At 70.9% G+C, this 57,117-nt stretch carries 51 protein-coding genes (2 of these 51 cut by a window edge); 35 read left to right on the top strand and 16 right to left on the bottom strand.

The annotated features are described in order from the left end of the window. Both GSE44_RS01260 and GSE44_RS01255 read left to right on the top strand, forming a co-directional pair. Positions 1-511, top strand: partial view of a hypothetical protein gene (locus GSE44_RS01260; protein ID WP_159346459.1) — the 3' portion only. It extends 1,577 nt beyond the left edge of the window; the window shows 511 of its 2,088 coding nt (coding positions 1,578-2,088); the start codon falls outside the window, past its left edge; the stop codon is at positions 509-511. Positions 512-605: 94 nt separating this feature from the next. After that, positions 606-1,199, top strand: a complete 594-nt coding sequence (locus GSE44_RS01255) for a hypothetical protein (RefSeq protein ID WP_159346457.1) — start codon at positions 606-608, stop codon at positions 1,197-1,199. 60 nt (positions 1,200-1,259) lie between these two features. On the opposite strand, the gene GSE44_RS01250 is transcribed toward GSE44_RS01255, so the two are convergent. The 3 genes from GSE44_RS01250 to GSE44_RS01240 all read right to left on the bottom strand — a co-directional run bounded on the left by GSE44_RS01250 (position 1,260) and on the right by GSE44_RS01240 (position 5,092). Continuing rightward, positions 1,260-2,540: an ArgE/DapE family deacylase gene (locus GSE44_RS01250; RefSeq protein WP_159346455.1), complete on the bottom strand. Its 1,281-nt coding sequence runs from the start codon at positions 2,538-2,540 to the stop codon at positions 1,260-1,262. A 78-nt stretch (positions 2,541-2,618) separates the two neighbouring features. Beyond that, positions 2,619-3,992, bottom strand: coding sequence for a cytochrome c peroxidase (locus GSE44_RS01245; protein WP_159346453.1), 1,374 nt, complete (start codon positions 3,990-3,992; stop codon positions 2,619-2,621). After that, complete coding sequence (locus tag GSE44_RS01240; RefSeq protein WP_159346451.1) at positions 3,989-5,092, bottom strand: hypothetical protein; 1,104 nt, start codon at positions 5,090-5,092, stop codon at positions 3,989-3,991. The genes GSE44_RS01245 and GSE44_RS01240 overlap by 4 nt, the downstream gene beginning before the upstream one ends. 29 nt (positions 5,093-5,121) lie before the next feature. Here GSE44_RS01240 and GSE44_RS01235 point away from each other — a divergent pair, with 29 nt between their 5' ends. The 17 genes from GSE44_RS01235 to GSE44_RS01155 all read left to right on the top strand — a co-directional run bounded on the left by GSE44_RS01235 (position 5,122) and on the right by GSE44_RS01155 (position 24,229). Continuing rightward, entirely contained in the window at positions 5,122-5,817 is a 696-nt protein-coding gene (locus GSE44_RS01235; RefSeq protein ID WP_159346449.1) for a Fe2+-dependent dioxygenase, read from the top strand. 50 nt (positions 5,818-5,867) lie between these two features. After that, positions 5,868-6,239 (top strand): hypothetical protein, encoded by a 372-nt coding sequence (locus GSE44_RS01230; protein WP_159346447.1) that lies wholly within the window; start codon positions 5,868-5,870, stop codon positions 6,237-6,239. A gap of 32 nt (positions 6,240-6,271) precedes the next feature. Next, positions 6,272-7,069, top strand: coding sequence for an ankyrin repeat domain-containing protein (locus GSE44_RS01225; protein WP_159346445.1), 798 nt, complete (start codon positions 6,272-6,274; stop codon positions 7,067-7,069). A gap of 127 nt (positions 7,070-7,196) precedes the next feature. Next, positions 7,197-7,721: a chemotaxis protein CheW gene (locus GSE44_RS01220; protein WP_201305872.1), complete on the top strand. Its 525-nt coding sequence runs from the start codon at positions 7,197-7,199 to the stop codon at positions 7,719-7,721. Next, positions 7,718-9,211 carry a CheR family methyltransferase gene (locus tag GSE44_RS01215; RefSeq protein WP_159346443.1) on the top strand — a complete coding sequence of 498 codons (1,494 nt, stop codon included), beginning with the start codon at positions 7,718-7,720 and terminating at the stop codon, positions 9,209-9,211. The genes GSE44_RS01220 and GSE44_RS01215 overlap by 4 nt, the downstream gene beginning before the upstream one ends. After that, on the top strand, positions 9,211-9,810 hold the full coding sequence (locus GSE44_RS01210; protein ID WP_159346441.1) for a chemotaxis protein CheW: 600 nt from the start codon (positions 9,211-9,213) through the stop codon (positions 9,808-9,810). The genes GSE44_RS01215 and GSE44_RS01210 overlap by 1 nt, the downstream gene beginning before the upstream one ends. Before the next feature lie 5 nt (positions 9,811-9,815). After that, positions 9,816-11,486 carry a methyl-accepting chemotaxis protein gene (locus GSE44_RS01205; protein ID WP_201305871.1) on the top strand — a complete coding sequence of 557 codons (1,671 nt, stop codon included), beginning with the start codon at positions 9,816-9,818 and terminating at the stop codon, positions 11,484-11,486. 33 nt (positions 11,487-11,519) lie between these two features. Further along, complete coding sequence (locus GSE44_RS01200; RefSeq protein ID WP_159346439.1) at positions 11,520-13,748, top strand: ATP-binding response regulator; 2,229 nt, start codon at positions 11,520-11,522, stop codon at positions 13,746-13,748. A gap of 8 nt (positions 13,749-13,756) precedes the next feature. Further along, positions 13,757-14,812, top strand: a complete 1,056-nt coding sequence (gene cheB, locus GSE44_RS01195; RefSeq protein ID WP_159346438.1) for a chemotaxis-specific protein-glutamate methyltransferase CheB — start codon at positions 13,757-13,759, stop codon at positions 14,810-14,812. Further along, positions 14,809-16,578 carry a hybrid sensor histidine kinase/response regulator gene (locus GSE44_RS01190; RefSeq protein WP_235924486.1) on the top strand — a complete coding sequence of 590 codons (1,770 nt, stop codon included), beginning with the start codon at positions 14,809-14,811 and terminating at the stop codon, positions 16,576-16,578. Before cheB ends, GSE44_RS01190 begins: the two co-directional genes overlap by 4 nt. Continuing rightward, positions 16,575-18,512, top strand: coding sequence for a response regulator (locus GSE44_RS01185; protein WP_235924485.1), 1,938 nt, complete (start codon positions 16,575-16,577; stop codon positions 18,510-18,512). The genes GSE44_RS01190 and GSE44_RS01185 overlap by 4 nt, the downstream gene beginning before the upstream one ends. A 587-nt stretch (positions 18,513-19,099) precedes the next feature. After that, positions 19,100-20,224 (top strand): TRAP transporter substrate-binding protein, encoded by a 1,125-nt coding sequence (locus GSE44_RS01180; RefSeq protein ID WP_159346436.1) that lies wholly within the window; start codon positions 19,100-19,102, stop codon positions 20,222-20,224. 39 nt (positions 20,225-20,263) lie between these two features. Further along, positions 20,264-20,812, top strand: coding sequence for a TRAP transporter small permease subunit (locus tag GSE44_RS01175; protein ID WP_159346434.1), 549 nt, complete (start codon positions 20,264-20,266; stop codon positions 20,810-20,812). A gap of 31 nt (positions 20,813-20,843) precedes the next feature. Then, positions 20,844-22,253, top strand: a complete 1,410-nt coding sequence (locus GSE44_RS01170; RefSeq protein ID WP_159346432.1) for a TRAP transporter large permease — start codon at positions 20,844-20,846, stop codon at positions 22,251-22,253. Between the two features lie 2 nt (positions 22,254-22,255). Next, a complete protein-coding gene (locus GSE44_RS01165) occupies positions 22,256-22,960 on the top strand; it encodes a GTPase (protein ID WP_159346430.1) in 705 nt (234 codons plus the stop codon). Positions 22,961-23,102: 142 nt separating this feature from the next. Beyond that, entirely contained in the window at positions 23,103-23,774 is a 672-nt protein-coding gene (locus GSE44_RS01160) for a hypothetical protein (RefSeq protein WP_159346428.1), read from the top strand. Between the two features lie 131 nt (positions 23,775-23,905). Further along, positions 23,906-24,229, top strand: a complete 324-nt coding sequence (locus GSE44_RS01155) for a DUF1330 domain-containing protein (RefSeq protein ID WP_159346426.1) — start codon at positions 23,906-23,908, stop codon at positions 24,227-24,229. Here GSE44_RS01155 and GSE44_RS01150 read toward each other — a convergent pair. Beyond that, positions 24,226-24,942, bottom strand: coding sequence for a hypothetical protein (locus GSE44_RS01150; RefSeq protein WP_159346424.1), 717 nt, complete (start codon positions 24,940-24,942; stop codon positions 24,226-24,228). The two genes, GSE44_RS01155 and GSE44_RS01150, sit on opposite strands and share 4 nt — an antisense overlap. On the opposite strand from GSE44_RS01150, the gene GSE44_RS01145 reads away from it, so the two are divergent. Both GSE44_RS01145 and GSE44_RS01140 read left to right on the top strand, forming a co-directional pair. Further along, positions 24,941-26,392 carry a GTPase gene (locus GSE44_RS01145; RefSeq protein ID WP_159346422.1) on the top strand — a complete coding sequence of 484 codons (1,452 nt, stop codon included), beginning with the start codon at positions 24,941-24,943 and terminating at the stop codon, positions 26,390-26,392. The two genes, GSE44_RS01150 and GSE44_RS01145, sit on opposite strands and share 2 nt — an antisense overlap. 66 nt (positions 26,393-26,458) lie before the next feature. Continuing rightward, positions 26,459-27,394: a 2-hydroxyacid dehydrogenase gene (locus GSE44_RS01140; protein WP_235924505.1), complete on the top strand. Its 936-nt coding sequence runs from the start codon at positions 26,459-26,461 to the stop codon at positions 27,392-27,394. A 73-nt stretch (positions 27,395-27,467) separates the two neighbouring features. Here the strand turns inward: GSE44_RS01140 and GSE44_RS01135 are convergent, their stop codons facing one another. Continuing rightward, positions 27,468-28,274, bottom strand: coding sequence for an aspartate dehydrogenase (locus GSE44_RS01135; RefSeq protein ID WP_159346418.1), 807 nt, complete (start codon positions 28,272-28,274; stop codon positions 27,468-27,470). Between the two features lie 251 nt (positions 28,275-28,525). Between GSE44_RS01135 and GSE44_RS01130 the strand changes: the two genes are divergently transcribed. Next, positions 28,526-28,912 carry a response regulator transcription factor gene (locus GSE44_RS01130; RefSeq protein ID WP_159346416.1) on the top strand — a complete coding sequence of 129 codons (387 nt, stop codon included), beginning with the start codon at positions 28,526-28,528 and terminating at the stop codon, positions 28,910-28,912. A gap of 3 nt (positions 28,913-28,915) precedes the next feature. Here GSE44_RS01130 and GSE44_RS01125 read toward each other — a convergent pair whose 3' ends face one another. Further along, positions 28,916-29,761, bottom strand: a complete 846-nt coding sequence (locus GSE44_RS01125; protein WP_159346414.1) for an aldo/keto reductase — start codon at positions 29,759-29,761, stop codon at positions 28,916-28,918. A gap of 74 nt (positions 29,762-29,835) precedes the next feature. On the opposite strand from GSE44_RS01125, the gene GSE44_RS01120 reads away from it, so the two are divergent. From GSE44_RS01120 to GSE44_RS01110, 3 genes are read left to right on the top strand one after another with little or no spacing between them, the layout of a single operon-like run. Then, positions 29,836-30,495, top strand: a complete 660-nt coding sequence (locus GSE44_RS01120; RefSeq protein WP_159346412.1) for a hypothetical protein — start codon at positions 29,836-29,838, stop codon at positions 30,493-30,495. Between the two features lie 48 nt (positions 30,496-30,543). Beyond that, on the top strand, positions 30,544-31,113 hold the full coding sequence (locus GSE44_RS01115; RefSeq protein WP_201305868.1) for a hypothetical protein: 570 nt from the start codon (positions 30,544-30,546) through the stop codon (positions 31,111-31,113). Then, the gene (locus tag GSE44_RS01110; RefSeq protein ID WP_201305867.1) at positions 31,110-31,589 is read left to right on the top strand and encodes a hypothetical protein; all 480 of its coding nucleotides are present in this window, start codon (positions 31,110-31,112) and stop codon (positions 31,587-31,589) included. The genes GSE44_RS01115 and GSE44_RS01110 overlap by 4 nt, the downstream gene beginning before the upstream one ends. Before the next feature lie 54 nt (positions 31,590-31,643). Here GSE44_RS01110 and GSE44_RS01105 read toward each other — a convergent pair whose 3' ends face one another. Both GSE44_RS01105 and GSE44_RS01100 read right to left on the bottom strand, forming a co-directional pair. Beyond that, entirely contained in the window at positions 31,644-32,348 is a 705-nt protein-coding gene (locus tag GSE44_RS01105; RefSeq protein ID WP_235924484.1) for a TVP38/TMEM64 family protein, read from the bottom strand. 8 nt (positions 32,349-32,356) lie between these two features. Beyond that, complete coding sequence (locus tag GSE44_RS01100; protein WP_159346410.1) at positions 32,357-33,163, bottom strand: glycosyltransferase family 2 protein; 807 nt, start codon at positions 33,161-33,163, stop codon at positions 32,357-32,359. Positions 33,164-33,336: 173 nt separating this feature from the next. Here GSE44_RS01100 and GSE44_RS01095 point away from each other — a divergent pair, with 173 nt between their 5' ends. The 7 genes from GSE44_RS01095 to GSE44_RS01065 all read left to right on the top strand — a co-directional run bounded on the left by GSE44_RS01095 (position 33,337) and on the right by GSE44_RS01065 (position 42,183). Then, positions 33,337-34,431 carry a COX15/CtaA family protein gene (locus tag GSE44_RS01095; protein ID WP_159346822.1) on the top strand — a complete coding sequence of 365 codons (1,095 nt, stop codon included), beginning with the start codon at positions 33,337-33,339 and terminating at the stop codon, positions 34,429-34,431. Then, positions 34,428-36,671: a sensor histidine kinase gene (locus GSE44_RS01090; protein WP_159346408.1), complete on the top strand. Its 2,244-nt coding sequence runs from the start codon at positions 34,428-34,430 to the stop codon at positions 36,669-36,671. The genes GSE44_RS01095 and GSE44_RS01090 overlap by 4 nt, the downstream gene beginning before the upstream one ends. Beyond that, complete coding sequence (gene tldD, locus GSE44_RS01085) at positions 36,668-38,116, top strand: metalloprotease TldD (RefSeq protein ID WP_159346407.1); 1,449 nt, start codon at positions 36,668-36,670, stop codon at positions 38,114-38,116. The genes GSE44_RS01090 and tldD overlap by 4 nt, the downstream gene beginning before the upstream one ends. Before the next feature lie 5 nt (positions 38,117-38,121). Further along, positions 38,122-38,832, top strand: coding sequence for a sulfite exporter TauE/SafE family protein (locus GSE44_RS01080; RefSeq protein WP_159346405.1), 711 nt, complete (start codon positions 38,122-38,124; stop codon positions 38,830-38,832). Further along, positions 38,829-39,281, top strand: coding sequence for a GNAT family N-acetyltransferase (locus GSE44_RS01075; RefSeq protein ID WP_159346403.1), 453 nt, complete (start codon positions 38,829-38,831; stop codon positions 39,279-39,281). Before GSE44_RS01080 ends, GSE44_RS01075 begins: the two co-directional genes overlap by 4 nt. Before the next feature lie 198 nt (positions 39,282-39,479). Further along, complete coding sequence (locus GSE44_RS01070) at positions 39,480-40,559, top strand: TRAP transporter substrate-binding protein (protein WP_159346401.1); 1,080 nt, start codon at positions 39,480-39,482, stop codon at positions 40,557-40,559. Further along, positions 40,549-42,183, top strand: coding sequence for a methyl-accepting chemotaxis protein (locus tag GSE44_RS01065; protein WP_159346399.1), 1,635 nt, complete (start codon positions 40,549-40,551; stop codon positions 42,181-42,183). Before GSE44_RS01070 ends, GSE44_RS01065 begins: the two co-directional genes overlap by 11 nt. Positions 42,184-42,197: 14 nt before the next feature. Here the strand turns inward: GSE44_RS01065 and GSE44_RS01060 are convergent, their stop codons facing one another. Together GSE44_RS01060 and GSE44_RS01055 are read right to left on the bottom strand one after the other, a co-directional pair. Beyond that, positions 42,198-43,541: a glutamate--cysteine ligase gene (locus GSE44_RS01060; protein ID WP_159346397.1), complete on the bottom strand. Its 1,344-nt coding sequence runs from the start codon at positions 43,539-43,541 to the stop codon at positions 42,198-42,200. 7 nt (positions 43,542-43,548) lie between these two features. Then, on the bottom strand, positions 43,549-44,307 hold the full coding sequence (locus GSE44_RS01055) for a 16S rRNA (uracil(1498)-N(3))-methyltransferase (RefSeq protein WP_159346395.1): 759 nt from the start codon (positions 44,305-44,307) through the stop codon (positions 43,549-43,551). On the opposite strand from GSE44_RS01055, the gene ubiA reads away from it, so the two are divergent. From ubiA to GSE44_RS01040, 3 genes are all read left to right on the top strand, one after another. After that, positions 44,300-45,235 (top strand): 4-hydroxybenzoate octaprenyltransferase, encoded by a 936-nt coding sequence (ubiA, locus tag GSE44_RS01050; RefSeq protein ID WP_159346393.1) that lies wholly within the window; start codon positions 44,300-44,302, stop codon positions 45,233-45,235. The two genes, GSE44_RS01055 and ubiA, sit on opposite strands and share 8 nt — an antisense overlap. Then, the gene (locus GSE44_RS01045) at positions 45,232-45,915 is read left to right on the top strand and encodes a class I SAM-dependent methyltransferase (RefSeq protein ID WP_159346391.1); all 684 of its coding nucleotides are present in this window, start codon (positions 45,232-45,234) and stop codon (positions 45,913-45,915) included. Before ubiA ends, GSE44_RS01045 begins: the two co-directional genes overlap by 4 nt. 101 nt (positions 45,916-46,016) lie before the next feature. Continuing rightward, a complete protein-coding gene (locus tag GSE44_RS01040; RefSeq protein ID WP_159346388.1) occupies positions 46,017-46,463 on the top strand; it encodes a response regulator in 447 nt (148 codons plus the stop codon). Here the strand turns inward: GSE44_RS01040 and GSE44_RS01035 are convergent. From GSE44_RS01035 to glgB, 6 genes are all read right to left on the bottom strand, one after another. Next, positions 46,401-47,840, bottom strand: a complete 1,440-nt coding sequence (locus GSE44_RS01035) for a sensor histidine kinase (RefSeq protein WP_159346386.1) — start codon at positions 47,838-47,840, stop codon at positions 46,401-46,403. The genes GSE44_RS01040 and GSE44_RS01035 overlap by 63 nt on opposite strands. Before the next feature lie 74 nt (positions 47,841-47,914). Beyond that, positions 47,915-50,716 carry a malto-oligosyltrehalose synthase gene (gene treY / locus GSE44_RS01030; protein WP_159346384.1) on the bottom strand — a complete coding sequence of 934 codons (2,802 nt, stop codon included), beginning with the start codon at positions 50,714-50,716 and terminating at the stop codon, positions 47,915-47,917. Beyond that, complete coding sequence (gene malQ / locus GSE44_RS01025) at positions 50,716-52,749, bottom strand: 4-alpha-glucanotransferase (RefSeq protein ID WP_159346382.1); 2,034 nt, start codon at positions 52,747-52,749, stop codon at positions 50,716-50,718. The genes treY and malQ overlap by 1 nt, the downstream gene beginning before the upstream one ends. Beyond that, a complete protein-coding gene (gene treZ, locus GSE44_RS01020) occupies positions 52,746-54,500 on the bottom strand; it encodes a malto-oligosyltrehalose trehalohydrolase (protein ID WP_235924482.1) in 1,755 nt (584 codons plus the stop codon). Before treZ ends, malQ begins: the two co-directional genes overlap by 4 nt. Positions 54,501-54,519: 19 nt before the next feature. After that, positions 54,520-56,631 carry a glycogen debranching protein GlgX gene (gene glgX, locus GSE44_RS01015; RefSeq protein ID WP_159346378.1) on the bottom strand — a complete coding sequence of 704 codons (2,112 nt, stop codon included), beginning with the start codon at positions 56,629-56,631 and terminating at the stop codon, positions 54,520-54,522. Between the two features lie 15 nt (positions 56,632-56,646). Beyond that, positions 56,647-57,117, bottom strand: partial view of a 1,4-alpha-glucan branching protein GlgB gene (gene glgB / locus GSE44_RS01010; protein ID WP_159346376.1) — the final stretch only. 1,686 nt of this gene lie beyond the right edge of the window; 471 of the gene's 2,157 nt are visible here — the last part of the coding sequence; its start codon lies beyond the right edge, outside the window; it ends in the stop codon at positions 56,647-56,649.

Raw genomic sequence — 57,117 nt, 5'->3', positions numbered from 1 at the left:
CCTGACCGCCTCCATCGCCCAGGGCCGGCTGACCGTCACCCGCCGCAGCATCGCCGATGCGCCGCCGCCGCAGATCACCATCACCGCGCCGGACGGCACCACCACCCGTCAGTCACCCGAACGGCGCGAGGGTGGCCGCGCGGTGGTGGAGCTTCCCGCCACCCAGGCCGGCGTGTGGTCCGCGACCGATGGCACCCGCACCGCCTTCGCCGCCGCCGAGGCCGCCAACCCGCCCGAGATCGCCGATCTTCGCGCCGATGCCGGGCGGATGCAGGCCGTGGTGCAGGCCTCCGGTGGCGCCGCGCGCTGGATCGGGGATGGTTCGGGCCTGCCCGATATTCGCCGCGTCTCCATGGGGCGCGATGCCGCCGGTTCCGGCTGGATTGGTCTGGTGCGGCGCGAGGACCATACCGTTACCGGCATCTCCGCCCTGCCGCTGCTGCCGCCCTGGCTGGCGCTGCTGCTGGTGCTGGGCGTGGCGGTGGTCGCCTGGAGGCGCGAGGGACGGTAGGGCGGCGGCTGATTTCCTCATCGATGGGCGGTCGCGATTGACCGGCCGCGCTTCTGCGGCGACATCGCGCCCATCGTAACGAAGAGGAATCGCCATGCGCCTTGCCGCCACCGTCGCCGCCCTGCTGGGCCTTGCCGGCTCCGCACTGGCACAGACGGGCGGCCCGCCGCCGTCTCCGACCCGCGACTTCACCGCGACCTATCGGGCCGACAGCGGCGACAACCAGGACTTCAGCATGTCCTGGCTCACCTCCGAGGGCATCCTGCGCATCGACACGCCCGGCGGGACGCTGCTGCAGAACACGCGCAGCCGCCGCACCACCATTCTGATGACCGAGCAGCGCATGTTCGTCGAAAGCGATGACGGCAAGGATGACGGGCCGGGGATCGGGCTGGTGGAACCCGGCAGCCGCGTCACGCGCAAGGGCAGCGAGCGGATCGCGGGCCATGCCTGCACCGTCTGGCGGATCGAGGCGCCGAAGGAGGATCCGGAGGACGAGGCTGAGGTGAAGGAAGCCTGCGTCACCTCCGACGGCGTTCTGCTGCGCGTGGTGGAGATGGAAGGCGGCGAGGCGTCCAAGACCACCACCGTCACGCGGCTGGACTATGCCAGCCAGGATGCTGCGCGCTTCCGCGTGCCGGCGGGATATCGCCCCTTCGATCCGGCGGCGATGAACCCGCGCCGCTGAACACAGCCCGGCGGACCGCCCGTTGGCGGGCGGCCGCCGGCGCGGAGAAGGCGAAGCGCGTCAGCCCTCCACGCCGCACCAATCGGCGATGAAGGCGGCCATCGAAAGCGTGGTCTTGCGCAGCAAATCGAGATTGGTGCGCTCGTCGAAGCCGTGGTTGCCCTCACCGCCCGGGCCGTAGCAGAGCGCGGGCATGGCATAGTATCGGCCGTAATAGCGCGTGTCGTTCACGGCGGTGGAGCGGCGCTCCTCCATCTCCGCGCCGAAGGCCGAACGGTGCGCCTCGGCCAGCAGGCGCTCCGCCTCGCTGCCCGGCTCCAGCACATAGCCATCGGCCTGAAAGCCGTGCCAGGTGATCTCGGGCGGATTGTTCGCCAGGAAGGCGTCGCCCGCGCGCGCGGCTTCCACCGCCTTCTCCACGCCCTTCATCACCTCCGCCACCTCCATGGAAGGGGTGAGGCCGATGCGACAATCCACCTCGCACCAGGCGGGGGTGGAGGAAGCCCAGTCGCCGCCGCGGATGATGCCGGGGTTGAACTTGATCGGGTTCTTCACCGCACCGAAGGAGGGATCTGATTTCGCGCGTTCGTTCAGCGCCACGGTGTGGTCCTGCAAGGCGCGGATCAGATGCATGGCTGAGAGGATGGCATTCGTGCCTGCATCCGCTACCGCGACATGCACGGGCACGCCGCGCACGCGCAGGCGGAACCACAGCGTGCCGGTATGCGCGCGGGTGATGGTGCCGGCAGTGGGCTCGGGGATGAGGCAGGCATCGGCGCGGTAGCCGCGCAACAGGGTGGAAAGGGCGCCGTTGCCGGTGCTCTCCTCCTCCGTCACGGTCTGGAGGTGGATGTCGCCCGCCGGCACCAGCCCTGCGTCGCGCAGCGCATCCATGGCGAAGACCATGGCGGCGACTCCTGCCTTCATGTCATTGGCGCCGCGGCCGTAAAGCCAGCCGTCGCGCACCACCCCGCCATAGGGCGGGTGGGTCCACATCTCGGTCGGGCCTTCCGGCACAACGTCGATATGGCCTTGCAGGATTAGGCTGCGGCCGCCGGCATTCTTCGCGCGCTTGGTGGCGACGACCTGGACCGAGGCGGCAGGGTCCACATCCACCATCGGCGCGGCCTTCTCATGCGTCTCCAGCGGCACGTCGGCGAGGGTGTAGCGGTCCACCGCATAGCCCCGCTGCGCCATCTGCCGCGCGAACCAGTCCTGCAACGGCGCCTCGCGCCCGCGCAGGCTGGGGAAGCGGACGAGTTCGGCCAGGAAGTTCGTCTCGGCCTCGAAGTTCCGGTCCACGGCGTTGCGCAGGCGATCGAGAATGGCGGAATCAGGCAAGGCGGCGCGTCCTGTTCGGTGGGCGGCACGATGCTGGCCCAGCCCATGCCATCGCGCCAGTTCCCCCCGCCTACTTCCTCACGGCGCGGCCACCGTGACTTCAAGCCGCATCCGCGGATGAATCCCGCAAAAGGCCACGAAGCGCCCCGGCTTCGTCATCCGCCAGCTCACCGTCTGCCCCGGGTCCTGGATGCCGCTGTTCAGCCGCAGCTCCGGCGAATCGATCCGGATGTTGTGCGCCGTGTTGTCGTCGTTGACGATCTCCAGCACCCCGCCCGAACTCAGCGCCGCGCGCAGCGGCGCAAACTGCCGGTTCCGCTGGGAGACGCGGGCACGCGCAACGGGCGCCAGGGCTGCAACGGCCACGGGCGTCGCGGCAGGCGGCATCGCCATCTCCGGCAGCGGCGCATCGGGCGGGCTGGTGAGGGTGGCAAGGAAGGCGATCAGCTCGGCGCGCTGTGCCGCATCCAGCGTCAGCTTGCGCGGCAGCTCCGGCGGCAGGTCCGGGCGCGGCTCGATCCCATGCGCATAATGATCCAGCACGGCGTCGAGATCCGGCAGCGAGCCGTCATGCATATAGGGCGCGCGGCGCATCGCCTCCCGCAGGCTCGGCGTCTTGAAGGCATGGTCCGCGCGCTCCAGCCCCAGCACCGGGCCGCGGCCGAGATCGGGGGAGGCGCTGGGGCGGGCGGGCAGGCCGATGTCGTAGAAGGCGTAGTCCGTGAAGGCCCAGCCCTCGTGGCAATTCGCGCAGCCGGCGGTGCCGTGGAACAGTGACAGGCCGCGCCGCTCCTGCGCGGTCAGCGCGGAACCGTCGCCCTCCACCCAGGCGTCGAAGCGCGTGCGCGGGGAGACCAGCGTGCGTTCCCAGGAGGCCAGCGCGCGGACGAGGTTCTCCCGCGTCACCGGCTGCGCCTCGCCGGGGAAGGCGGTGGCGAAGGTGGCGCGCCAGCCTGCATCCGCGCCCATCCGCCCGACTAGCGCATCGAGCGGTTGGCCCATTTCCTCATGCGCCTCGATAGGGGCCTCGGCCTGGGCCTCCAGCCCCTCGGCACGCCCGTCCCAGAAGAGGAAGGGCGCCCAGGCCAGGTTCCACAGCGTGGGCGCGCGGCGGCGCAGGTCCCGTCCGTCATTGCCGCGCGCGAGCTTCCGCCCATCGGTGAAACCCCGCGCCGGCTCGTGGCAGGTGGCGCAGGACATGGTGCCGGAGGCCGAGAGCGACGGATCAAAGAAAAGCCGCCGGCCAAGCTGCGCCTTCTCCGCCGTGGTCGGGTTGTCGGCGGGGGTGGGCGGCGGCCCGGCGGGGCGGCGATAGGCGGCGCGCAGAACCGCATCCTCCGCCGCCGAGCCGGGATCCGCCGAGCCCGCCGGGGAAACCAGTGCCCCGAGACTCGCCGCCGAAAGCAGGAGCAGCGCCCCCGCCAGCAGCGCATCCAGGGCGCGGCGGGTCACCGCCAGGCGACGGCCGCACGCTCGAAGCGCGATACGGCGGCGATCACTTCGGTGATGCCGAGCACCGGAGCCTCGGGCGGGCGCGGGGTCGGCCAGACGGGGCGCAGCGCGGACATGGCGGATTGCGCCTCGTTCCAGGCCGCGGCACCGCCCGGGGCGGCGCGCAGCGCGGCGGCATTGCGGTTCAGCAGCGCATCGGTTTCGAGCAGGAAACCGCGGCCATCCTGGTACTCCACCACATTGGCGAAGCGGCCTTCCTCGATCGCCGCCTCGTATTCGGCGGCGGCGGAACGCATGGCGCGGGCCGCGACCTCGGCGACGAAGGCGGGGGAAGTGCGGACGCGCACGGGCAGGCCGGCCGTCCAGGCGCGGTCCACCGCCGCCAGAACCTGGCGGTAGTCCGATTCCAACCCGCGCCCGCCGCGCTTGGTGCGCACCCGCGCCGCCAGCGTGTCGAGCGTGGTGGCGAAGCCCTGCGCTCGGCGGCGGCGGAGCTCGGGGCGAAGCTCGTCGTAGATCTCCTCCTTCGGGTGGAGGAAATGCACCACCGCATCATCCCATGCGCCGGCCCGCGCCAGCTCCATGCCGATGGCGAGATGGCCGCGGATGAGCATCAGCCGCCCCGCATAGGCGACATCGGGCGATGCGCCGAAGAGGACGGCGCCCTCCCCGCCTTCGCCACCTTCACCCCCCTCGCCGCCCTGTCCCGCCATGGCACCATGACCCGCATGGGACGGCGCGGCGTGCACAGGAGATGGGGCGGCGGGAGCCACGGCCGGCTGCGTCACGGCTGGCGCGGGTTGCGGCTGGGCGGGGGCAGGGGCGGCCGGGCCAGGTGCAGCGACGGCGGGCGCTGCCTGGTCCGGCGCGGCAGGGGCGGGGGCAGCGGCTGGCGCGGCATTGGGGAACATCACGGGCAGGTCGGCGGGCGGCGGCTCGGGGGCGGGAATCGCCTCCGCCGGAATGGCCGGAGCAGCCCGCGACTCAGCCGAAGTGGGGGCCTGGGCCGCCGCCGGGGGCAAAGGGGCGCCTGCCAGGGCGAAGGCCCCGACTCCGACCCAAAGCCGCAGCGGGCCAAAACGCACCGGACCACTCCCCATCGGTATTCTCTCCTGGCAGGCTGCGAGCGATGATCGTTTGCATCCCCAATGTGCTTCCACCCGAGACCCTCGGCAAGTTGCGGTCCCTGCTGGCCCGCTGCCACTTCGGCGATGGCGCCGCGACCGCCGGCTGGCATGCCCGCGGCGTGAAGGACAATGAGCAGGCTGACCCGCTGGACCCGCTGACGCGCGAGGCCGGGGAGATCGCCGCCGCCGCGCTGGAGACGAACGAGGTGTTCCGCGCCGCCGCGCTGCCGCGCCGGATCCGCCCCTTTCTCTTCGCCCGCTACGCGCCGGGCAGGACCTACGGCACCCATGTGGACGATGCGCTGATGGGCGGCGGCGCCCCCTCCGACCCACGCGGCGAGGCGCCGCTCAGGGGCGACATCGCGGTCACGATCTTTCTCTCGGACCCCGCCAGCTATGACGGCGGCGAGCTGGTGATCGAGACCAGTGCCGGCGAGATGGCGGTGCGCCTCGGCGCCGGGGAGGCGGTGGCCTATCCCGCCGGCACCCTGCACCGCGTCGCCCCCGTCACGCGCGGGAAGCGGCTGGTGGCAGTGACCTGGGCGCAGAGCCTGGTGCGGGACCCGGCGGCGCGGGAAATTCTGTTCGACCTGGACACCGCCCGGCGGGACGTTTTCGCGCGGGAAGGCAAGTCGCGCGCCTTTGACCTGCTGGCGAAATCCCGCGCCGCGCTGCTGCGCCGCTGGGCGGAAACGTGAGGCCGCCCTTGCGTCTTCACGCGGCTGGCGCGGCACCCCAGATCCGGATCATGTCCCGCATCTTTCCCGTCCTTCCTCTCCTCCCTGTCCTGGCCCTCTCGGCCTGCGCCGTCGGCCCCACGATCGACGACCGGCTCGCCAGCTATGTCGGGCGAACCGAGCTCGAACTGGTGACAGCCCTGGGCGTGCCGACCCGGAACTACGAAACCGGCGGCCAGAAATTCCTGCAATACGAGGAGCAGCGGACGATCGCCCTGCCGGGCGGCTTCGCCGGGGCGCCGATCGGCCCCTATGGGCGCGGCTATTACGGCGGCTTCGGCCTGGGCTACACAACCTACGCCCCAGTGCAATGCGACGTGACCTTCGCCCTGCGGGACGGCCGGGTCGCGAGCTACACCTATCGCGGCCAGGGCTGCGGCTGAGAAGGCTCTACCCGGCCCCGCCGCATCGGGGAGTGGCCGCGGCGGCCCCGGGCGGCTATAGCCATGGCGCCATGCGCCGCCTCACCCCCCTCCTCGTCCTGGCCGGCACCCTGCTGGCTGCTCCCGTCCTCGCCCAGGGGGTCGGACGGAGCGCGCCATTGCCGACTGCCCCCTCGGCCGGCCGGCCGCCGCCGGCGGCGCTGCCCGGTCTGGCCGGCCGGCGGCAGGTGGAGCCGATTCCGGCCGAAACGCCCGGCGCGAACCTTCCGCCCAGCGCCGCCTTGTTCGACGCCATCAACCGCGGCGACCTCGGCGCCGCGCGCGAGGCCATGGCGCGGGGCGCGGACCTGAACGCCCGCAACCAGCTCGGCCTGACCCCGGTGGACGCCGCCGTGGACCAGGGCCGCAATGAGATCGTCTTCTATCTCCTCTCGGCGCGCGGCTCCTCCGGCAGCGGCCCGACCCAGGCTCCGGCCGAACCCGCGTCGGCGCGGCGGGGCCGTGGCGGCCCCGGCACCGGCGGCAGCCTGGACGCCCCCTCCGCCGCCCGCTTGCCGGAGGAACCCTCCAGCCTGGAAACCGGCCGCCTGCCGCAGGATGAGCGCCCGAGCCGCATCTCCGGCGCGTTGAACGAGCCACCGCCGGGCGGCCGCGCGGCCGCCCCTGCCCCCGCCCTTCCCACCCGCGCCAATCTCTTCGCGGGCGATGGAGGGGCGCCGCGTCCCGAAATCGGCTTCCTCGGCTTCGATGCGGGCCGCCCGTCGGGCGCCGAGCCGCTACCGTCCGCCTCCACACCGCGCTCCTCCGGCCGGCGCGGCCGCGGGACCTAACCGGCTCGCCGGTTCGTCCTCGGCGAGGGCCACCCGGCCTTGCTCCTGTCCGCTCCGGCGACCGCGTGTTACCGATCTCGGCCCTTCGCTATCCCGGGAGCGAGGCCAGTGACGGGCAGGAGGATCGATGGCCACGCCGCTTGAACCGCCAGCCCCTGCCGCTGGCCCGCTGGTGCTTTTCGCCATGGGTGGCATGCCCTGTGCCCTGCCGCGCGAGGCGGTGCGCGCCCTGCTGCCCCTGCCGCGCCTGGATTCCCCGCCCGGCCTGCCGGAGCTCCTCGCCGGCTTCCTGAATCTCGGCGGCACCGCCGTGCCGGTGGTGGAGCTGGCCCTCCTGCTCGGCGGCGAGCCCGGGGCGCCGCATCCCTATCGCCACCTGATCCTGCTCGACCGGCCCGAAGGTAAGGGCAAGCTCGCCCTGCTGGTCGACCGGGTGGCGGACGTGGTGCCGGAAGGCCTGCCCATTCGCCCGGTGGAGGCGGAGCGCTCACTTGGCGGCGTCATCGCCGGCGAGGTCGAGGGGCCGGGCGGCAGCCGGCATCTTCTCGATCCGGCGCGGTTGCTCCTGGCGCAGGAGGCAGCGATCCTCGAGGAACTTTCCGGCCAGGCGCAGCGCCGGCTGGCGCGATGGGGCACCGGCGACGCGGCATGAAGGGCGCGCCCTCGGAACATCCGGCGCCAGATCCCGCCTTCCCGCATCTGAAGCGGCAGATCATCGAGCGCACCGGCCATACCTATTATGAGGACAAGGACGCCGCCCTCTGGGAGAGGGTGCAGCGCCGCATCCGGGCAACGGGCGCGGGAAGCTGCAGGGGCTATCTCTCTCTCCTGGCGGGTAGCGAGGAGGAGTGGATCGTCCTCGAATCCGAGATCACGATCGGCGAGACCTACTTCTTTCGCGATGCCGGCCAGTTCGACGCGCTGCGGGACACCATCCTGCCAAGCCTCGTCGCGCGCCGGGCCGGGCAGCGGCGGCTGCGGATCTGGTCCGCCGGCTGCTCCACCGGGGCGGAACCCTATTCGGTGGCGATCCTGCTGCAGCACCTGTTGGGCGCGGACCACCGGAGCTGGAGCATCACCATCCTCGGCACGGATATCAGCGAGGCAGCGCTGACCACCGCGCGCCAGGCCCGGTTCAGCCCCTGGGCATTGCGCGGCATGGCCCCGGCCGAGCGCGCGCGAAACTTCCTGCCGGTGGAGGGCGGCGCCGCCTGGCAGTTGCGCCCCGAGCACCGCAACACCGTGCGCTTCGAGCGGCAGAATCTGCTTGGCCTGCTGGATGGCAGCCTGCCGCTCGGCATGACCGAGTTCGACCTGATCCTGTGCCGTAACGTGCTGATCTATTTCGACCGTGAGCTAACGCCGCGGCTGGTCCGGGCGCTGGGGGACCGGCTCGCGCCGGATGGATGGCTGCTGCTGGGGCATTCGGAGCCCGATCCGAGCTTCAACCAATTCCTGCGGCCCATCGCCTTGCCCGGGACCGCAGCCTGGCGGCCGATGCTGCCAGTGCAGGAGAGCGGGAAGTCCACCGAAGCGCCGGGCGATGCGTGCCCGGCCTCCCCTCCGGCCCAGGCGGTGCCGCCGGACATGGCGGTCCCGCCCTGGTGCCCCGGTTCCTACTCTGCGCCTGCCCCGGTTCTCCCGCCGATCGCCACGCTGCCGCTCCCACGCGCAGCTTCCCCGATCCCACCGCAGGCCGCCCCGCCCGAGCCTGACCCGCCGAACCCGGCCCCCGATCTCCGCACCCTGGTGGACCGCGCCCGCGCCCAGGCCGATTCGGGCGCGATGGCGGCGGCGCGGAAGACGCTGCGCGATGCGCTGCAGGCCCACCCGACCACGGCCGCGCTGCATCACCTGGACGGGCTCGTGTCGCGCGCGCTGGGTGAACCAGCGGCGGCCGAGGCGGCGCTGCGCCGGGCCCTCTACCTCGACAAGGGCTTCGTGGCGGCGCACTACCAGCTCGGATTGTTGCTGTTGGATCGAGGGGCGGCGGAGGCAGGGCGCCGGTGCATCGCCAATGCGGCGCGGCTCGCCCGTGCCCTGCCGGGCACGACGCTGCTGGAGGAGGGAGATGGAATGACGGCTGACACCCTTCTCGGCCTGGCGCGCTTCCACCTTGCCCAACGGGGCGGCGCCCGCTGATGCCGCTGCGCTTCCTACCGGATCCGGGCTTCCTGGACGGGCTCGACGAGACCCGGGCAGCGCGGCTGCTGGAGGAGCGCGCCGAGCGCCTAGCCCGCCGCGGCGTCACGGCCACGGCCCTGCCCATGGCGCCCGTCCTGCTGCTGGCGGCGGGCGGCGAGACCTTCGGGCTGGACCTGCTGCGGGTGGCCGAGGTGCTGCCAGCCGAACCGCCCTATCCCCTGCCCGGCAGCCCTCCTGCGGTCCTCGGCCTGCGTGCCCGCGCGGGGCGGCTGCATGCGGTGCTGGACCTCGCCGCCCTGCTCGGCCTCACGCCCCTCGGGGCGGAGGAGGGCCCGTCGGGCGGCCATGACGTGCTGCTGCGACGCGATCCGAGATCCGCCACAGGTGCGCGCCGCTTCGCGCTTCGGGTAGGCCGCGCGCTCGGGGCCCAGGCGCCGCTGCCCCTGCCGCCGGAACGCACGCCGCCGAGCCCCGGCGGGGCCGTCGCCTTTCATGCTCGGCTTCCGGAAGCGGAAACGATCCTCGCCGTGCTCGACATTGACCGCCTCCTGCGGCCCTTCGCGCCTTCCTCCCTGTCTCCAGATCACGGAGCCTGACCCGCGTGTCCATCACCAACCGCGCCCTGCTGGGCTTCGTGACGCTGACGCTGCTCACCATCTTCCTTGGCCTCTGGAGTCTCGAGCAATTCGAGTCGGTGCGGGAGTCCAGCCGCCTCATCACCAGCCGTGATGTCTCCGTGACACGGCAGGTCGGAAATCTGCGGGAGTCGCTTGTCGAGATGCGCGACGTGCGGCAACGCATCATGGTGAGCTTCCTGGGTCGGCACGCCCTGCCTGGCACGCGGCCGGGACCCGACTATGTTTCGGATTGGCAGCGTGCCAGCGGCCGTATGGCCGCCAGCCTGAATGAGACGCTCAGCGCCGCGCAGGCCTTATCCACCCAGTCTATCTCAGAAGACCGGCAGGGGGCATGGATGGGCGTCATTGCCGGGCTGAATCAGGTGGGTACTGCCCTCTCCCGTTACCGCGAGCGGGTTGATTCGAAGCTCCGTCTCCTGCAGGCGAATGACCTCGCCGGGGTGATCGCGGCCGATCCCGACGCCATCGCCAGCGCCGCCGACGTTGACCAGGCAATGGAGCGGGTCGATGCAGCGACGGCGCGGCTCTCCGCAATCGGCCAGCAGCAGGTGGACGCCGTCACCGCGCGCGCGCGCACCCTCATCCTGGGCGGCATCACCATCGCGGCCCTGATCGCTGTTCCGGTCTCCTATCTCATTCGCCGGGCGATCGCCCGGCCGCTGGAGGGGCTGATGGAATTCGTGCAGCGGATCGGGCGCGGGGAGCTGGCGGGCAGCCCGGCCCGCGAGGGGCGGGACGAGTTCGGCCGGCTGGGGGAGACGCTGAACGGTATGGTGGCCGGCCTGCGGGACCTTGCCCGCCAGAGCCAAGAAGCGACGCATCAGCTGGATGCCGCCACCGCCGAAATCCGCGCGAGCACGCAGGAGCAGGCGGCCAGCGTGGAGGAGCAGCTCGCCGCCGTGCAGGAAACGGCAGCCACGGTGGACGAGATCACCCATTCCGGCGCCCAGATCGGCAAGCGCGCGCAGGAGGTGATTGCTGCCGCGCAGGCTACCGTGCGCACCAGCGACAATGGGCTGCACGCCGTGGAGGAGACGGTGCGCGCCATGGATGGCATCCGCGAACAGGCGGAGCGCGTGGCCGAGAACATCGTGGCGCTCAGCGAGAAGACCCAGGCGATCAGCGAGATCACCGCGACGGTGAACGACATCTCCGAGCGCAGCCACCTGCTGGCGCTGAACGCCGCCATCGAGGCGGCGGCGGCGGGCGAGGCCGGGCGCAGCTTCTCGGTCGTGGCTGCCGAGATGAAGTCGCTGGCCGACCAGGCGAAAGAGGCCACCGGGCAGGTGCGCGCCATCCTCGGCGACATCCAGCGCGGCATCAATTCATCCGTGATGCTGACGGAGGAGGCGGTGAAGCGCGCCGCCGCGGGGCGCGAGCGCACCGCGACCAGCCATTCCACCATCCGCGAGATCACCGCCCGCATGCAGGAGGCGGTGCATACCTTCCAGCAGATCGTCGCCAGCACCAACCAGCAGCAGTTGGGCATTGAGCAGGTGATGAGCGCGCTGACCAACATCCGGCAGGCAAGCCAGCAGACCGCCGCCGGCACCCGGCAGCTTGACCAGGCTGCGGGGAACATGGCCGGACTGAGTCAGGGGCTGGTTCGGATCGCCGAGCGGTACCGGCTGTAGCGGCGTCCGCATCGGCCGGGAGGGGACAGGGCAGTGCCCGACTTCCGCACGGAACTGCTGGCGGCTTTCGCGGCCGAGCACCGGGAGCATCTGGCAGCCATCCGCGCGGCCCTGTCCGCCGAGGATGAGACGGGCGCCGTCACGCTCGAGCCCGCCGCGCTGCGCGAGGTGTTCCGCCGCGCCCATTCGCTGAAGGGCGCCGCCCGGGCGGTGGACCTGCCCGCATTGGAGGCGGTGGCGCATCGGCTGGAGGCGCTGCTGGCGCGCGAGACAGATAGGGCCGCCGGCGGCGCGGCGCGGCTGACAGCGCCGTTGCTGGCGTTGCTGCATCGCGGGCTGGATGCGATCGAGGCCCAGGCGGCCGCCGTGGCCGAGGGCCAGGCGCCGCCCCCGCCCGAGGTGGCCCTGGCCGCGCTGGATGCCGCGCTTGGCCCAGCTCCGCAGGCAATGCAGGTGCCTGAGGCGCCTCCGGCCGTTTCGGCCCCGCCCCGTCCGGCCCAGGCACCGGCCGAGGCCCCACTTCCCGCCGAAGGCTATCTGCGCGTGGAGGCGAGCCGGGTGGAGCGGCTCTCGGCCGCCATGTACGGGCTCAAATCCCTGATCCAGCGCCATGATTCCACCGGCGCCGGGCTGCGCGAGGTGGAGGCCGAGCTGCGCATGCTTCGCCGCAGCTGGGATGGGCTGCGCGCGGCGCTTCCGCCCGATCCCTCCCTGACACCTCGCCTGCGCGGCTTCGATGCGGCCCTGGGAGAGGTGGTGCGCCGCGTCTCCGGCCTCGCCCGCCAGGGCCGCGCCGCCGAGGACGCCATGGACCGCGCCGCCCGCGCCCTGCGGGAGGAGGTGGAGGCCATTGCCCTGGTTCCTGCCGGAACCATCCTTGCCCCCCTGGCGGCGGCGGCGCGGGAGATGGCCCGCGAGGCCGGGGGCGAGGTGACGGTGCGGACCGAGGGCATGGAAATCCAGGCCGAACGCCGCGTGCTGCAGGCGCTGAAGGACCCGGTGCTGCACCTGCTGCGCAATGCCCTCGGCCATGGCGCCCCCCGGGACGGACGCCGTGCGGAGATCGGCCTGCGCGTGGCCGCGACCGGCGGCGGGCTTTCCGTTATGGTCTGGGACAACGGGCCTGGGCCTGACCTCGCGGCTATCGAGGCCACCGCCATCCGGCGGGCCCTGCTCGCGCCCCGCCAGCCCGGCGCCGCCCCGCCGCCGCCAGACGCCCTTCTCTCTCTCGTTTTCGAGCCCGGGTTCTCCACGGCAGGCACGGTGGACAGCCTTTCCGGGCGCGGCATGGGGCTTTCGGTGGTGGCGGAGGCCGCCGTTGCGCTGCATGGCGGCGCCGCGATGCGCCCGCGCCCCAGCCTGGATGGCGGCGGGACCGAGGTGGTGATCGCCCTGCCGCCCTCCACAGGACGGCAGACCCTGCTGCTGCTGGAGGCGGGGGGACAGGTGCTCGGCCTTCCCGGCGGGGGTGGGCTCGTCACCGTCGGCCCGATGCTGCGCCTGGCGCCAGACAGGATGACCACTGCCGAAGGGCGGCCGGTCGCACGGCTGGTGCTGAACGGCGCCGAAGCCTTGGTGCCGTTGGTGCCGCTTGCCGCCCTGCTCGGCCAGCCGGAAGGGCCTCCACCGGACGGGTCTATCCAGGCTGTGCTGCTCACCCGGGGCGGGGCGCGGCTGGCACTGGCCGTTTCGGCCCTGCGCGACGCGCGCAACCTGGTCGTGACGGAGGTGGACGCGCCGGGGCTGGACACCGCCCTCTTCTCCGGCGCCGCCCTGCTGGAGGGCGAGGCGGTGGCGCTGGTGCTGCGTCCGGACGGGCTGTTCCAGCGCGGGCTGCGCGAGGCCACCCGCCCCGGCGCCGCCCGCCCGGCCGGTGCCGGGCCGGAACGTCGCCGGCGCCATGTGCTGGTGGTGGATGATTCCATCACCACCCGTACGCTGGAGCGCAGCATCCTGGAGTCCGGCGGCTATCGCGTGACCCTGACGGTGGATGGCGTGGACGGCCTCAACTCTTTGCGTGAACCGGGCGCAGCGATTGACCTTGTCCTCGCCGACGTCGAAATGCCCCGGATGGACGGGTTCGGTTTGCTGGAAGCAATCAGGGCCGACCCGCATCTCGCGGGTCTGCCGGTGATTCTGATGACCTCCCGCGACAGCCCGGGCGACGTGCAGCGTGGCATGGAGCTGGGCGCGACCGCTTATCTGACGAAGCAGGGCTTCGACCAGCAGGCACTGCTGGCGGCCATCGGCCAGCTGATCTGATCCCTGCCTTGAACAAGCCTGTGCGCGTGATGATCGTCGAGGACAGTGCCGTTGTGCGGCAGCTGCTGGCGCATATCGTCCTGCGCGATTCACGGCTGGAGCTGGCGGCCGCGGTGTCCTCCGCCGAGGAGGCGCTGGCGGAGCTGGAGCGGGTCCGGCCCGACGTCATCTCCATGGACATCCGCCTTCCCGGCATGGACGGGCTGGAGGCGACGCGCCAGATCATGACCCAGCGCCCCACCCCGATCGTCGTGATCGCCGATGCGGTGGAGGAGCGGGGCCTGCGGATCTCCATGAACGCCCTGCGGGCTGGGGCGCTTTCGGTGGTGGAGAAGCCACTCGGCCCCTCGCGCGGGGGCTGGGAGCAGGTGGCGGAATCCATCTGCACGCAGCTTTATATCATGAGCCAGGTGCCCGTGATCCGGCAGCGCTCGCCGCAGCGGCCCGGCGCTCCCGCGCCGCACCCCGAGGAAAACCTGGCCTTGCCGGCCCGTCCCACGCTGGTGGGCATCGCCGCCTCCACCGGCGGACCGCCGGCCCTGGCTCGCGTGCTGGGCAGCCTGCCGGCTGATTTTCCCGTACCCATCCTGCTGGTGCAGCATATGGGCGCCCCCTTCATGGAAGGCTTTGCTAGCTGGCTGGATGGGCTTGTGGAGCCCCGGGTGATGCTGGCCGAGAACATGGTGCTTCCCCGCCCCGGCCATGTCTATGTCGCCCCGGGGGACCGGCATTTGGGCGTGACCACTGGCGGGCTGATGCAGGTGAGCGAGGCGCCGCCGGTGGGCGGCCAACGCCCGGCGGCGGATGTCATGTTCCAGACCATGGCCCGTGCGGTAGGGCCGCGCGGCCTCGGCATTCTGCTGACCGGTATGGGAGAGGATGGGGCACGAGGCCTTGCCGCCCTGCGGAACGCGGGCGGCCTGACGCTCGCCGAAGACGAGACGAGCGCAGTGGTTTATGGCATGCCAGCGGCGGCCGTGAGGCTGGGCGGGGTTTCAACCTCCCTGCCGCTCGAAGCGATTGGACCGCGTCTGCTGAAGGCCGTGGGAGCGAAGCGAGAGTGAGCGCCGAGACGGCAATGCGGAGGGAAACGACAGGCGAGGCCGCGCGCATCCTGCTCGTCGAGGACTCCGACACGCAGGCCCTCCAGCTCCGTCGGATGCTGGAGGGCGAGGGCTTCGCCGTGACCCGCGCCGCAACCGCCGAGGCCGCGCTGGAGGGGCTGAACGGCCCCCTCCCCGCCCTGGTGATCGCCGACTACCACCTGCCCGGCATGAACGGGGACGAGCTGGTGCGGCGGATCCGCCTGAACGTCCGCGCCCGCGCCCTGCCCGTCCTGATGCTCACCGACGCCCAGGGCGGCGCGCATGGCGGCGACCTGGAGCGCCAGGGACTGGAAAGCGGCGCCGATGCCTATGCGCCGAAATCGGCCGGACGGGAGCTGATCCTGCTGCGCCTGCGGGCCCTGCTTCGCCGCAATGCGGGGGATACGGAGGCGATGCCCGACGCCCCCGGCACCGCCTTCCGCCGTGCCCGCCTGCTGCTCGTGGACGACAGCCCGACGCACCGGCTCTGGCTCTCCTCCCTGCTGGCCGGAGACGGCGACAGCGTGGAGGCGGTGGGCAGCACCGAGGCGGAGGCGGCGGCGCTCCGGCTGGACGATCCCTGGGACGGGGTGCTGGTGAACCTGGCGGGTCTGGGACCCGAGGGGCTGGCGCTCTGCGGCCGGTTGGATGCGATCCGGGCCCAGGGCTCGGGCTTCCGCATCGTGGCGCTGGAGGGCGCGCGTGCCTCGCCCACGGCCGCCTTCGAGGCGGGGGCGGATGACGTGCTACCGGCCGAAGCGGGTGCCGAGGCCATCCGCCTGCGCGTGCGCGCCCTGGTCCGCCGCAAGCTTCTCCGGGAGGAGAACCGGCGCATCGAGGTCGCGATGCGCGAGCAGCTGCGCGAGGTGGAGCGCGCCCGGGCGGAAGCCGCCTCGGCGGAAGCCCGCGCCGCGCTGACAGGTGCGCTGGAGCGCGCCAATACCGAGCTGGAATCGACCAACAAGGCGTTGCGCGACACCCAGGGCAAGCTGGTGCAGGCCGCGAAAATGGCGTCGCTGGGCGAGTTGGTGGCCGGCATCGCGCATGAGATCAACAATCCGCTCGCCTTCATCCTGGCGCATCAGGGCACTGTGACGCGCCTGCTCGCGCAGGTGGCGCCGCGCGTCGCCGAGGATCCGGAGGCGCGGCAGGCGGTGGAGAAGGCCGCGCATCGGGCGGAATCCATGACGCTTGGCCTGCGTCGCATCCAGGAGCTCGTGCTGAATCTTCGGAAGTTCTCCCGACTGGATGAGGCCGGCGCGCAGGAGGTGGACGTGCCGGAAGCCATCAGCACCGTGCTGGTGCTGCTGACGCACAAGCTGTCCGACCGTATCGTGGTGGAACGGCACTTCGCGGCACCGCGCATCCTGCGCTGCTCGCCCGCCCTGCTGAACCAGGTGGTCATGAACATTATCGGCAATGCGGCGGATGCCATCGAAGGCACCGGCCGCGTCCGCGTGGCGACCCGCACCGAAGGCGAGGACTACGTCATCGAGGTTTCCGACACCGGCCCGGGCGTGCCCGAGGCGATCCGCGCCCGCATTTTCGAACCCTTCTTCACCACCAAGCCCGTCGGCTCCGGCACGGGGCTGGGCCTGTCCATCGCCTATGCGGTGGTGGAAGCGCATCACGGCAGCATCGCGGTGGACGATGCCCCCGGCGGTGGCGCCCGCTTCACCATCCACGTCCCGCTTGAGGGCCGCATCCCGCCCGAGGACCAGTTCCCGACGGAGGGCCCGGCGTGAGCGGCGGCACCGACACCGGCATCCGCACCGGCACCGGCACCGGCACCGGCACCGGCACCAAGGCTGGCCAGGGCGAAAGGGCGACCATCCTCCTCGTCGACGACGAGCCGGAGATCCTGACGGCCCTCACCGACCTGTTGGAGGACGAGTACGAGGTCGTCTCGACCACCCGGCCGGAGCAGGCGCTGAAGATGCTCGCGGGCGGGCTGCGCCCGACCGTGATCCTCTCCGACCAGCGCATGCCCGGCCTGACCGGCGACGCCTTCCTCGAACGCGCCCGCGCCTATTCGGACGCCGAGGCGCTGCTGCTGACCGGCTATGCCGAGCTGGACGCAGTGGTGGGGGCGCTGAATCGCGGCCGCATCGCCGGCTACACACCCAAGCCCTGGGAGCCGGCCGGGCTGCTCGCCATGGTGGCCGCGGCGCGGGACCGCCACGGGTTGCGCCAGGCGCTGGCGACGGAACGCGCCCTGCTGCGCGGCCTGCTGGACAACCTGCCCGACCAGCTGTCCTTCAAGGACCGCAACGGCCGGTTCCTGCGACTGAACGCGGCCAAGGCGGCCAGCCTCGGCTCCACGGTCGAAGCCTGCCTCGGGTGCTGCGAGAACGTGTTCCTGTCGCCGGCCGAGGCCGAGCGCCTGGCGCGGGCCGAGCGCGCGGCGGCGGTGGAAGGCGCCGTCTCGGAGTTGGTGGAGCAGCATGGCAGCGAAGACGGCACGGTGCGCTGGATGCAGACCAGCCGCATCCCCCTCGGCGATGGCGTGCTCGTCACCATCGCGCGCGACGTCACCGAGGCGCGGCAGATGGAGCAGCGGCTGCGCCAGGCGGACAAGATGCAGGCGCTGGGCACCATGGCCGGCGGCATCGCGCATGACTTCAACAATCTCCTCACCGCCATCCTCGGCAGTCTCCATCTCGCCGGACGGCGGGTGCGGGACGCGCCCGACCTGCAACGCCTGCTGCGCAACGCCACCATGGCGGCGGAGCGTGGATCGGCCCTGACGCGACGCCTGCTCTCCTTCTCGCGGCAGAACGAGCTGGCGCTGCGTACCGTCTCCGTGAACCGCCTCATCATCGGTATGGGCGACCTGCTGGCCCGGACCCTCGGTGGCACGGTCGAGCTGCGGCGGCGGCTTTCGGCCGATCCGGACACCGCGCGGGTGGACCCGGACCAGCTGGAGCTGGCGCTGCTCAACCTCTGCATCAACGCGCGGGACGCCATGCCGGGCGGCGGCGTGATCACCCTGACGACCCAGACGGTCGAACTGGAGGCGGAGGAGGTGGCGGAGGTGCCGGCCGGATCCTATGTCCGCGTCTCAGTCGCCGATTCCGGCACGGGGATGACGCCCGAGGTGCTGGCGCGGGTCTTCGAACCCTTCTTCACCACCAAGGACATCGGCAAGGGCACCGGGCTGGGCCTGCCCATGGTCTATGGGCTGGTGCGGCAATCCGGCGGCGGCGTGACGATCGATAGCGCACCCGGCGAAGGCACGCGCGTCATCCTCTACCTGCCCAGCGGCGGCGAGGAGACGGGCGGGGAGCGCGGGGACGAGGAAGAGACGCCCGCCACGCAGAACCCCGTGCGCGTGCTGGTGGTGGATGACGACGCGACGGTGCGCGAGGTGACGGCGGGCTTTCTCTCCGATCTTGGCCACGACACGGTAGAGGCCGCCGATGGCGACGCCGCGCTGCGCGTGCTGGAGACCGACCCTTCCGTGCGGCTGATGGTGGCGGATTTCGCCATGCCGCGTATGACCGGGGCCGAGTTGTCGGAGCGCGCGCGGGCGATGCGGCCGGACCTGCCGATCCTGCTCGTCACTGGCTATGCGGAGCTGGCGAAGCTCGCGGCGGGCATTCCTGTCCTGCACAAGCCCTATCGCCAGGCCGACCTGGCCGAGCAGGTGGCGATGCTGCTGGGCGTCACGGCGGCTTAGACAGGCCGCGGGCCGGAATGCCCGGCCCCAGTCTCTTCCGCCGCTTGCTCAAAGGCCAGGCAGGCGGTGCTGCGCGGCCTGGCTTGCCAGGGCGGCACCGGCCAGGGCAGCGATCTCGCGCAGCGCGGCGAGGGTGAGCGGCACCTGCGTCATAGCGCCATCCGCACCATGCAGGTGCAATGAAACCCGGTTGGTCCTTCCAGGATGGCGGCGGAGTGGACGGGGCGCAGCGCACGGGATGGGGCGGCGGGGAGCATCGGTGTGACCATCGGGGGTGGCCTCTTGCTGAGGGGTCGCCGGCTCTTCCGGCCCGCCCACGATTCCGGGTTCGTGATGAATGAAGGATGAATCGCGGCGCGGGTTCATGTCTCTCGCCTCGCCGCGTCCGGTACAGCCATCCCGGCACGCCGGAGGAGCGGACTGCCGCAGCATGGCAAGGGCGAAAGCCGGCGCCGTGGGCATGGACGGCGCGTAACATATAGCCTGCTCCCGAAGGCGCGATCTCGGCTAGGCAGCAGCCTTTCGGAAGGTTAATGGCGAAGGGAGCGCCCGCGCGCGACGGGCTGCCAATGGGAGCCAACATCCGAATGAACAGACGCCGCTTCGTCGCGGGTGCGCCGCTTGCCGCCGCCGCCGCGACCACGCTTGCTGCCCCTGCCCCTGCCCTGGCCCAGGCCGCGCCGGAACTCCGCTGGCGTTGCGCCTCCTCCTTCCCCAAGAGCCTCGATACGATCTATGGCGCAGGCGAGCATGTAGCGAAGCGCGTCGCCGCGCTGACCGACGGCAAGTTCCAGATCCGCATGTTCGCGGCCGGCGAGATCGTGCCGGCCTTCGGGACGGTGGACGCGGTGCAGCAGGGCAACATCGAATGCGCTCACACTGCCTCCTACTACTTCACCGGCAAGGACCCGACCTTTGCCTTCGATGGCACCGTTCCCTTCGGCATGAACTTCCGCCAGCTCAACGCCTGGCTGAACGCCGGCGGCGGCCATGAGGTGCTGCGCGAGTTCTTCGAAGGCTACAACATCGTCTCCCTCCAGGCCGGCAACACGGGCGCCCAGATGGGCGGCTGGTTCCGTAAGGAGATCAAGACCGTCCAGGACCTCAACGGGCTGAAGTTCCGCATCGGCGGCTTCGCCGGCAACGTGGTCCAGAAGCTGGGTGCCGTGCCGCAGCAGATCGCCGGCGGCGACATCTACGCCTCGCTGGAGCGCGGGACGATCGATGCCGCCGAGTGGATCGGCCCCCATGACGACGAGAAGCTCGGCTTCAACCGCGTCGCGCCCTACTACTACTATCCGGGCTGGTGGGAAGGCGGGCTGAACCTGTCCTTCCACATCAACAAGGCGAAGTTCGACGAGCTGCCGCAGCTCTACAAGGATGCGCTGCAGAGCGCCTGCCGCGACGCGACGATCGAGACCATCGCCAAGTACGACGCGCAGAACCCGGCCGCGCTGCGCCGCCTGCTGGCCGCCGGCACGCAGCTCCGTGCCTTCCCGCGCGAGGTGATGCAGGCCTGCTATCGCGCGACCTTTGAACTGTACGACGAGACCGCGGCCGCGAACCCGCGCTTCAAAAAGGTGTACGATCACTTCAAGGCGTTCCGCGACACCCAGCTCCAGTGGTTCCGGGTGGCGGAGAACTCCTATGACAGCTTCGTCTACCTGATGCAGGCGCAGGAACAGCAGCAGGCGGCCCAGCAGCGCCGCTGAGGCGCGGCCCAGAGAACCTGGCCGAGGATTAGGAATACGATGAAGCCCCTGCTCGCCTTTTCCCGCGTGGTGGATGACGTCAATGCGCTGTTCGGCCGCGCGGCGGACTGGATGACGCTGCTGGCCTGCCTGATCAGCGCGGGCAATGCCTTCATGCGCTACGGCATCTCCTATTCGTCCAATGCCTGGCTGGAGGTGCAGTGGTATCTCTTCGCGGGGATGGTGATGCTGGGGGCGTCCTACACGCTGTTCCGCAACGAGCATGTACGGGTGGATATCGTCTTCGGCAGCGTCTCGGAGCGGGTGCGGCTGTGGATCGACATTCTGGGGATCATCGTCTTCCTCCTTCCGGCGATGATCCTCCTGGCTTGGATGACCTGGCCCTTCTTCCTGGACAGCTGGCAGCGCATGGAGGGCAGCCAGAACGCGGGCGGCCTGCTGCGCTGGCCGGTCAAGATCCTGCTGCCGCTCGGCTTCTTCATGATCGCGCTGCAGGGTCTTTCCGAGTTGATCAAGCGCATTGCCCTGCTGCGTGGCCTGCGGCCGGCGAGCGAAGCGGTCGTCGCCTACGAGCGCCCTCTGCAGTGAACCACCAGACGACGACCGGACGGAACTTCTCATGACCTTGGACGTGATGCCTCCGCTGATGTTCAGCGGGCTGGTGGTGTTCCTGCTCATCGGCTTCCCCGTGGCCTTCTCCCTGGCCGCGGTGGGACTGTTCTTCGGCTTCATCTCGATCGAGCTGGGCTTCTTCACCACGGCCTATCTTGGCAACCTGCCGCTGCGTGTCTTCGGCATCCTGTCGAACGACCTGCTGCTCTCCATCCCCTTCTTCACCCTTATGGGCGCCATCCTGGAGCGCTGCGGGCTGGCGGAGGACCTGCTGGAGGGAACCGGGCAGCTCTTCGGCAAGATCCCGGGCGGCCTCGCCTATGCCGTCATCCTGGTGGGCGCGGTGCTCGGCGCCATCACCGGCACGGTGGCGGCCTCGGTCATCGCCATGGGCATGATCAGCCTGCCGATCATGATCCGCTACGGCTACGACATGCGGATCGCCACGGGCGTGATCGCGGCTTCGGGCACCATCACCCAGCTGATCCCGCCCAGCCTCGTACTGATCGTGCTGGGTGACCAGCTCGGCCGCTCGGTGGGCGACATGTATGCGGGGGCGATCGGGCCCTCGATCCTGCAGATCCTGCTGTTCATCCTGTTCATCGTGGGCGTCTCGATCTTCGCGCCGCACAAGGTCCCGCCCCTGCCGCCCGAGGCGCTGGGCGTGCGCGGCTGGCCGCTCTACTGGCGCGTGGCGAAGGGCATGGTTCCTTCCATCGTGCTGATCTTCCTCGTGCTCGGCACGATCTTCATGGGCCTTGCCACGCCGACGGAAGCCGGCGCCATGGGCACGGTGGGCGCGATCGCGCTGGCGGTGATCAATGGCCGCTATTCCTGGAAGCTGCTGCGCGAGGCGATGGGCAACACGATGCGGATCACCGCCATGGTGATCTTCATCCTGATCGGCGCCACCGTCTTCTCCCTGGTGTTCCAGGGGGTGGATGGCGGGATTTGGCTGGAGCACCTGATGTCGCATCTGCCGGGCGGGCAGGTCGGCTTCCTGGTCTTCGTCAACATCTTTGTCTTCTTCCTGGCCTTCTTCCTCGACTTCTTCGAAATCGCCTTCATCATCGTGCCGCTGCTGGCGCCGGTCGCCGCCAAGCTGGGCATCGACCTCGTGTGGTTCGGCGTCTTGCTCTGCATCAACCTGCAAACCAGCTTCATGCACCCGCCCTTCGGCTTCGCCCTGTTCTACCTGCGCGGCATCGCGCCGAAGAGCGTGCTGTCGCGCGACATCTACTGGGGCGCGGTGCCCTGGCTGCTGCTGCAGATCGTGCTGGTGGCGGTCGTGATCCTTTGGCCGGGGAGCGTGACCTACTGGATCGACAGGGGCACGGGCGTGGATCCGAGCACCGTCCGCATCGAGGTCCCGATGCCGGACATGGGCGAGGAGCCGCCCCCCATCACCTTCAACTGAGGATGGCGAGGATTCTCCAAAGGGCCTGGGAGGCGCTCCGCGGCGCCATCCCAGGCCTTTCCCGTTCCAGGGCCACCGCCGCGCCGGACTGGGCGGCGGATCATGCGCGGATCCTGCTGGTCGGACCGAGCGGGGCCGGCAAAAGCACGCTGGTGAACGCGCTGCTCGGCGGTGACGTGGCCGCGGTTGGCGCCGGCGCACCGGTGACCCGTGGCACGCAGTGGTACGGGCGGGACTCCGCCTTGCCGGTCGCACTGGGCGACACGCGGGGGCTGGAGGCGGCGGAGAGCGCGGACCAGGTGGCGGCGCTGGAAGCCTCGCTGGCAGCCCTTGGCCCGGCACGCCGGCCACATCTCGTCTGGCTGGTGCTGAATGCGGAGGGCGGGCGGGCCTTCTCGGGGGAGGGAACGCTGAGCGCCATGGCCACCACGCTGCGCAAGGCCGGCATCCCGTCGCTGGTCGTGCTGACCCATGCGGAGCCGGGCGCCACCGCGCATAGCGGGCTGCGCCGGCGGATCGCGCAGACCATGGGCGATGCACGGCTCATCGCGGTGAACACCGAGCCGACACGCGCGCCCGATGGCACCGTGCTGATTCCCCGCCATGGGCTGGAGATGCTGCGGCAGGCTTCGGCGGAGTTGCTTCCGGACACGGCCCGGCGCTGGGCGGGCGCAGCGGAGCCCGGCGGAACACACGGCGCTTCCTGACCGCCGCCTACCGCTGGCCGCTGCGTTTCACACAACGATCTCAATCCGCATCCAGAACATACCACCTCCTCGATGGAGCGGCTTCCAGCGCCGCTGCGCATCGCATATTCCGTTCCGGATCATCACTGAGGAACGTCCATCCATGGCGCTGGCCGGAATCAACGAACAGGAAATGCGGGCGATCGCCCGGGATCTGGCGCGCAACGTGGCGCCGCTCGCGGGCAACTGGATGCTTGCCGGCAGCGCGGCGATGGCGGCCGTCCGCCGGCGCATGCCGCACGGCGCCAGCAACCGCTTCCTTTCCGATCCTGGTGCCTTCAAGCAGGGATTCGATCCGCTGGGCCTGGGCTCGCTCGTCAAGGAGGTGAGCCGCGTCCTCGATGCGCGTTCCGCCAACAGTGCAATCGACTCCATCCTCGACAGTTGGAAGATCGACCTCAGCAACCCGATGAAGCCCTGGGACCCGATTCGCGTCGAAATGACCGAGGCCACCGGCTATCTCGCCCTCACCAAGGGCGGCGGAAACTGCCAGTACCAGGCGGCCGCCACCTTCCTGGTGCTGAAGGCTGCCGGGGTGAAGCCGGTCGATGTCATCTGGATCTTCACCCGCAGCGGCTCGCCGAAGCACGCCGCCTGCGTCATCGGCATCCATGACGGGTTTCGGAATCCCTGCGAGCCCGAGGTCGCCGGCTGGCGGCCGACGGCGGTGACCGCCGACACCTGGGAGCATGATCGGTCGGAACCGGCCTCGGTCCTGGCCGAGCGGTACTCCCCGCATGAGCACCGCTTCTACTCCTTCGCGCGCCACGCCTGAGGCTCCCGGAGCCGGCGGCCTGCAACCCGCACCCCCTTCCCTGCTGAAGCGACCAGCGTCCATGACCTCCCAGGTCATGGACCGCCGCGACCCGGGGAACAGGCTGCCCCGGTCCACGAGGGAGACCGATCATGCCTGCCTATGCCGCCGCCCATCTGCGCGATGTCTCGATGGGTCCCGAGATCGCCGAATACCTCCGGCGCATCGACGACACGCTCCGCCCCTATGGCGGCCGCTTCCTGATCCATGGCGGCGTGCCGGAGGTGAAGGAGGGCGACTGGAGCGGGGATCTCGTGGTCATCGAGTTCCCGGATCTCGACCATGCCCGCGCCTGGTACGCCTCACCCGCCTACCAGGCCATCCTGCCCCTGCGCACCCGGAACGCGCTGGGCGAGGCCATCGTGGTCGATGGCGTGGCCGAGGGGCACCGGGCGACGGATATCCTGGAGAGCTAACCGCCCATGCCGCCGCGGAAGGGCAGCATCAGCAACTCCCACCACGCCATATGGGCCACACCGTAGAGTCCGGCCTTCCACATCAGCGCCGAGCGGAAGCCGAACATGACCACCAGCATCGGCAACAGGCCAAGGGCCGCGGTCCAGAGCAGCTCCCGGCGCACCTGCCGGCCCAGGGCATCGGCCAAGGCCAGCGCCACGCGGTCCCGGTCGTCCTGATAGACCACCCGCGCCAGCCGCAGCCCGAGGCGGGGGACCAGGGAGGCGGCGCGGCCAATCTCGTTCATCTTCGCTTCCAGCTGGGTGATGGCATAGCGGGCGATGACGAAGAGGGCGAAGCGGAACACCGGCGCGCCGCGCAGCAACACCAGTGCTCGCGCCAGCGGCCAGGCGGAGACGATGCCCCGCGCGAAATGCACGAGGTACCAGAGCAGCACCGCCCCGGCCGCGGCCAGCGCCCAGGTGATGCTGGGCAGGTAGGGCGCGACAGCCGCCAGCACGAAGAAGACCGCCGTGACCGAGATCGCGACCAGCGCCTCCTCGGCGACGTAGCGGAACACGGCATTGCCGATGAAGGCCTCCACGGCCGGTTCCAGCTCGGCCGCCAGTTCCGCTTCGCTGCCCGCCAGCAGGGCAGCGATGAGGGAGCCGCTGTCGCCCTCCGAGGATGGCGCGGCGAGGCGGGGCGCCTCAGGTTGGACGGGAGCGGCCATGCTGGGCAGACTCCTCCCGATGCGCAGCAAGCCCGTCAAGACGGATCCGATCGAGATCGCGCTGGACCATGCCCGCCGGGCCGTGGCCGGGGGCGATCCTCTGCCCCTCCTACTGCTTTGCACCAGGCGGGAGCGCGAGGAAATCGCAGCCGCCGCAGGGCTGACGGAGATGGAACCGCTGCCCCTCGCCAGCGCCCTGCGCCCCCTGCTGGTGGAAGGCGCCGGCGCCCCGGGCGCGCTGCTCGCGCTGCTGACGGCGCTGCGGGTGCGGAAGCTCTCGGCGCTGGGGGATACGGCACCGGTGGTGCGCGGCTTCACCCGCCCGGCGCCGCGGCGGGGTAGCTGGGTCGGGCGGTTGCTCGGCCGCGGCGCCACTGTGCTGGATGATGTCGTCGGCGCCGTGCCGGGGGTGGAGGAGCGGCTGGCCGGGATGCAGCGATGCAACGTGCTGCTCGCCGGGCGCTCCGGCGCGGGCAAGAGCACGCTGGTGAACGCCGTCTTCGGCCGCGTGGTGGCGGAGACCGGCGAAGGCGCACCGGTTTCCGCCGCCGCTGCCTGGTACCGCCACCCCTGCGCGCCGCTGCACCTGGCCGATACGCGCGGGCTGGAGCCCGGAGCCTATCGCGAGACGCGGGAGGCGGTGGAGGCGGAGCTGACGCGTCTGGCGACGCTGCCGGAGGAGGAACGGCTGCACCTTGCCTGGCTTTGCATCGACGCGGCGGGGGAGCGGGTGGAGCCGGCCGACCAGGATCTGGCGGCGCTGCTGACGCGTCAGGGCGTGCCGGTGATCGTCGTGCTGACCAAGGCCTGGGCCGAGGACCGCCTTTCGGATGCGGCGAGGACCCTGCTTCCCGAGGCGCGGGCGGTGCTGCGCGTGGTGGCAGCGCCGCGCCTCTTTCACGGTGGCGCGCGGGTGGAGGCGCAGGGGCTGGAGGCGCTGGTGGAGGAAACCGTGGCGGCCCTGCCGGAAGGCCGCCGCGCGGCGGCGGCGGCAGCCAACCTCGTGGCGCTTGGGCCGAAGATCGCCGAGGCGGAGGCCGCCATCGCCGCCCATGCCCGCGTCGCCGCGGCCCTGTCGGCGACCCCCATTCCCTTTGCCGATGCCGCGCTGCTCTTCGGCGTACAGGCCAAGATGATCGTGGACGTGACCATGCGCATGGGCACGCCAGCCGAGGAGATGCCGCTCAAGGCCGTGGCCGCCGCACTGCTCGGCCCCGCCGCGGCAGGAATGGGCGGGCGCGTGGCGGCGCGCGCCCTCGGCACGCTGCTGAAATTCGTTCCCGGGGTGGGTACCGTCGCGGGTGGGGCAGTGAACGCGGCCGTGGCCTATGGGCTGACCACCGCGCTGGGGCAGGCTTATCTCGCCTTCCTGAAGGACCGCTGGGCCGTGCTGCAGCGACCGCCCACCCTGCAGGAGGTGGTGGCCTTCCTCGGGCGCTTCCGGGGGTAGCGCGCGCCGTCCGGCCGCCTCATGCTGCAGCGCACACTCCCTATTGGACGACTCGCCTTGAAGCCCGTGATCGTGACGACTCCGCGCCTTGCCGCATCTTTCATTGAGCGACTTGAGAAGCACTACACCGTGATCGGCCCGATCGCCGGCCTGGAACCCGGCGGGCTGCCGCCCGAGGCACGGGAGGCGAAGGCGCTCATCACCCTTGGCTCCTACGGCACACCGGATGCGCTGATGGCAGCACTCCCCTCCCTCGGCCTCATCCTCTGCTACGGCACCGGCTTCGAGGGGGTAGACCTGGAGGCCGCGCGGCGCCGGGGCGTGGCGGTGACCAATGCCGGCGATGCGAATGCCGAGACGGTGGCGGAATTCGCCATGGGCCTCACCCTCGCCACCGGCCGCAAGATCGTGGAAGGCGATCGCTACGTCCGCGATGGCCGCTGGAAGGGCAACGCCATTGAGCGCATGCCGCTGGTACCCGGCCTGCTGGGCAAGCGCATGGGCATCTATGGGCTCGGCGCCATCGGCCGGCGCGTGGCCACCCGCGCCGCGGCCTTCGGCATGCAGATCGGCTACCACAACCGCCGGCAGGTGCCCGACCTGCATTACGAGTACCACGATTCGCTGGAATCACTGGCGCGCTGGTGTGACGTGCTGATGGTCTCCGTGCGCGCGGCGGCGGAGAACCGCCATGCGGTGAACGCGCGGGTGCTCGCCGCGCTGGGGCCGCAGGGGCATGTGGTGAACATCTCGCGCGGGAGCGTGGTGGATACGGAAGCCCTCTGCGACGCGCTGGAGCGCCAGGGCGTCGCCGGCGCGGCCCTGGATGTCTACGAGCAGGAGCCGCATGTGCCGGAGCGCCTGCGCGCCATCCCGACCGCAGTGCTGACGCCGCATATCGGCGCCTATGCCGAGTCCGCGCAGGCGGTTCAGCAGCAGGTGGTGCTGGACAATCTCGAGGCCTTGCTGGCCGGGCGACCGTTGATGAACCAGGCCGCCTGATCGCGCCGAGCGCCGCACGAACCACAACTCGCTCCGGGAGAGGCGAAGCCTCCCCCGGAGTTGTCGCGCGACGTCAGGTCCCGACCCGCAGCGGCGCGCCCATCTTGCGCAGGCAGGCGATGACCGAAAGCGCGGTGATGCGCCCGGTCTTCGGATTCTCGCTCGGAATGTTCTCGATCGACATAGAGAAACTCGCGGAATCCGCCTCCACCTCGATGCGGTGCGTGTTGCGGGTCAGCGCCGGATCGGCCCAGATCTCCAGCTCCGTGCGGTCCGGTCCGATCCCGGCGAGGGACAGCGCGACGGCCACGTTCAGATTGGCGGGGAAGCCGATCGCCGCTTCGCGCGGCGTGCCCTTGAAGATCCGCAGCGGCTCGCGGATGTCCTCGATGGCAATGTTGTTCTCGACGAGATAGGGCGCGCCGACGAGGCCGCGCACCGGCTTGCGCGTGACCATGCGCACGGAATGGATCGTGCCCTCCGCGGCGGCCACCACCGCGTCCAGCCCGATCAGCGCGCCGGTGGGCACGGTGATCTGTCCGCCATGCGTGCGGGCCAGATCGATCAGATGCTCGTTCCGCAACAGGGCGCCGGCGCTCAGCACCACCACGCCCTTGCCGGCGCGCAGGAAGGGCTCGGCGATGGCGGGCAGCAGGGCGGCGGGCGCGGCCTCCACCACGATATCGGCCAGGGGCTCCAGCTCCTCCACCGGCACGACCGGGACGGGGCGCGGCAGCCGCGCCTTCGCTGCCTCGACGTCACGCGCGGAAACCGCGGCGAGGACGCAGCCGGGCAGCCCGGCCTCCAGCGCCGCCACCATCGCCATGCCGACCGCGCCAAGCCCGGCCACGGCCACCCGCAAGGGCGGTCTGCTGCTCATCATGCTTCCTTTCGTCCGGTCCGGAGCGAGCCCCGGGCGAGCGGAGAACCAGATTTTCGCGGGCGCGTCACCTCCGTCCTGGCCGCCGGCGCGATTCACCCGGGTGAATCACGTCCGGAACGCCGCCGTCCTGCGGAGTGGATATGCGGCAACAGTCCTGCGTCATGCCCACGGGTTGGAATTTGTCGCAGAACGTTTTTGCGCCGGCGGCGTTAACTTAGGCGAACGACGGATAGAAGTAGGACCGAGCCATGCACAACGTGGTGGTGCTCGAAGATGACGATCTGGTGCGAGATGTCCTGACGGACATCATGGAGGCCGAGGGCTTCGTCGTGCGCCCGGCTGCCACGGCGGACGATGCCATTGCCCAGATCGATTCGGCCGGCGGCTGCGAACTTCTGCTGACCGATATTGACCTCGGGCCCGGCCCGAACGGCTTCGATGCCGCGAAGGCCGCCCAGGCGCGACATCCCTATCTGCCGATCATCTATCTCACCGGCCGCCCGGACCATGCCAATGACCGGCATTTCGGCCCGAAGGAGCGCTTCCTGCGCAAACCCTTCCGGACCCTGGATCTGGTGGATGCCATGCGGAGCCTCGGCGTGGTCTCGCCCACCTCCGGCTATGCGGCGGACTGAGGACTACAGCATTGCCAGCGCCTGTTTGCGCTTCGGCGGCCGGAAGGCGGCATCCAGATCCCGCAGGTCCTGCTCCGTCAGGACAATGTCCCGGGCTGCGGCATTCTCGCGCAGATGAGCGGGATCACTGGCTTTCGGTATAGCGATCACTCCCGGTTGGCGCAGGGTAAAGGCCAGAGCAATGGCGGCCGGGCCGGTTCCGTGACGCGCAGCAACGGCCTTCAGCGCCGGGTTCCGCAGCAGCCGCCCGCCCTGCCCCACCGGCGAATAGGCCATCACCGGCATGCCCAGGTCCCGGCAGAAGGGCAGCAGGTCGTATTCCGGCCCCCGCACCTCGAGATTGTAGAGCACCTGGTCGGTGGCGCAGTCCGGCAGGGCGGCACCCAGTTCCTCCAGGTCATCCACATCGAGGTTGAAGACACCCCAGCGGCGGATCTTCCCGGCCTCGATCAGCCGCTCGAAGGCCTCCACTGTCTCGGCCAGCGGCACGCCGCCGCGCCAGTGCAGGAGGTAAAGGTCGATCGCATCCACACCCATCCGGCGCAGGCTCGCCTCGCAGGCGCGGGCCATTCGGGCGCGGGAGGCGTTCTGCGGATAGACCTTGCTGACCAGGAAAGCCTCCTCCCGCCGCCCCGCGATGGCCTCGCGCACCACCTCCTCGGCGCCGCCATCGGCATACATCTCCGCCGTGTCGATCAGGGTCAGGCCCAGATCGAGGCCCAGCCGCAGCGCATCCGCCTCCGCCCGCCGGTCGGCGCCGCGCTCGCCCATGTGCCAGGTGCCCTGGCCGAGGGAGGGGACTTCCGTGCCATCGGGCAGGTGGACGCGCTTCGCGGGCTCCGGGGGCATCGGTGGTTTCCTTCGCATCGGCACTCGCGCGATCGCGCGACTCAGGCGGGCGGTTCCGTGCGAATGTGGGCGCCATGATCCGGCTTGTCGCCCTCCTCCTCCTGCTCGCCGCACCCGGCCTGGCCCAGTCCCCCAGCCAGGCCCAGGGCAAGGCCCCCCTGCCCGGCCAGGGCACCGAGACGATCGGCCCCTGGCTGCTCTCCTGCACGCTGGACCGGATGACCGACCGCTCGGAGTGCCGGATGCTGCATAGCCAGCCGGTGCAGCCCTCCTCGGCCGGGCTGGCGGCCCTGGCGCTGGAGATCGCAGATCGCGGCGGCCGGCTGGTGCCGGTAGTGACGGCGCGCGACCTGTCCCTGGAAGGCGCGGCACGCGGGGCGCTGGCCATCGCCGGCACGGTGCAGCTGCGCTTCCCGCCCAACCGCCTCTTTGAGCTGCCCTGTGGGCTGGAGGGGCGCTCCGTCGTCTGCGCACCGCGAGATGGTGACCTGGAACGGGCCGCCGCCGAGCTGCCGCGGGCGGATCGCGTGCTGGTGCGGGTGGGTGGCATGCTCGTGCCGGAGGCGCAGGCGATGCGCGAGCCAGTGGAACTGCGGCTTTCCGACACCACGGCTGCCCTGGCGCGTTTCCGGGCCCGCCAGCCAGAGGGCTCCGCCCCACCGGCCGCCCCGCCCGCCCTATGGGACCTGAGGGACATGCTGACGCGCCTGCTGGGGTTGCTGAATCCGCCTTGAGGGCATCCGGCGGTTGTGAAGCTGGCCAGCATGCGGCATGCGGGGGGCATGACGAAGGAAAGCCGGGAAGGCCCGATCACGGGCTGCCATTCGTTCAAGCCCTGCCGGGCCTTTCTGCTCCTGGCGCTCGCCGCCACCACCCTGCCCGCCTGCAGTGAGCTGCTGGGGGAGGGTACCTCCGCCGCGGCCGGTCTCGGGGGCGCGGCCATCGCCGATGCGATTGGCGCCAGCGCCACCGTGACCACCGGCATCGGCCTCGGTGTGCAGGCCGGGGCTCGGGCCGGGTTGCATTACGCGCAGCGGCGCGCCCATGGCCAGGCTCAGGCCCAGGTGGCCGAGGCGGCAGGCCCGCTGCCCGTGGGCGGCGTTGCCCGCTGGTCTATCCGCCATTCCGTGCCAATCGAGCCGGATGAGCAGGGCCAGGTCACTGTGGCGCGGCTGATCGGCGCCGGGCCGATCGCTTGCAAGGAGATCGTCTTCTCGGTCGATCCCGAACCGGGCAGCCGGAACGAGCCGCCGCCTCGCGCTTTCTACACGGCGACCATCTGCCGGGACGGCACGGCCTGGCGCTGGGCCTCGGCCGAACCCGCGACGGAGCGCTGGGGCAGCCTGCAGTGAGGGCGCGCCATGCCTTGGCGGCGCTGCTCCTCCTGCCCCTGGCCGGCTGCGGCTCGGCGGCGGAGCTGACGGGCGCCGTGGCCGGGATCGCCACCGGCGCCGCCTTCGCCAATCCGGCCGTGGGCTATGGCGTTGGCGTGGGAACCCAGGCAGCGACAGCGGCCGGCATCAACTGGGTCATGCGGAGCCGGCAGCGCGCGGAGCAGGATGCGGTGGCCGAGGTGATCGGCGACCTCACCCCCGGTGAGCAGCGCCCCTGGCGCATCGAGCACGACATCCCGATCGGCAACCAGCAGGGCGAGGTCCGGCTGGTGCGCGAGATGGACACGGCCCTCGCCCGCTGCCGCGAGGCGCTGTTCTCGGTGGAGGATGGCGAGGAACGGAAGTGGTTCCTCACCACCGCCTGCCGCCAGGGCGAGCGCTGGCGCTGGGCCTCAGCGGAACCTGCCACTGCACGCTGGGGCAGCCTGCACTAGCGCGCAGCCCGGCCGGCTTCACGCTCCGGGGCGGCCCGCCCAGCAGTATCTGGGCTAGCCCGCCGGCGGTTCCCGCTTCAGCAGCCAGACGCCGAGCGCGACCGAGACGAGGAACAGCAACGCGCCCAGGATAAGCTGCGCCGTCCGGTCCACCGCCACCCCATCACCGAGCAGCGCAAAGACCAGGGTCTGCGGGAGGTAGCCAAGGGCCGAGCCGGCGAGATAGGGCACGAGCCGCACGCTGGAGAGTCCAGCGAGCAGGTTCAGGGCCAGGTTGTTGCCCACTGGCAGCAGGCGCAGCGCCAGGGTGGCGCCAAAGGGACTCGAGACCAGCCGGTTGTGCAGCGGCCGCAGGTGCCGGCCGAAGCGGCCTTCCAGCCGCCGCGCCGCCCAGTCCCGCCCCAGCAGCCGCGCCCAGCCGAAGGAGACCGCGCAGCCGAGAAGCTGCGCCAGCAGGGCCAGGGCCGTGCCGATCGCCGCGCCGAAGGCATAGCCGCCAAGGAAGGCGACCGCCTGCCGGGGCAGGCCGGCAGCCGTGGCGGCTGTGCCGGCCAGGAGGAACAGCGCCTCGCCCCACAGCCCCTGGCCGCGGATCCAGTGATCCACCCATTCCATGCCGGTCTCGCCGCCCGGCGCCAAGCCGAGCGTGCGGATGATCCACCCGGCGACGCCGAGCCCGGCGGCCAGCACGGCCATCCGCCCGGCGGCACCCAGGGCGCGGCGTGTGCGGGTGGCCGGCGTGCCGCGCGCGGCGCTCACGGCGGCCCTCACCCCGGCCCCCGGGCGGCGGGCTCGTCCGGCAGAAGGCGCGGACGCGTCCAGCGGCGCTGCAGCCAGATCATGCCGAAGAGGTCCACGATGCCGACCGCCAGCCGGTCCAGCGTACCGTATTTCGAAACGCCCCGCGTGCGCGGGCGATGGCCCACCGGCTCGCTCACGACCCGCCCACCGCCGCGCAGAACCAGCGCGGGCAGGAAGCGGTGCATATGGTCGAAATGCGGAAGCGCCAGGAACAGCTCGCGCGGGAAGACCTTCAGCCCGCAGCCCGTATCCGGGGTGGCATCCCCCAGCAGCCGCGCCCGCACACGGTTTGCGATGCGGCTGGTGAAACGCTTCGTGGCCGTGTCCTTCCGCGTGGTGCGCCAGCCGGCCACCAGAGTGTCGCCGCCCTCCACCTGGGCACGGGCCCAGAGGCGGGGGATGTCGGCCGGGTCGTTCTGCCCGTCGCCATCCAGCGTGGCGATCCAGGGAGCCTGTGCCGCGCGGATGCCGGTGACAATGGCCGCCGACTGGCCGCAGGAGGCGGCGTGGCGGAGCAGCCGCACCGGTGCCGGGGCGGCGTACACGGCCTCGGCGGTGCCGTCGGTCGAGCCGTCATCCACATAGATGATCTCATGCGGCACGCCGGCCAGGGCGGCGGTGATCTCGGCCACGAGCGGGGCCACGTTCGGCGCCTCGTTCCGCACCGGCACGACCACGCTGATCAGGGGGCCGGCCAGGGCATCGGCCGGCGGCCCGCCGGCGGCCGGGGCGCCGTGCGCCTGGCGGTCGGGCGGAGAAAGGGGCGGGGACATGCGGCGGCGGGGGGTAGCAGGGGGCGGGGGGCACGTCCAGCGCTGGCCCCAAAGCCGTTAAGACGCCACAAGTGCCCGGCGGACCCGCGGACATCCGCCCCTTGCCCAGCATGCCGGACCATACTTCCCTGCGGTTGCGCGCCGCCCGTGGCTGCCCCCATCTGCCGGACACCATGCCCCTCGACGCCCAGCCCTCCTATCTCAGCACCGCTGCCACCCCAGCCGGCCGCACCCGCGCCGTGGCCTGGTGGCTGCTCGCCGTCGCGCTCATGGTCTGGGTGATGGTCGCGCTCGGCGGCGCAACGCGCCTGACCGGCTCAGGCCTGTCCATCATGGAATGGGCCCCGCTGCGCGGCACCCTGCCGCCGATGAGCGAGGCGGAGTGGCACCGCCTCTACGAGCTGTACCGCACCATCCCGCAATATGAGCTGGTGAACCGCGGCTTCGGGCTGGAGGGCTTCAAGGGCATCTTCTGGCTGGAGTGGACCCACCGGCTCTGGGGGCGGCTGATCGGCCTCGTCTATGCGGTTGGGCTCGCATGGTTCTGGCTGCGCGGCGCCATTCCGAAGGGCTACGGCAAGCGGCTCCTGCTGCTGCTGGCGCTGGGCGGGCTGCAGGGAGCGGTGGGCTGGTTCATGGTCGCCTCTGGCTTTGAGGCAGACCGGACCGCGGTCTCCCCTTGGCGGCTGGTGATCCATCTGGGCCTGGCGCTGCTGCTCTTCGCCATGCTGCTCTGGACCGCCCTCTCCCTGCTGCGGCCGCGGCCCGAATCGGGGGGTGACCTGCCCGGTGCGCGGGCGCTGCGCCCCCTCGCCCATGCTGCCGCGGGGCTCGTCGTGCTGGCAATGCTGGCCGGCGGCTTCGTCGCCGGGATCAAGGCGGGGCTCGACTACAACACCTTTCCGCTAATGGGCGGCCGGATCGTGCCGGAAGGCTATGGCGCGCTGACGCCATTCTCGCGCAACCTTGTTGCGAACGTCGCTGCCGTGCAGTTCAACCACCGTCTGCTCGCGACGCTGGCCGGGCTGGCGGTGTTGGCGCTGGGCGTCCTTGCCCTGCTTCGGCTGCCCGCCGGCACCGCGCGGGCGGCTGCCATGGGGTTCACGGGGGTGGTGATGCTGCAATACGGGCTCGGGGTCGCCACGCTGCTGCATGTCGTGCCCGTCTGGCTCGGCACGCTGCACCAGACGGTGGCCGTGGCCGTGCTAGGCGCCGCGCTGATCCTGCTGCACGCGCTGCGCCGGCCCCGCATGCGACTACCCGCTTGAGCAAGCCCCAACCGCCCCGCGATTCCCTGCCAAGCGCCGTCTTGGATGTGCTGCCGGCCGGCATCGCGATCTATGACGGCGAGGCGCGGCTGGTCTATGCCAACCCCGCGCTCTGGGCGCAGGCACAGCAGGATCTGGCGCCACTGCCGCCCGGCACACCGGTGGCCGCGGTGGCCGAGTTGCTGGCCCGTAGCGGGCATTACGGCCCGGGCGACCCCGCCGAGCACGCCGCGGGCGCCGCCGCACTGGACCGGCGACGGCCGCACCGGCGCCTGGCCCGCAATGAGTTCGGCCGCTGGCACGACCTGAGTAGCATGCCGCTGCCCGGCGGCGGCTTCGTGAGCCTTTCGGTGGATGTCACCGACGTGCGGCGGTCCGAGGCGGAGGCGGTGGAACATGCCGCTCTGCTCGACGCCATCCTGCAGCGCCTGGATACCGGCGTTTCGGTCAGCGACGAGCGTGCTCGCCTGACTTATTTCAACGGGGCCTATGGAAAGCTCCTCGGGGCAAAGCCCGGCGTGCTGCACCTCGGCATGACGCGCTACGCGCTGTCCGAAGACCTGCACGACACGAACGCGCTGAGTGGCCTTACCCCGGAGGAGCTGGAAGAAGTCCACCGCCTCGGGCTCCTGGAAACCGCCAGTTTCACCCGCTGCCGGCCGGATGGCTCGGTGCTGCGGGTCTGGGCCCGCCCAATTGCGGAAGGCGGCCTGCTGACCGAGGTGAACGACGTCACCGCCCTGGCACACGCGGAGCAGGCGGCGCAGGAGCGGGCGACGCTGCTGGACGGCGTGCTCTCCGCCCTGCCACATGGCGTCTGCGTCTATGGGCCAGACCGGCGCGTGCGGCTGGTGAATGCGTCCTACCAGCGGATCATGGCCGGCGCCGAGCTGGCGGTGGGGGACCACCAGACGGACATCACCATCCGCCGCCTCGCCGCGGGCGAATACGGCAACATGACCGAGGACGCGGTGCGCATGATGCAGCCCGAATTCGTCCTCTCCGAGGCCTATGAGCAGAGCCGGACGCGGCCGAACGGCACCGTTGTCTCCGTCCGCATTGCGCCGTTGCAGGATGGCGGGCAGGTGGTGGTGATCACCGACGTCACCGCCCGCGCCGAGGCGGAGGCCGAGGCGGTACGCCACTCCGCGACGCTGCGCGCCATGCTGGACAACCAGCCCGACGGCGTCGCGCTGTTCGACAGCGCGGGCTTCCTGATCGCCGCCAATGCATTGGCGGCCCGGATGACCGGCCTGACTGAGAAGGAGATGGTGCCGGGGCGCCACCTGTTGGACCTCCGCGCCCGCCAGCTGGCCGTGCACGAGCTTGGCGAGGAGGACGAGCGCGTCTTCGTCCACTCGCGCGGCGAGCGGGCCCTTGAGACCGGCAAGCGCTATATCCGCCGCCGCCCGGACGGCACGATCCTGGAGGTGCGGACCGATCTCACCCCCGATCGCGGCTTCATCCGCACCTATCGCGACGTCACCGAGGAGCGGCGCGCCCGGGCCGAGTTGGAAGCGGCGCGCGATGCGGCCGAGGCGGCCTCCCGCGCCAAGTCCGGCTTCCTGGCGACCATGACGCATGAGCTGCGCACGCCACTGCACGCCGTGATCGGCTTCTCGGAGGCAATCCTGGAGGAGAAGAAGCCGGAGCGGATGCAGGCCCATGCCGAGGAGGTGCTGGCCGCCGGCCGTCAGCTTCTGGGGCTGGTGGACGGGCTGCTGGAGGCGACGCGGATCGAATCCGGTACCCTTTCCCTGCGCGGTTCAGTCTTCGATCCCGCCTCGCTGCTGCGCGCTGCCGCCGCCTCGGCCCGCCTGGCGGCGAAGGAAGGACAGATCGAGCTCCGCATCGACGTGCCGGACATGCTGCCGCCCATGCGGGGGGATCAGGCGCGGATGCGGCAGGTGGTGGAGGCACTGCTCTCCAACGCCGTGAAGTTCACGCCCCTCGGCGGGCAGGTAGCGCTTTCGGCGGTCCCCACTCCCGAGGGCGGAAGCATCGCCACCGTCAGCGATACCGGCATCGGCATGGCGACCGAGGACATCCCCCGCGCCTTCGAGGCCTTCACCCAGCTCGAGGCCGGTCACACCCGCCGCTACCCTGGCTCCGGACTCGGCCTATATCTCGCACGAGCCCTGGCGGGCGCCATGGGGTTGACCCTGACCCTGGAGAGCGAGCCCGGCCGTGGGACCACCGCAAGGCTGGTCCTGCCGCCGGCAGAGGAGATTTCGGCATGACCCCCATCGCAGGCATCGGCACGCCGCTGGACACCACCGCGCGCCTGTTCTTCCGCGAGCTGGACACCGGGGAGGCCGGACGCATCACCGCCGAGGCCCTTTCGGGCGCCGAGGACGGGGAGCTGTTCCTGGAGTACCGCGAGAGCGAGATGCTGAGCCTGGAGGATGGCCGCATCCGTTCCGCCACCTTCGACACCAACCGCGGCTTCGGCCTGCGCGCTGTGCGCGGGGCGGCGGCGGCCTATGCCCATGCCGGCGAGATCTCGGCCCCTGCCCTGCGCCGTGCCGCGGAGGCCGTGCGTGGCCTGCCGGGCGAAGGCACGATCCGGGTGGCGGAGCCGCCGCGCGCGACCAATGCCCGGCTCTACGATGCCGCCAATCCGCTGCATGGCATGGATTTCCCCGCGAAATCCGCGCTGCTGGCCGAGATTGACGCCTTCGCCCGGGCGCGCGACCCGCGCGTGGTGCAGGTGATGGCCTCCCTCTACGGCGAATGGCAGGCCGTGCGGATCATGCGCGCGGATGGGCGCGAGGTGGCCGACCTGCGACCGCTGGTGCGGCTGAACGTCTCCGTCGTGGTGGAGCGGGACGGGCGGCGCGAGACCGGCAGCTACGGCATGGGCGGCCGCTTCAGCTACGACCGCGTGCTTGGCGAGGCCAGCTGGAAGGCCGCCGTGGATGAGGCGCTGCGCCAGGCGGTACTGAACCTCGACAGCATCCCGGCCCCGGCAGGGGAGATGGAGGTGGTGCTCGGCCCGGGCTGGCCCGGCATCCTGCTGCATGAGGCCATCGGCCACGGTCTCGAGGGCGACTTCAACCGCAAGGGCACATCCGCCTTCGCCGGGCTGATGGGCCAGCGGGTGGCGTCCAAGGGCGTGACGGTGGTGGATGACGGCACGCTACCCGACCGCCGCGGCTCGCTGACCGTGGACGACGAAGGCACGCCTTCCGGCCGCACCGTGATGATCGAGGACGGCATCCTCACCGGTCTCATCCAGGACCGGCAGAACGCCCGGCTGATGGGCGTGGCCCCCACCGGCAACGGCCGCCGCCAAAGCCATGCCCATACGCCGATGCCGCGCATGACCAACACGGTGATGCTGGGCGGCGACCATGCGCCGGAGGAAATCCTGCACAGCGTGAAGCGCGGCCTCTATGCCGTGAACTTCGGCGGCGGGCAGGTGGACATCACTTCCGGCAAGTTCGTCTTCTCGGCCAGCGAGGCCTACATGATCGAGGATGGGAAAATCGGTGCGCCGGTGAAAGGCGCGACGCTGATCGGCGACGGGCCGAGCGCCCTCACCCAGGTCTCGATGATCGGCAACGACATGTCGCTGGATGCCGGCATTGGCACCTGCGGCAAGCAGGGCCAGGGCGTGCCGGTGGGCGTGGGCCAGCCGACGCTGAAGATGACGGGGCTGACCATCGGCGGCACTGCCGTCTAGCGCTGGTGGGGATCGGGGAGCTCCTACTGGTCAACCTGGCGATCGGGCTCGCCACCATCGTGCAATTGGCGGCGGGGATCGGGATGAGTCTCGTGGGCGTGCCGATGCTGCTCCTCATCGATCCCCGGCTGGTGCCGGTGCCCTTCATCCTCTCGGCGCTGCTGCTGCTCTTCGGGCAGTGGCGTGCGGATGCGGGCGCTGTGCCGCCGGGGCTGTTGCGCCCGGCGGTGCTGGGCGTCGCAGCCGGCACGGCAGCGGGGATGGCACTGGCCGTCTACCGGCCCGAGCTTGCGACGCGGCAAGGTTATGGCATCGTGGTGCTGCTGGCGGTGGGACTGGCGGTCGCGATGCCGCGGCTGCGGGCGACTCCGCCCATGCTGGCCGGCGCGGCGCTGGTCTCGGGCGTGATGGGAGGGTTTTCCGGCGTGCATGGTCCACTGATGGGTCTGGCCGTCTCGCATCTGCCGGCCCAGGCGGTGCGCGGCTTCCTCGGGCTGTTCTGGCTGCTCGCCTATATCACCCTGCTGATCACGGCGATCCCGGCCGGACGGCTGGGCTGGGCGGAGCTGTGGTTGGCCCTGGTGCTGCTGCCTGGCATCGCCCTGGGGGCGGCGCTGTCCGGCCCGGCACGGCGCTGGCTGCAGGGGCCGCGGCCGCGCTGGGCGATCCTGGCGATCTCGGCGGCTGGCGGCATCGCGCTGGTGATGGCAGGATGAGTGCCCTCCGCCTCGCGCGGCCCGAAGAGGCCGAGGCCATCGCCGCGCTGGTGCAGCAGGCCTATGTCCAATACGTCCCGCTGCTCGGCCGCCGCCCGGCGCCGATGGACGACGACTTCGCGCTGCGCGTCGCGCATGCCCAGGCCTATGTGCTGGAACGGGACGGCGCCATCGTCGCCCTGGCGGTGCTCGAGGACCGCGGGGACCATCTGTGGATCGATAACCTGGCCGTGGAGCCGACGCTGCATGGCAGCGGCACCGGGCGCGCGCTGCTCGCCTTCGCGGAGGAGGAGGCACGCCGCCGCGGGCTGCGCGAGCTCCGGCTGCTGACCAATGAGCGCATGGAACGGAACCGCGTAATCTACGCGAAGGCCGGTTTCGTCGAGACGGAGCGGCGGGAAGAGAATGGCCTGCGCCGCGTCTACATGGCGCGCAGCCTATCGCCCTGAAAACCGCTGGCGGGTTCGAAGTAGCGGAACATCGCGCCAGCCCTCCCGGTGCGGCGTCGCTGCAGGGGAATAGCCCCTGGCCGGCTGCGATCTTGGCGGGATATGTTGCCGGGCCGGTCTGGCCGCATCGGCGATTCCCGACCGGCTGGCGATACTCCGTCGATCCGGGTGGCGGCCGGCACGCGATTAGGACACCCGATGCCCGGCCGACTTCTTTGCCACGCGCTCAAACAATACGGTGCCGCGCTGCGCCTGGCGGCCATGGCGATGCTAGCCCTTCCCACCATGTCGGTCGCGGAGGAGCCCATCCACCTGCGGATCGTCGGCGGGCTCGCGAATGTCTCCCAATATGTCCGCCATGAGGAGCCGTTCTGGCGCAACCGCCTTCCGGCGCTGACGAACGGACGCGCGACGGCCGAGATCGTTCCCTCCGACCGCTCCGGCTTCCGGGCCGCGGAAATGCTGCAGCTCATCGGTGCCGGCACCGTGCCCTTCGGCACCGTGCTGCTCGCCCTCGCGGCAGTGGACGAACCGGAGTTCCAGGCGCTCGACCTGCCCCTGCAGAATCCGGATCTCGCCACGTTGCGCGAGACGGTGCGGCTGTACCGGCCGCATCTCCAGCGCATCCTGCAGGAGCGCTACGGCATCGAATTGCTGTCCATCTACACCTATCCCGCGCAGGTCACCTGGTGCCGCCGCCCCTTCGCGGGACTGGCGGATCTCGCGGGGCGCCGCATCCGCACCTCCTCCGTCGGTCAGATGGAAGTGTTCGAGGCGCTGGGCGCCACGCCGGTGGTCATTCCCTTCGCCGGAATCGTCCCGGCGATGCGCGACGGATCGGTGGAATGCGCCGTGACCGGCGCGCTGTCGGGCAATGCCATCGGGCTGCAGGAGGTGGCGACGCATGTGCAGGACATGGCGCTGAGCTGGGGCGTCTCGATGTTCGGCGCCAACCGCGCGGCCTGGAACGCCCTGCCGGAGGATGTCCGCAGCGGCATGCGGCGCGGCCTGGCCGAGTTGGAGGGCGCCATCTGGAGCGGCGTGGAGCAGGAGACGGTGGATGGGATCCAATGCGCCGCCGGGCGCCCCGCCTGCCCGGGCGGCCCGCAGGGCAAGGTGACGATCGTGCCGATGTCGCCGGAGGACGATGCCCGCCGCCGTGGCCTGCTCGTCTGGATGGTGCTGCCCCGCTGGATCGACCGCTGCGGGCCCGATTGCGCCGATGCCTGGAACCGCACCCTCGCCCCCTCCCTCGGCATCCAGGCCCATGCGCGCTGAGGTGGCGGAGGGCATGGCCCCGCAGACCGGAACGGTGCGGCGCGGCCGCCTGGGCGAATGGACCGGCCGGATCGGCACCCGTGCCGCCGGAATCGTGCTGCTGATGCTGCTGGTGCTCGGCGTGCTCGCCGGTGGCTCCGCGCTGATCGGCGCGCGCCAGTCGGGCATCATCGGCGAGCTGGGCGTGCACCAGCGCGGCCAGACCGAGGCGGTGGACGACTTCGCCACCAGCCTCTTCTCCTTCAGCGGCTTCCTGACCAACGTCATCCTCGGCGAGGTGCGGCCGGGCGTCGCGGCGCGGCGGGTGACGCGGCAGGTCGAGCTGCTGGTCGGCTATCACGATGCGCTGCTGGCGCGGATCGGGCCGCGGCTGGATCCGGTCCTCGTCAGCATCACGCGGGACATGATCGGGCGCATGCCGGCCCTGGGGCAGGAAATGCAGCAGGCCTTCGCCGCCGACCAGCGGGACCGCTACGGCGCGCTGAACGATGCCTGGCGGGTGCGCGCCGTCACCTTCAACAGCCTCGTCGGCGAGGCGCGGCGATTGGTGCGGGAGGACACGGCGCAGAACCTCGCCGAGGCAGGCCGCCTGTCCGACCAGGGGCGCTGGGTGAACATGGCGGGCCTCGCGCTCGGCCTGCTGGGGCTGCTGCTGACCTGGCTGGTGCTGGTGCGGCTCACCGCGCGGCCGCTGGGCGCCGTGGCGGGGGCGATGGAGCGGCTGGCGCATGGCCAGGCGGAGGCCGAGGTGCCCTGCACGGATCGCCGCGACCAGGTGGGCGAGATGGCGCGCGCCCTGCTGGTCTTCCGCGAGAACCTGCGCACCACGCAGCGCCTCGGCGAGCAGGCGCTGGACGGGGCGCGGCGCACCGCCATCGCCACCACCCAGGCCTCCCACGCCATCGGCCAGATCTCCGACGGCGCGATGACGCAGCTGGCCGAGCTGCGGCACCTGGGCGAGGCGCTGGAGCAGAGCAGCGAGGCCGTGCGCGAGGTTGGCCGCATCACCCTGGATTCGCATGAGCAGACCAAGGCCGCGCGCCGGTTGCTGGCCGAAAGCCTGCGCCGGATCGGGACGCTGCTGGAGGTGGTGGATGCGGTGGGCGAGGATACGGAACGGGTGACGCGCATCGCCGGCACCATCGGCAAGGTCGCGACCCAGACGAACATCCTGGCCATCAACGCCGCGATCGAGGCCGCACGCGCTGGCGAGCATGGCCGCGGCCTGGCGGTGGTGGCCGAGGAGGTGCGCATGCTGGCGGCGAACACCGAGGCACTGGCGCAGGAGATCGCCGATGTCGTGGTCCAGGCCGGCATCCGCGCGCGGGAGGGGCGGCAAAGCGCTGCCGCCGTCGGCACGGACATGGACGAGCTGGAGCGGGTGGTGGGGGAAAGCGCGCGGCTCTCCGGCGCCACGGCCATCGCCATGGAGCAGCAGGAGGCCACCGTCTCCAGCATTGCCGAGCGCGTGCAGGTGCTGACGCAGATCGGCCAGTCCAACGCCACCTCGGCCGAGGAGATCACCGTGACGATGATCGACCTCTCGCGCCTCGCGGATGAGACTCGAAGCGCGGTGGAAAGCGTGGCGGCGGAGAACCGGGAGAGCGCGGGCCCTCCCGGCTGAAGCTCAGGCGGCGATCACAGCTCCGCCTCGCCGAATACGCGCGACACGTCGCCGGCCCATTCCTCGGCGTTGCGGCGCAGCCAGTGGTCGGCCTGGGTTTCGCCGCTGGCGGCAATGCGCTCCAGCGGCGCGAGGAAGCGTTCCTCGCCATGGCCCCGTGCGCTCAGCCCGTCGCGGGCAATGGCGAGCACGTCCCGCGCTACCTCATGCAGCGGCACGCCGCCGATCATCGTATCCAGCGCCCGCCTCGGCACGTCGGCGCGCAGTGCCTGCAACTGGGCCACGGACCAGCCGCGCACGAGGCTGGCCGCGGCCTTCTGCGCCGCATCGTCATAGAGCAGCCCGACCCAGAAGGCGGGCAGCGCCGTGACCATGGCGGCCGATCCCATATCCGCCCCGCGCATCTCCAGGAAGCGCTTGAGACGGACATCGGTGAAGACCGTCGTCACATGGTCCGCCCAGTCGCCCATGGTGGCGCGAATGGAGGCATCGCTCGGCAGGCCATTGGCCATGAAGTCGCGGAAGGTGGTGCCCGTCGCATCCACGAAGCGGCCTTCGCGCATGACGAAATACATCGGCACGTCGAGCACCCAGTCGGAGAAGCGCTCGAAGCCGAAGCCATCCTCGAAGGCCACGGCGGGAATGCCGGTGCGGTCCGGGTCGGTGCGGGTCCAGACCAGGCCGCGCAGGGTGCGGTATTCCGTGGCCTCGCCCTCGCGGAAGGGCGAGTTGGCGAAAAGGGCCGTCGCAAGGGGCTGCAAGGCGAGGGAGATGCGGAGCTTCTCCACCATGTCCGCCTCGTCGCCGAAGTCGAGATTGGCCTGCACCGTCGCCGTGCGCAGCATCATGTCGAGGCCCATGTCGCCCACGCGCGGCATGTAGTTCCGCATGATGGCGTAGCGGGTCTTGGGCATCCAGGGCATGGCCTCCCGCGTCGCCATCGGGTGGAAGCCCAGCCCCGCGAAGCCGATGCCCAGCGGCTCCGCCACCTCGCGCAGGTCGCGCAGGTGGTCGTCCAGCTCCGCCTCGGTCTCGCCGATCGTGGCGACGGGGGCACCGGACAGCTCGAACTGGCCGCCGGGCTCCAGGCTGACGCTCGCCGCGCCACGCTTCAGCCCGATCAGCTTGCCGGTGTCCTCGATCCGCTCCCAGCCCTTCGCCGTCAGCCCCTCCAGCAGAGCCGCGATGCCGGCGGGCTCATAGGGGGGTGGGGTGTGGCCCTCGCGGCGGAAGCCGATCTTCTCGTGCTCGGTGCCGACCCGCCATTGGTCCCGCGGCTTGCTGCCGGCCGCGAACCAGCCGGCGAGGTCACGCACGGAGTGGATCGGCGTGAGATCGGCCTCGCCAGGATTCGACATGCTGTTGCTACTCGCCCATTCCGTTTGTTGGGCTGTGGTGGGCCCAGTCGCCGCGGATCGCCTGGACCACCGCCAGGGCCGAAACCGCCGCCGTCTCCGCCCGCAGGATTCGAGGGCCGAGGCCAGCCATCGCAACAAAGGGATACCGTGCCAGGGCGTCAAGTTCCGGTCCCGTGAAGCCTCCCTCCGGACCGACCAGCAGGGCCGGCATCGGGCCGGGCGGGTCGGCCTCCAGGCGGGCGGCGAGCGGGGCGGCCCCGCGCCGCTCGGCAGCCACGATGAGGGGGGTGGCGGCGTTCCAGCCGTCCAGCGCGGCGTAGAGCGGCATGGCCTCGGCCAGTTCCGGCACGTCCAGCCTCTCGCATTGCTCGGCGGCCTCACGGGCGATGAGGGAGAGGCGGGCACGGTTCACCCGGTCCGGCACGGCACGGGTCGTGAGCACCGGGCGGATGGCGCGGGCACCCAGCTCGGTCGCCTTCTCCACCACCCATTCCATCGCTTCCCGCTTCAGGGCGGCGACCAGCAGGATGGGGCCGCCCGCGGGTGGCTGGGGGCGGAGCAGGGCTTCGGGCACCAGGGCCGCTTCGTCCTTGCGGATGGAGGTGATGCGCCCGCGCCACTCCCCGTCGCGCCCGTTGAACAGGGTGACGGCGTCCCCCTCCTTCTTCCGCATCACCGCGCCGAGATAGCGGCCCTGGCCCGGGGCGGCGGGGATGGCGGTCGCTTCGCGGAGGTCGTGGTCTGTAAAGAGGCGCGGGATGGACACGGGCGATGATCCGTCGGACAGGAAGGCCGTGGCTCCTTACACCGATATTCGCCGAGAAGGCCTCTCCGGCTGGCTGCCGCCCGCGCTGCTCCCCTATGCGCTGCTGATGCGGCTGGACCGGCCGATCGGCTCCTGGCTGCTCTTCCTTCCCGGCCTCTGGGCCTTCGCCGCCGTGGCGCCCTCCTGGGGGCGGGGGCTGTGGCTGGTGCTGCTGTTCGGGGTCGGGGCCGTGGTGATGCGCGGCGCGGGCTGCGTGGTAAACGACCTGTGGGACCGCGACCTGGACCGGCAGGTGGAGCGCACCACCGGCCGCCCCCTGGCCTCGGGCGCCGTCACCACGCGGCAGGCCCTCGCCTTCCTGGTCGGGCTGTCGCTGCTCGGGCTGGTGATCCTGCTGCAACTGCCGCCGGCGGCCATCTGGCTCGGCGTGGCCTCGCTGCTGCCGATCGTCCTCTACCCGCTGGCGAAGCGGGTGACGGACTGGCCACAGGCCATGCTGGGCATCGTCTTCACCTGGGCGGCGCCGATGGGCTGGGCTGCCAGCACCGGGGCGCTGGGGGCCCCTGCCCTGCTGCTCTGGGCCGCCGGGTTCTTCTGGACCCTGGCCTATGACACGATCTACGCGCATCAGGACCGGGAGGACGATGCGCTGGTCGGCAACCGCTCCTCCGCCCTGACACTCGGCGAGCGGACGCGGCCCTTCCTCGTCATCGCCTATGGGCTCGTCATCCTTCTCTTGGCGGCGGCCGGGCTGCTGGCCGGACTGGCCCCCCTTTTCCTCGCCGGGCTGGCGCTGCCGGCCGCGCATTTCGCCTGGCAGGTGCGGCGGCTGGACATCCATGACCCGGGCCTGTGCCTGCGCCTCTTCAAGTCGAACCGTGATGCCGGGCTGCTGATCGCGCTGGCGCTGCTCCTGGGCCGCCTGTGACGGGGGCAACTTCCCCAGGCCTTCCCCCGAGGACCGGCGCCGCGGCGGATGCCTTCGTCGCCGCGAACACCACCATCGCCCGCCCCGCTCTGGTGCCCGAGATCCCGCTGCATCTCGCCACCGAGATCACTCCCATCTGGCAGGCCACCGAGGCATGGCTGGGGGAACAGGGGATCGAGCCGCCCTTCTGGGCCTTCGCCTGGCCCGGCAGCCAGGCCCTTGCCCGCTGGGTGCTGGACGATCCCTCGCGCGTGGCCGGACGGCGCGTGCTGGATTTCGCCGCCGGCGGCGGGCTGGCCGCCATCGCCGCCGCCCTGGCCGGCGCCGCCACGGTGGAGGCCGCGGAGATCGACCCGCTGGCCCATGCGGCCACGCGGCTGAACGCGCGGCTGAACGGCGTGCGGGTGGACGAGGCACCGGGTGACGTGGTGGGCACTGCGAACCGCTGGGACACGGTGCTGGCCGGGGATGTCTGCTACGAGGCGCCGATGACCCGGCACATCATGCCCTGGCTGCGCCGGCTGGCCGCGGCAGGGGCGGAGGTCATCCTGGCTGATCCGGGCCGCGCCTATGTCCCGCGCGAGGGGCTGGCATCCGCCGCCCGTTTCCAGGTTCCGGTGACACGGGAGCTGGAGGACCGGGAGGAGCGCGAGGTGATCCTGTACCGCGTCACGGGCTGATGCGCCGAAGACACGGTGCAGGGTAACGCGTGCCGCGCGGGGAAACCTCCGGCTCCGCCACCAGTTTCTGCCAGGTTCTTCCCAGCGGATGTCCCTCGTCTATGTCGCAGCGTGTCCTGATCGTTGAGAACGAAGCTCTGATTGCCCTCGACCTCAGTTACAAGCTCGAAGCGCTCGGCCATGAGGTGGTCGCAACCGCCGCGGAGTCTGCAAAGGCCCTGGAGGCGGCAGCGCAGGGCATCGACCTCGCCCTGGTGGACCTGGACCTGCGGGACGGCCTCACGGGCCCCCGGCTGGGCGAGGCTCTGGCGCGGAAATGGGGGGCGGCCGTGATCTATCTCACCGCCATGCCCTACCAGATCGGCCCTGGGATCACCGGACCGGTCGGGATCCTCTCCAAGCCCTTCACCGATGCCGCGCTCGCCCAGGCGGTGGGCTTCGCCATCTCGCTGCGCGCGGGGCGCTCCGCGGTCCCTCCCTCCGAGCTACGGCTCCTGTCCGATGCGGCGGCGGCGGTTCAGGGCGTCCGGCGGGAGGCGTGCCTCTAGTTCCAGCCCCTCGGGCGGCCAGTGCCTTGTGACGGTGCCGCCGAGCTGGCCCTGGGTACTGAGCATGGCGAGGCGGGTTCCGAAGCCCTCCCGCTCGGGCGGGCCAGCGAGGACTGGTCCGCCCCGTTCCTGCCAGCGCAGGATCACCGCCTCCTCATCCCGCGCCACCGTGATGAACACGCGCCCGCCAGAGAGAGACAGGGCGCCGTATTTGGCCGCATTCGTCCCTAGCTCATGGAAGAGCAGCGCAAGGGGCGTAGCAGCGGAATCGTCGAAGGTCTGGTCCTCGCCCTCGATCACGATGCGCTCCTCCTGTCCGCTCGTTGGGGCATAGGCGGAGAGCAGGTCGCGCAGGAAGTCAAACAGGGTGGTCCGGCCGGCCGCCAGGTGGCCGTTCCTGCTATGCGGGCGGGCGAAATCATGGGCACGGGCCATCGCGTTGATCCGCCCGCGCAATTCCTCGGCGAAGGGAACCGCCTCCGGGTGGCCACGGGCCGAGAGGGAGATGAGCGAGGCCATGACCGAGAAGATGTTCTTGATCCGGTGGCTCAGCTCATGGCTGAGCACCTCGCGCTCCTCGGCGAGGAGCCGGAGGTCGTGGATATCGGTGCAGGTGCCGAACCAGCGCGTGATCTGCCCCTGCGAATCCCGCACCGGCAGGGCCCGGGCCAGGAACCAGCGCCAGGAGCCATCGGCCATGCGGAGGCGGTACTCCACCTCATAGGGCGCGCCTGTGGCCAGGGAATTGCGCCAGCGCTCGCCCGCAACCGGCCGGTCGTCCGGATGGACGACCCGGGACCAGGAGTCGCCATCCGTCGCCCCCTCCACCATGCCGGTCAGATCGTACCAGCGGCGGTTGAAGTAGTCGTGGTGGCCATTGGGCAGGGTGGACCAGACGGCCTGCGGCATGGTGTCGGCGATGGCGCGGAAGCGGGTATCGCTCTCACGCAGGGCGGCCTCGGTGTCCTTCTGCTCGGAAATGTCCAGCGCCACCCCTGCCAGGCGGGTGGCGGTGCCGGACTCGTTCCGCAGCACCCTGCCGCGCAGCAGCACCCAGACGAAATCCCTGCCTGGCGGCCAGACGCGATAGGCGATGTTCAGCGCCGCGCGACCGGCCAGAGCCGCGGCCAGCGCCCGGTCCAGCGCCGGGCGATCCTTCGGCACCACATGGGCAAGAAGGACGGGGCCGGGCGCGCCCCGCTCGCCGAGAGCCGGGTCCATGCCATGCAGGGTGCAGGCGCGGGCATCGCCATGGATGAGGTTGGTCTCCGCATCCCAGTCCCAGGCCCCCGCGATGCCCGAAGCCTCGAGCGCCAGGGCGAGGCGCTCCTCGGCCCAGGTGCGACGCGCGGCGACGGTGGAAGGGGTGGCAGACAAGCGGTGTTCCGACGCGGTGTCAGAGGAGCTTAACGCCATGCCGGAGGCAGGACGTCAAATGCTCAGGTTAATCCTCATTCCGCCGCTACAAGGGCCACCGGCAGGCCCGCCAGCAGTCTGGCCGCCGCCAGGCGCTCGCCGCCCATGGCCTTTCCTTCGCCGAGGGCATCGCGGAAGGACAACCCGGACAAGGCAGGTGGGAGGATCAGGGCGGTGTCGCCCCAGGCCTCGGGCGAGAGGAGGGGCTGGTTTCCCTCCCCCAGCAGCTTCGCCGGCAGGCGGGTGACGGCGGTGATGCTGGCGGCATCGCCCAGGCGCCGCGCGAAGGCGAGGATATGCGGCGCCATTTTCCCCTCCGCCTCCAGGGGGATGTACTCGCCCTCCGCGAATAGCGCCGGAAGCCGGGTGCGCAGGGCCAGGGCACGGGCGAGGATCGCGGCCTTCACTCGCCCGTCCTTCCAATGCGGCAGCAGGGCGGCCGGGGCCTCCCCTGCCTCCAGCGCTGCCTTGCGTGCCTCGAAGTCCACGGGGCGCCGGTTATCGGGATCGACCAGTGAGAAGTCCCAGAACTCGGTGCCCTGGTAGAGGTCTGGAATGCCTGGCGCGGTACAGCGGATCAGCGTCTGGGCCAAGCCATTGGCCGCGCCGGCAGGGGAGAGGCGCTGCACGAGGCTGGCCACCTCCTCCCGCAGGCGGGAGGGGCGGTCGGCGGCCAGGATGGCGGTGAGGAAATCGCGGCAGGCCGCCTCATAGGGCTCGTTCGGCACCGCCCATTCGGAACGGCGTTTGCCCTCGCGCAACGCCTTCTCCTGCCAGGCGGCGAGGCGGGCGATCAGCGTCTCAACGCCCTTCTCATCCGCCGGATCGAGCTCCAGCGGCCAGGCGCCGATCAATGACTGGTACAGCATGATCTCGTCGGCGGCGTCCGGCGCGGGATCGCCATCCACCTCCTTCTTCAGCACCGCGTTCAGCCGCGTCCAGCGCGTGAGGGTGTTCGCCCATTCCTCGGGAAGCTCGGACAGCACCGCGAGCCGCGCGCGCGTGTCCTCGCCGCGCTTGTGATCATGGGTGGCGGTGGCCAGCAGTTCGCGCGGGAAATACTTCGCGCGCTCGCGGCAGGTCGCATGGAAGGCGGCGGGGGTGATGGCGAAATGCGAAGGCTCGGAGCCCACCTCGTTGCGCGAGATCAGGCGGCCGTAGCGGTAGAAGGCCGTGTCCTCCACGGATTTGGCGGCAACGGGAGCGGAAAGTTGCTGGAAGCGTACGGCGGCCCGCTGCCGCTCGCGCCGTTGGGCATGCGGCAGGCTGCGCGGCGGATCGCCGCCGAGCCAGGAATCCAGCAGCTCCAGCAACGGGCGCTCGGTGGCGCGCACCGTGCGGCGCGCGCCTGCCATGGCCCAGTCCAGCAGGCGCCGATCGGCCTCGCTGCGCCCGGCAATGCCGAGATAGGAGCGGTAGGCCGGGAAATGCACCAGCACCTCGGTCAGCGCGCGGCGGATGGCGGTCAGAGTGAAATCGCGCGTCGCGAAGTCGCGCATGGCGATGCGCTGCAGCGCGACGGATGTGCCGTTCAGTTCTGATGCCAAGTTGTAGCGCAGGATCTGGCGCCGGGCCTCGCGCGCCTCCTCGCCAAAGTCGCGCGGACGGTCGGTCTGGAGATGCCAGATTTCCGCCAGCGGCTCCGCGCCCGCGGGGTCGTGCAGGACGGCGGAGACTTCGTCCATGAAGTTGTAGCCGGTGGTGCCGTCCACAAACCAGTCGCGGCGCAGCTTTTCATGCGGCGCAAGGATCTTTTCGACCAGTAGCAGCGGCTTGCCCTTCGGCGCATCGGCCGGGCGCTTCGCCTCCAACGCCTGCAGGCGCCGTCGCAGCTTGCGGCAATAGCCGCGCGGATCGGCAAGCCCGTCCACATGGTCCACGCGCACGCCGTCGATCAGCCCTTCCGCGAAGAGACGGAAGATGAGCGCATGCGTCGCCTCGAAGACGCTGGGCCGCTCCACCTGCAGCCCACCGAGGGAGGTGACGTCGAAGAAGCGGCGCCAGTTGATCTCATCCGTCGCGGCGCGCCACCAGGCGAGGCGGTAGTTCTGTTCCTCCAGCAACGCGTGCAGCCGGGCGCGTCCGGCCTCATCCTTCGGATCATGGGCCGCGATCACCGCATCGATCTGCGCGCGGCCGTCAAGGCTGCTGGCGGCGTGCTGCGCCAGCATGTCGAGCGCGAGGCCCGCGGCGGCGCGCGTGGCGTCGCGGTTGCCGCTGCGATCCAGGGAACGGAAGATCTGGGCGATGCCGATCAGCTTCGCCTCATGCGTTGCCGAAAGCAGCGTCGCATAGCTTCGCGGCGCGAGCGGGAAGCGGTGCTCGAAGTACTGGGCGTAGACCTTGCCGCTCTCCGGCTCGAAATGCAGAGCGAGATCGCCGGATTCGAGCACGGTGCCATAGGGGCCGCCGAGGAAGGGCGCGAGCATCCGGTCCTGCAGCGCAGGATCGGGCGGGTTCCAGTCGATGTCGAAGAAATGCGCGAAGGGCGACTGGCGCCCCCATTCCAGCACGTCCAGCCACCAACCGTTATCGGAACCGCCCACGCCCATGTGGTTCGGCACGATGTCGAGGATGAGGCCCATGTCATGGGCGCGCAACGCGGCGACGAGACGCTGCAGCGCATCCTCCCCGCCCAGTTCCGGGTTGATGCGCTCCGGGTCCACGATGTCGTAGCCATGCGTCGACCCGGTGCGCGCCTTCAGGATCGGCGACGCGTAGAGATGGCTGATCCCGAGCTTCCGGAAATACGGCACCAGCGGCACCGCCGCATCCAGCGGGAAATCCTTGTGGAACTGGAGCCGGGCCGTGGCGCGCGGCGTGGCGGGGGCAGGCATCAGCGGGCCTCGGAGAATGCGCGCAGGCGCGCCGCGGTATCGGGCGCGTCTAGCAGGGTGGTGGCTTCGCCCGGCAGGCGGCGGCGCCAGTTGGGATGGCCATCGGTGGTGCCGGGCAGGTTCGGCGCCTCCTCCAGCGCCATCGCGTCCTCCAGCGGGAGCAGAGCCAGGGCGCAGGCGGCGGAGGCGACATGGCGCGCCGCGACGGTCGCGACCTCGGCCCCCTGTTCCTCACCGAGCATGTCGCCCTGCGCCGCGCCGCTGGCGCGCATGGCATCCCAGAGATTGGCGCGGTCCCGCGCGCGCTCCTCCCGCTGCTCGCTGCCATCGGCGCCTTCACCCAGGCGGCCGAGCTTCACGCGCCAATCGATGTCGCGTCCCTTCCACCAGCCCGCGACGGTGGGCAGGTCATGGGTGGTGGTGACGGCCACGGCGCCCGGAGACCACTGCGCGGGCGGGGTGAAGCGGCCATCCTTTCCTTGCTCGAAATACAGCACGCGCAGGCCCATCACGCCCGTCTCATCCAGCCGGTCGCGGAAGCCTTCGGGAAGGGTGCCGAGGTCCTCGCCTACCACGATGGCCTCGTTCCGCCGCGATTCAAGCGCGACGAGGCGCAGCATGTCCTGCACGGGGAAGTGAAGATAGGCGCCCTGTGTTGCATCCTGCCCCTCCGGCACGAGCCAGAGGCGCGCCAGGCCCATCGCATGGTCGATTCGCACGCCGCCTGCATGGCGCATGGCCGCGCGCAACATCTCGAGGAAGGCAGCGTAACCGCCTTTCCGCAACCCGCGTGGCGAGAAGGCCGCGATGCCCCAGGACTGGCCGAGCGGCGAGAAGATGTCGGGCGGCGCGCCGACGCCGACGCCGGACAGGATCTGGTCCTGCCGCGACCAGCCATGGCTGCCGCCGCCATCCGTGCCCACCGCGAGATCGGCGATCAGCCCGATCTTCGCGCCTGCGTCCTTGAACCCCGCCTGAGCGGCGCCGAGCCCGCGATCCGCGAGCCATTGCAGGAAGGCGTGGAAGGCCACCTCGCGCTCATGCTCCCGCGCGAAGCCGGCGACGCCGGGTGCCTGGGGCGTGCGGAACTCCTCCGGCCAGTTCCTCCAGTGCCAGAGCGACGGGTCACGGCCATAGAGGGCGGCATGCAGCGCCTCGAAGCGGGCATGGCTTTCCAGCGCCTCGCCACCCTCGGCACGGAAGCGGTCGAACTCGGCGGTGCCGGCGAAACGGTCGAAGATGGCGCGGAACAGGCGGAGCCGCAGCCGCGAGGCGGCGGGCCAATCCACGAGGTCCAGCGCCTCCAGCCGCGCGAACTCATCGGCCAGCCCGGTTTCGGCGAGCGCCGCGCGCAGCGTATCCGCGCCGAGTGCTGCGGGATCGGCATGCAGCACGTTGAGGAACAGGCGCGAGGAGGGCGCGTAGGGCGAGAAGCGCTCGAGATCGGCCGAGAACTGCGCATGCACCGGCGAGATGGCGATGGCATCCGCCCCATGCCGCGCCGCGGAGCCGGCCAGCTGCGAGAGGCCGGTGAAATCCCCGATCCCGCCATCGCCCTTGCGACGCGGCGAGTAGAGTTGCACCGCCAGCCCCCATGGCCGCGTGCCCGGGGCGATGCCGTGGCAGCGTTGCGGGCAGACGGCGAGGGTCGTCTCATGCCCGGCGATCTCCAGCCGGTGGTATCCTACCTCGCTCACGGGCGGCAGGGTGCAGAGGCCGTCCTGCTGCCAAGCACGGCCCTCCCGCGTTTCGCCACTTTCCAGCCGCAGGCGGAAACCGGGCTCTCCCGGCAGGCCGAGCAGGACGGGGCGGTCCGCGATGGCCGTGCACAGCGATGGCAGGCCGCGCTCGCCTTCTCGCAGTTTCTCGCCGCTTTCCCGGATCTCTGCCTCGCTGCCCGCCGGCAGTTCCAGGGCCGTCAGGATCGCCCGCATGGCATCCGGGCCGACGGTGTTGTCGCGTCCGTTCACATCCCGCCATTCCACCGCGATGCCGGCGGCCTGGGCAAGATCGCGGAGGTCGTGGTCGCTCATCGTGTGGTCGGATCCAGCAGGGCGATGGTGGTGTGCGGCGGCAAGGTGCCGGCGGCCAGGGAGGCGGCGGCGCCGGAAGCGCTCTCGAACAGAATGCGGGCACCTTGCGCCATAACCTGTGCTGGCCCGGCTCCGAGATTCGTGGCGATGGTCAGCACCGCGCCATCCCCCATGCGCCAGCGCGCGAGCACCGCGGCCTCGCCCACGGCTTCGGCGCCCTGGGCCATGGCGCCCTGCAGCCGGGGGATGATCTCGGCACGGCGGATCGCCAGCAACGCCTTGTGATGCGCGAGGATGGCGTCGTGCGGCGGGCGCCCGGCCTCGGCGAAATCAGGGCGGGAGCGTTCGAAGGTGGCCGGGTCATTCGGATCGGGGATGAGCTCGCGCGCGGCTTCGTCCTGGAAGGCAGCGAAATGGGCGAATTCCTTGCGCCGCCCCTCGCGCACCGCCTTGGCCAGTTCCGGATCGCGGAAGCCGGTGAAGAACAGGAACGGCACGGTGGCACCCCATTCCTCGCCCATGAAAAGCATCGGGATCTGCGGGCAGAGCAGCAGCAGCGCCGTCGCCGCACGCAGCGCCGCGGGATCGGCCAGGGCGTTCAGCCGCTCCCCCATGGCGCGGTTGCCGACCTGGTCGTGGTTCTGCAGGAAGAGCACGAAGGCGGTGGGCGGCAGATGTGCGGAAGGCTCGCCGCGCGGGCGGTGGAGATGCGGCATCTCCTCGCCCTGGAACAGGAAGCCCTCGCCCAGCACGCGCGCGAGCTTCTTCGCGCCGTTATCGGCGAAGTCCTCGTAATACCCCTCCCGCTCGCCGGTCAGCAGCGGGTGGAGGGTGTTGTGCCCGTCATCGTTCCACTGCGCGTCATAGAGGCCGGGGGTGAGCTTGGACGCCGTGTTGCCCTCGTTCTCCAGCACGAGGTGAACCTCGCGCCCCGTGATCTCCGAGCGGATGCGGCGGGCCAGCACGTCCAGCCAGGACTGGTCGGCGATGGCATGCACGGCATCAAGCCGCAGCCCGTCGATGCGGTAGTCGCGCAGCCACATGAGCGCGCATTCCTCGAAATAGGCGCGCACGGGCGGCTTCTTGAAGTCGATCGCGGCACCCCAGGGCGTGTGGATGCCTTCGTCGAAGAAGGGCTTGGCATAGGCGTGCAGATAGGCGCCGTCCGGCCCGAAATGATTGAAGACGCAGTCGAGGAAAATGGAGAGGCCGAGCCCATGCGCCTCGTCCACCAGCGCCTTCAGCTCATCCGGCGTGCCGTAGCTCGGATCGGGGGTGAAGGGCTGCACGCCGTCATAGCCCCAGTTGCGGCCGCCGGGGAACGCGGCCAGGGGCATCAGCTCCACGGCGGTGATGCCGAGGTCGCGTAGCCGCGGCAGCAGGGCGCGCACCCCGGCATAGCCGCCGCAGGCGCCCACATGCAGCTCATAGAGCACCGTCTCATGCCAGGGACGCCCACGCCATTCGGTGTTGCGCCACTGGTAGCTGCCTTGATCGATCAGCACGGAGGCGCCATGCACGTCCTCCGCCTGCGCGCGGGCGGCGGGATCGGGCACCAGCAGATCGGCTGAGACGCGGAAGCGATAGCGCGCCCCGGGCTTTGCGGGGGCATCGGCGGCATACCACCCCTCCCCCACGGCTTGCATGGGGATGGGCTCCATCCCCTCCACCTCCAGCGACACCGCCTCGCTGGATGGTGCCCAGAGCCGGAATGTCACACCGTTCTCACGCAGTACCGGACCCCAGAGCATCTCCGTCATCCTTCCGTGCTCATGCCTGGTCCAATCGGCTCCAGAGGAGCACGACGGAGCGGGAACCCACCTGCACCGTATCCTCGCCTTCATCCAGCATGCGCTCATCCGCATCCGGATCGGCGCTGTCGAGCAGGATGGTCCAGTTCCGGGTAACGCCCGGCAGGACGAAGGTTTGGTCGGCGCTATCGGCGTTGATAAGAAGCAGCACCGTATCGGCGCCGCCTTCCGCGGCGTTGTCCGCGCGCAGCATGGCGAAGGTCTTGGCCACGGGATCGCCCCAGGCGTCAGGCGTCAGCGGCTCGCCGTCCTGGCCGAACCACTGGGTGTCCGAGATGCCCGGCACCGGCTCCGACCGGCCATGCGGGAAGCGCGGCGGGCGCAGCGGGCAAAGCCGGTGGCGCAGCCGCGCCAGGCGGCCGGTAAAGCGGATCAGCGTTTGCGCGGATTCCGACTGAGCCCGCTTCCAGTCCACCCAGGAAATCTCGTTGTCCTGGCAATAGGCATTGTTGTTGCCAAGCTGGGTGCGGTTCATCTCATCGCCCGACAGCAGCATGGGCGTGCCCGCGGAGAAGAAGACGGTGGCGAGCATGGCGCGCTTCAGCCGCTCGCGGATGTCGATGATCTCCTCGTCATCCGTCTCACCTTCGACACCCCAGTTGTAGCTGTAATTCTCGCCGTGTCCGTCGCGATTGTCCTCGCCATTCGCCTCGTTATGGCGCTCGTTGTAGGAAACGATGTCCTGCAGCGTGCTGCCGTCATGGGAGGCGATGTAGTTCACGCTCGCCCAGGGCTGGCGCCGGCGCCGGTCGAACAGCTCGGCCGAGCCCGTGAGGCGGGCGGCGAGATCGGGGCGAAGCCCTTCGTCACCCTTCCAGAAGCGCCGCACGCCATCGCGGAACTTGTCGTTCCACTCGGCGAAGCCCGGCGGATGGTTGCCGAGCTGGTAGCCGCCGGGGCCAATGTCCCAGGGTTCGGAGATGAGCTTCGTTCGGGACAGGACCGGGTCCTGCCGCAGCGCGTCGAAGAAGCCCGATCCCGGATCGAAGCCCGTCGTCTCGCGGCCGAGGACGCTGCCCAGGTCGAAGCGGAAGCCGTCCACATGGAACTGCTCCACGTAGTAGCGCAGGCTGTCCATGACCATCTGGATTACCCGCGGATGCGACATGTTCACCGTGTTGCCGGTGCCCGTGTCGTTGATGCAGTGCCGCGGATTGTCCTGGACGAGACGATAGTAGGAGGCGTGGTCTAGGCCGCGCCAGGAGAGGGTCGGGCCCATCTCCGATCCTTCGCAGGTGTGGTTGTACACCACGTCCAGGATGACCTCTATCCCGGCATCGTGCAGGCGCCGCACCGCGGCGCGCACCTCGTTCAAGCTGTTGGTCGCGAGGTAGGACGGCTCGGGCGCGAAGAAGGAAAGGGTGGAGTAGCCCCAGTAGTTGGTCAGGCCCTTCTCGACGAGGAAGCGGTCCTGCAGGAAGGCATGGATGGGCAGCAGCTCCACCGCCGTCACGCCGATCTTCAGCAGGTGATCGATCACGGCGGGATGGCCCAGCGCCTGGAAGGTGCCGCGGATGGGACCGGGGACTTCCTCGTGTTGCTTCGTGAGGCCCTTCAGATGCGCCTCGTAGATGATCGTGTCGCCCCAGGGCCGCTCCGGACGCCGGTCGCCGCCCCATTGGAAGACGCGGTCATCCACCACCAGCGCCTTAGGCATGGCGGCGGCGCTGTCGCGGCGATCCATGGTTAGGTCGGCGCGCTGGTTGCCCACGCGATAGCCGAACAGCGCGTCCGACCAGGTGACGTTACCCACCAGCTGCTTTGCATAGGGATCGAGCAGCAGCTTGGTCGGGTTGAAGCGATGCCCCTTCGTGGGCTCGTACGGGCCGTGCGCGCGGTAGCCATAGACGGTTCCGGGGCCGGCATCGGGCAGGTAGCCGTGCCATACCTCATCCGTGCATTCCGGCAGGTCGTAGCGGGCAATCTCGCGCCGGCCATTGGCATTGAAGAGGCAAATCTCGATCCGCTCGGCATGGGCGGAGAAAACAGCGAAATTCACCCCCAACCCGTCCCAGGTAGCGCCCAACGGATAGGGCTTCCCGGTTTCGAGTCGGGCTGGCGCAGTCGGCATCGGGTATGATGGTCCTTACGGGGAAAAGATAAGCGTCGCCAGCGGCGGCAGGGTCAGGATGAGCGATGCCGGCTGCCCGTGCGAACCCTCGATCTGTGCTTCCACGCCACCGCCGTTCCCAACGCCGGAACCGCCATACTCGACTGCATCGCTGTTGAAAATTTCCTTCCACCATCCCCCGAAGGGCACGCCGACCCGATAGTCCTCCCGCGGAACCGGGGTGAGGTTGCAGATCACCAGCGCCGGCGGGGTGCCATCCGCTCCCATTCGCAGGAAGGCATAGACGCTGTTGCCCGCGTCATCCCCCACCACCCAGGCGAAGCCGGAGGGATCGGCATCCTTCACATGCAGGGCGGGGTGTTCTCGATAGGCGTGGTTCAGGTCCCGCACCAAGGCCTGCATGCCCCGATGTCCTGGATCGTCCAGCAAGTGCCAGGGCAACTGTGAATCATGGTTCCACTCGGTGGGCTGCCCCAGCTCAATGCC

The organism is Muricoccus harenae (genome assembly GCF_009848505.1).
Taxonomy (GTDB): Bacteria; Pseudomonadota; Alphaproteobacteria; order Acetobacterales; family Acetobacteraceae; genus Roseomonas; species Roseomonas harenae.
The sequence above is the reverse complement of the archived record's forward strand: the minus strand, read 5'-3'. Positions and strand labels throughout refer to the sequence as shown.

Excerpts from the sequence above, each read along its gene's own strand:
- GSE44_RS01255 (WP_159346457.1), top strand. The coding sequence starts at position 606 with ATGCGCCTTGCCGCCACCGTCGCCGCCCTGCTGGGCCTTGCCGGCTCC.
- GSE44_RS01240 (WP_159346451.1), bottom strand. The coding sequence starts at position 5,092 with ATGGGGAGTGGTCCGGTGCGTTTTGGCCCGCTGCGGCTTTGGGTCGGA.
- GSE44_RS01235 (WP_159346449.1), top strand. The coding sequence starts at position 5,122 with ATGATCGTTTGCATCCCCAATGTGCTTCCACCCGAGACCCTCGGCAAG.
- GSE44_RS01230 (WP_159346447.1), top strand. The coding sequence starts at position 5,868 with ATGTCCCGCATCTTTCCCGTCCTTCCTCTCCTCCCTGTCCTGGCCCTC.
- GSE44_RS01220 (WP_201305872.1), top strand. The coding sequence starts at position 7,197 with ATGGCCACGCCGCTTGAACCGCCAGCCCCTGCCGCTGGCCCGCTGGTG.
- GSE44_RS01215 (WP_159346443.1), top strand. The coding sequence starts at position 7,718 with ATGAAGGGCGCGCCCTCGGAACATCCGGCGCCAGATCCCGCCTTCCCG.
- GSE44_RS01210 (WP_159346441.1), top strand. The coding sequence starts at position 9,211 with ATGCCGCTGCGCTTCCTACCGGATCCGGGCTTCCTGGACGGGCTCGAC.
- GSE44_RS01180 (WP_159346436.1), top strand. The coding sequence starts at position 19,100 with ATGAACAGACGCCGCTTCGTCGCGGGTGCGCCGCTTGCCGCCGCCGCC.
- GSE44_RS01175 (WP_159346434.1), top strand. The coding sequence starts at position 20,264 with ATGAAGCCCCTGCTCGCCTTTTCCCGCGTGGTGGATGACGTCAATGCG.
- GSE44_RS01170 (WP_159346432.1), top strand. The coding sequence starts at position 20,844 with ATGACCTTGGACGTGATGCCTCCGCTGATGTTCAGCGGGCTGGTGGTG.
- GSE44_RS01165 (WP_159346430.1), top strand. The coding sequence starts at position 22,256 with ATGGCGAGGATTCTCCAAAGGGCCTGGGAGGCGCTCCGCGGCGCCATC.
- GSE44_RS01160 (WP_159346428.1), top strand. The coding sequence starts at position 23,103 with ATGGCGCTGGCCGGAATCAACGAACAGGAAATGCGGGCGATCGCCCGG.
- GSE44_RS01155 (WP_159346426.1), top strand. The coding sequence starts at position 23,906 with ATGCCTGCCTATGCCGCCGCCCATCTGCGCGATGTCTCGATGGGTCCC.
- GSE44_RS01145 (WP_159346422.1), top strand. The coding sequence starts at position 24,941 with ATGCTGGGCAGACTCCTCCCGATGCGCAGCAAGCCCGTCAAGACGGAT.
- GSE44_RS01150 (WP_159346424.1), bottom strand. The coding sequence starts at position 24,942 with ATGGCCGCTCCCGTCCAACCTGAGGCGCCCCGCCTCGCCGCGCCATCC.
- GSE44_RS01135 (WP_159346418.1), bottom strand. The coding sequence starts at position 28,274 with ATGAGCAGCAGACCGCCCTTGCGGGTGGCCGTGGCCGGGCTTGGCGCG.
- GSE44_RS01130 (WP_159346416.1), top strand. The coding sequence starts at position 28,526 with ATGCACAACGTGGTGGTGCTCGAAGATGACGATCTGGTGCGAGATGTC.
- GSE44_RS01125 (WP_159346414.1), bottom strand. The coding sequence starts at position 29,761 with ATGCCCCCGGAGCCCGCGAAGCGCGTCCACCTGCCCGATGGCACGGAA.
- GSE44_RS01120 (WP_159346412.1), top strand. The coding sequence starts at position 29,836 with ATGATCCGGCTTGTCGCCCTCCTCCTCCTGCTCGCCGCACCCGGCCTG.
- GSE44_RS01115 (WP_201305868.1), top strand. The coding sequence starts at position 30,544 with ATGACGAAGGAAAGCCGGGAAGGCCCGATCACGGGCTGCCATTCGTTC.
- GSE44_RS01100 (WP_159346410.1), bottom strand. The coding sequence starts at position 33,163 with ATGTCCCCGCCCCTTTCTCCGCCCGACCGCCAGGCGCACGGCGCCCCG.
- GSE44_RS01095 (WP_159346822.1), top strand. The coding sequence starts at position 33,337 with ATGCCCCTCGACGCCCAGCCCTCCTATCTCAGCACCGCTGCCACCCCA.
- tldD (WP_159346407.1), top strand. The coding sequence starts at position 36,668 with ATGACCCCCATCGCAGGCATCGGCACGCCGCTGGACACCACCGCGCGC.
- GSE44_RS01075 (WP_159346403.1), top strand. The coding sequence starts at position 38,829 with ATGAGTGCCCTCCGCCTCGCGCGGCCCGAAGAGGCCGAGGCCATCGCC.
- GSE44_RS01070 (WP_159346401.1), top strand. The coding sequence starts at position 39,480 with ATGCCCGGCCGACTTCTTTGCCACGCGCTCAAACAATACGGTGCCGCG.
- GSE44_RS01065 (WP_159346399.1), top strand. The coding sequence starts at position 40,549 with ATGCGCGCTGAGGTGGCGGAGGGCATGGCCCCGCAGACCGGAACGGTG.
- GSE44_RS01060 (WP_159346397.1), bottom strand. The coding sequence starts at position 43,541 with ATGTCGAATCCTGGCGAGGCCGATCTCACGCCGATCCACTCCGTGCGT.
- ubiA (WP_159346393.1), top strand. The coding sequence starts at position 44,300 with ATGGACACGGGCGATGATCCGTCGGACAGGAAGGCCGTGGCTCCTTAC.
- GSE44_RS01040 (WP_159346388.1), top strand. The coding sequence starts at position 46,017 with ATGTCGCAGCGTGTCCTGATCGTTGAGAACGAAGCTCTGATTGCCCTC.
- treY (WP_159346384.1), bottom strand. The coding sequence starts at position 50,716 with ATGCCTGCCCCCGCCACGCCGCGCGCCACGGCCCGGCTCCAGTTCCAC.
- malQ (WP_159346382.1), bottom strand. The coding sequence starts at position 52,749 with ATGAGCGACCACGACCTCCGCGATCTTGCCCAGGCCGCCGGCATCGCG.
- treZ (WP_235924482.1), bottom strand. The coding sequence starts at position 54,500 with ATGCTCTGGGGTCCGGTACTGCGTGAGAACGGTGTGACATTCCGGCTC.
- glgX (WP_159346378.1), bottom strand. The coding sequence starts at position 56,631 with ATGCCGACTGCGCCAGCCCGACTCGAAACCGGGAAGCCCTATCCGTTG.